Origin of the sequence: Hahella ganghwensis DSM 17046 (assembly GCF_000376785.1) — a bacterium.
GTDB lineage: Bacteria > Pseudomonadota > Gammaproteobacteria > Pseudomonadales > Oleiphilaceae > Hahella > Hahella ganghwensis.
Window position 1 is genome coordinate 1 of record NZ_AQXX01000090.1, and the last position, 46,532, is coordinate 46,532.

Consider the following 46,532-nt stretch of genomic DNA (forward strand, 5'->3'; position numbering starts at 1 on the left):
CACGAAGCATGGTGGATAACGGATACGGAGGGCGGCCGTTCTCGCCCTTGGGGTAATAGCGGGCGATCTTCTTTTCCATGCGTTTCCATGGGATCAGCTTATCCATTCGCTCCAGAAAGATTTCCCGGCGGGTCTTACGCTTCTTATTCTGGTATTCAGCTTCGGAGAAAGTCATCTGATCCATGGATAGTATTCCTGATGAGTGAAGTTGGCCGTATTATGACTGATTTGGGGAGTTATTCAGAGCCTCCTTAGCTGTTTATGAGTACTGGCTGGAAAATGTATGGTTCCCAACCGGTCCCCATATTGAGACTCAAGATCTGATTAGAACGAAGTGGGGTTACCAGGGATCTAGCACCCGGCTAAACGCATTTGAGAATTTCTACGGGAAATTCACTCAGTAGTAAAACTGTTACCTGGTTTCACTGAGACAGTGTTTTTGGTGATTGAACACGAAGCCCTGATTGGGTGAAATGATCTCAGGGCGCCGGGTGGATTATCATTGCTGTAAGTTCTTAAAATTTAATCTGAATTCAGCAACTTGTAGTCGTCAGCCCGGATTTCCACCGAAACTCCCGATGAGGTTACCCAATACCTCGTCGGGTCTCCGTCAGGCACTTGACGCCAAAGAGCGTTTCAAAACGTTAATGCCGCAAAGGCAACGCAAATAATTCTTCGAAAGTTTCCTAACGCTTTTCCCAACCTTCATCTCCTGTACGCTTTACATTGGCATGGTTGTCCGTGAAGCTAATGCCACATTCTGTTCCTCTTTACTCATCTCCTGACACTGAGCTGCTATGTGGTTATTAGCCCCTTCGGCATGACCAGAATCTCGACATGTTCCCGGTGAGGCCAAGCATGGCTAGATAGGATGCGAAGGCGTTGGATGCCTTATTTCTGGTTTGGTTATGGTGGCTGGGAAGGTATACAAGGAAGCCAGGCTGGTATGATAGATGGTGATCTCTGGTGTTGAAGTGCGTAAAGGGGTATGGCACGAAATATCGCGTTGTTGATAAGGCTATTGGAGTGATGCCGAGAAGATGACGCGCGACGGCAGTAAGCTCTGAGCAAAATCTTAGTCAGTCTAAGATCGTCATGAACCTATAAAGTGTGAGAGTGAGGCGAATATGTGGAGTGATCCGAGTTGGCCCCAGGCAGCCAGAAATACCCAAAAGTGTGCTGTCTGTGATCAGGAAACGAGTTCACTTCCCGTCCCCTCTGATTTTGGGGACGCAATTTGCTCGTCGATTCAATGTCAGCAGGTCTGGCAGAAAAAAGACCATATGCCGCCTGCCATGTTTCAGCATCATCTTAATTTCCAGCGTGAGGTGATTCGAGGGCGTCTTGCCCGTGAACAGCAGGAAGAAGCGCATAGAGCTGAAGTTGACGATAAAATCCGTGAAGAAAACCTGGTCCTGTTTGAGCGATTAGTCTCAAGCCATTCGAATCTGCTACCGGAATACGCTTCCCCGGAAACTCATCTCGTTGCCCTGCCATCAGGTAAGGAACAGCTGCAGCCCTTGGCAGCAGAGCGAGTCGCTGAGTATCGTGCTCATCTGGAGAATATGATTATTGCAGCGCTGGTGACCAATGATGCTGATGATTTGTTCCTCAAGGAGAACGAAGAAAAAGCCCGGAAAACGGACGAGAAACTCGTGATGCGACCAGAAATATCTGCCAAGGCCGATCAATTCTGCGCACTGTGCAAGGGAGGGTGCTGTACAGCTGGTGGCAATGATGCTCTGCTGGATGTTCGGGGTGTACGTCGATATATGCAGGAGAACCCTGAACTATCTCCAATAGAGGTACTTGAACGATATCTGGATAAAGTGCCTGGTCAATCCATGGAGGGGTCCTGCATAAATCACACTTCCAACGGTTGTGTCTTGCCCCGAGACATGCGCTCGGATATCTGCAATGGATATTTTTGTGATTCCGTAAAATCCCATAACCGCATGATGGAAGGGTTACCTGAAGATCAAGTGGTGGCCATAACCCGAAACCACAGTAATTTTCAAAAGTATCATGCAGGGGCTGATTTGAGTGTTCGTGAAGTGGCGATTCTGGATGATCAGATGTTAAAACTGATCCCCGTCACCAATATTGTTTAGATGAAATCGACGATACTTTGAGTGGGACAGGAATATAAAAAGGGCACGAGATTGTGCCCTTTGAAGTGGTTTCTTGATCTACGTGACGCTTAGAACAATACCCGACAGCGAATGGTGCCTTTGACCGAGCGAAGCTTGGTCAGAGCCAGATCGCTGTATTCCTTGTTGATATCGACAACCACGTAACCAACTTTTTCGTTGGTCTGCAGGTACTGACCGCAGACGTTGATTCCGTTCTCTGAGAATACGGAGTTGATCTCAGACATGACGCCTGGCACGTTTTCATGGATGTGAAGCAGGCGATGGTTATCAGGATGAGATGGCAGAGATACTTCGGGGAAGTTCACCGAGGTCACCGTCATACCTGTGTCGCTGTACTTCGCCAGCTTTTCACCCACTTCACGGCCAATATTCTCCTGGGCTTCCATGGTGCTACCACCAATGTGAGGGGTCAGGATGACATTGTCGAACTCACGCAAGGGGGAAATGAATTCGTCCTTGTTGGTGCGTGGCTCTACCGGGAAAACGTCAATCGCCGCACCCAGCAGTTTGTCCTCGCGCAGTGCATTCACCATCGCCTCGATATCAATGACCGTACCACGGGAAGCATTGATCAGGATGCTCTTGTCTTTCATCGCGGAAAGCTCTTTGGCACCGAACATGTTTTTGGTGGCCGGTGTTTCGGGTACGTGCAGACTGACGATATCACTCATGGCCAGTAGCTCGTGCAGGCTGTCCACCTGAGAAGCATTCCCCAGTGGCAATTTAGTAACCACATCATAGAATACGACTCTCATGCCGAGACCTTCGGCCAGAATGCTCAGTTGGGTTCCGATACTGCCATACCCAACGATACCCAGCACCTTGCCCCGAATCTCGTAGCTGTTTTTGGCGGACTTCATCCATTCGCCACGGTGGGCGGCGGCATTCTTCTCCGGAATCCCCCGCAACAGCAGAATGGCTTCGGCCAACACCAGCTCAGCCACCGAACGGGTATTTGAGTAAGGCGCGTTGAAGACCGCAACACCTCTGGAAAGAGCGGCATTCAGGTCAACCTGATTGGTTCCGATACAGAAGCACCCGATAGCAATCAATTTCTGTGCGTGTTCCAGTACTTCGTCAGTAAGCTGGGTGCGGGAGCGAATACCGATAAAATGCGCATCGGCAATCTTTTCTTTCAGTTCGGCTTCGGGAAGAGAGCCCACATGGTATTCAATATTGGTATAGCCAGCGGCGTTCAATGTATCCACCGCAGACTGGTGAACCCCTTCCAGAAGAAGGAATTTGATCTTGCTTTTGTCTAAAGACGTCTGGGTCATATCGGGTTGAACCTTTTAAATTGCTTGGTCACTGCGCTGTTTATCCGGGCTGTTTCAGCGATAATATTCCAGAAATTTGAATGATATCCCCGTAAAAACCAGGGGGATCAACAGCGGAGGGCGCGTATGATACCATATGCGTCGCTTTTTGACTTGCAGATTTAGATAAATTGTGAATGGCCGGGTTTTTGGTGTGACTGCTCTGCAACCCCCGTCAATGGTGGCTTTGCGTAAGTGGAATGCGTCACTCCTGGGCAGTATTCATGTAGATTATGTTGACTATTAACCTGTGACTGGGACGTCGACATATTAAAAATGATGATCTTGTACAACGTTTAAGTGAAATAGAGAGAAGTATATGACCCAGGTTCCGGCCGAACAGATTATTGAGCGTTTAAAAAGTGTGGTTTCTGTCGGTAAAGTACTGACGGACGCGGATGCGTTGCAATCCTATGGTTCGGACTGGACCAGGAAGTTCTCGCCTGATCCTCTGGCAATTGTTTTGCCCAAAACCACAGAAGAAGTGCAGGCGGTCGTGTTGGCTGCCAACGAACTTGGATTTGGACTGGTCCCCTCAGGTGGCAGGACAGGTCTGAGTGCCGGAGCTGTCGCGGCAAACGGTGAAGTGGTTGTTGCCTTCGACAATATGAACCAGATTCTGGACTTCAACAGTGGCGATCGCACAGTTCTGTGTCAGGCAGGAGTGGTCACCGAGCAGCTGCAGAATTTTGCCAGTGAGAACAACCTTTATTATCCCGTGGATTTTGCTTCTGCCGGATCCAGCCAGTTGGGTGGCAACTTGTCGACCAATGCTGGTGGTATCAAGGTGATTCGGTGGGGGATGAGTCGTGACTGGGTCGCCGGACTTAAAGTGGTGACGGGCAAGGGAGACATCCTGGAGCTGAACAAGGATTTGGTAAAGAACAACACCGGATACGATCTCAGGCACCTTTTTATAGGTGCCGAGGGAACTCTTGGATTTATTACCGAAGCCACAATGAAGCTGACGCGACAGCCGAATAATCTGACGGTTCTTGTGCTGGGGCTCAGTCATTTCAATCATGTGATGGATGTGCTGCAGACTTTCTCAAACAAACTGGATCTGACGGCGTTTGAGTTCTTTTCTCATCAGGCCATGGGACACGTATTGGCTCATGCTGATATCCCGCGTCCATTTGAAACTGAGGCGCCTTACTATGCTCTGCTTGAATTTGAGTGTCTGACTGATGACATGCTGGAAGATGCCATGGGGCTGTTTGAAACCTGTGTCGAGAATGAGTGGGTACTCGATGGGGCGATCAGTCAGAGTGAAACCCAGGCGATGAACCTGTGGCGTCTGCGTGAGGGCATTTCAGAGAGTATTGCTCCCCATACACCTTATAAGAATGATATTTCCGTGATTCCCAGTAAGGTGCCCGAGTTTCTGACCAGAATTGATGAAATTGTCAGCAAGGAATATCCGGATTTTGAAATCATCTGGTTCGGTCATATTGGTGATGGAAATCTTCATCTCAATATTCTGAAGCCTGCTGATCTATCCAAAGAGGAATTCTTCAAGCGCTGTGAGCAGGTCAACACCATGGTTTTTGAAACTGTCGAAGCGTTCCGGGGGAGTGTTTCCGCCGAACATGGGGTCGGGCTGCTGAAAAAGGATTACCTGCAATATACCCGCAGTTCTGCGGAGATGGCCTACCTTAAGGCCATCAAGCAGGCTTTTGATCCCAATAACGTGATGAATCCAGGCAAGGTGATCGATTTATGATGCATGCACGACTGCTGACAGGTGAGGACTTCCCTGCGCCTGTCAGCAAAGTGGTATGCGTGGGCCGGAATTATGCTGAGCACGCAAAAGAGCTGAATAATCCGGTTCCCACGACCCCGATCTTATTTATCAAACCTAACTCCAGTTTGACCCGGCTAGAAGATGGGGTGGCGTTGCCGGAAGGCCAGAATGTTCATTACGAGGCTGAGCTGGCTGTCCTGGTTGGCCGAAAACTGAAAAATGCGAGCGAAGACGAAGCAAAAAGCGCAGTTGCCGGTCTTGGTCTGGCGCTGGATCTGACGCTTCGTGAGGTGCAGTCGCAACTCAAGGAGAAAGGGCTGCCCTGGGAAATCGCCAAGGCATTCGACGGAGCATGTCCTTTGTCGTCATTTCAGCCGGTCGATAATCCTGATTTGGAAGACCTGGAATACCGGCTTTCGATCAATCAGGAACTTCGTCAACACGGCGTCACCGCTCAGATGCTGACTCCCATTGCCCGCCTGCTGGCTTATACGTCCAACATCTTTACCCTTGAGCCCGGTGATGTGGTTCTGACAGGAACACCCGCAGGTGTCGGACAGTTGCATGCTGGGGATCAACTTGAACTGGATGCTTCATTTGGCGTGAAGGTGTCTGCCAAGGTCCGCTAATCAGTAAAGGATACTCTGAGGGTATCCTTCCTCTATCACTCAATTTACTGGAGTTTGCAGGGAGTATAAATCCTGTGAATACCCAAGATTCACTCATCAGACCCTGGTTGGGAATGATTCCCTAGGTGTTTTCACGTACAATACCGCACTTTCACTGCCTGGAAGTCTTTTTCAGACTGTTTATGATGGACTTCCGTGTCCTGCGAACAGTACAACTGCAGAAGACAGGCAGCACTCTGGAGGTGGATGGGGACCCACTTCACGGGGTGATTTTGAAGCAATGCGAGTGCACTTCCTGCAAGGAATGCCCGTACAACGTCTAGAGTGTGTTGAGGCTTAAATATGACTGAGAGAGTCCAAGTTGGCAGCCTGCAGGTTGCCAAGGTTTTGTACGATTTTATAAATGAAAAAGCGATCCCCGGAACAGGCGTGTCTGCGGACAAGTTCTGGTCCGAGATGGAAGCCGTACTCACTGATCTCGCCCCTAAAAATAAAGCGCTTCTGCAAAAGCGTGATGATATCCAGGCAAAAATCGATGAATACCACAAAACGAATAAAACGATTGATGCCGCAGCCTATAAAGATTTTCTAAAGGAAATTGGTTACCTGCTCCCTGAAGGTGAAGATTTCCAGGTGACGACTCAGAATGTCGACCCTGAAATTGCCACCATGGCAGGCCCACAGTTGGTTGTTCCAGTGATGAATGCGCGTTTTGCATTAAACGCAGCCAATGCCCGTTGGGGGAGCCTGTATGATGCTTTGTACGGCACAGATGTTATTTCCGAAGACGGTGGGGCTGAAAAGGGGAAAGGTTACAATCCTGTGCGTGGCGCAAAGGTCATTGAGTTCGCCCGTACCTTCCTGGATCAGGCTGCGCCGCTGGCCTCTGGCAGTCACAAAGATGCAACCGGCTATCAGATTGAAGGCGGAAAGCTGAACGTTTCCCTCAAAAACGGCTCTGTCTCGGGGCTTGGAAATGAATCTCAACTGATTGGATACACTGGTGAAGCGAATGCTCCGACTGGTGTTCTTCTGCAAAACAACGGGCTGCGTTTTGAAATTCAAATCGATGCCGAGAGTCCGATTGGTCAGACGGATGCAGCTGGCGTAAAAGATGTATTGATGGAAGCGGCCCTGACGACCATTCAGGACTGCGAAGACTCTGTTGCAGCTGTGGATGCCGATGACAAGGTCGTGGTCTACAGCAACTGGCTGGGACTCATGAAAGGTGACCTGGCTGAATCCTTCGAGAAAGGTGGAAAGCAGATGACGCGTACGCTTCATGCTGATCGCACCTATACCGCGCCGGATGGCGGCAGTTTGACACTACCCGGTCGCAGCCTGTTGTTTGTGCGTAACGTGGGACACCTGATGACGATTGATGCCATTCTGGATAAAGATGGCAACGAAGTACCTGAAGGTATTCTGGACGGCATGATCACCTCCCTGATCGCTATTCATGATCTGAAAGGCAACAGCAAAGTCCGTAATTCCAAGACCGGCAGTGTTTATATCGTTAAACCGAAAATGCACGGTCCAGAGGAAGTGGCCTTCACCAATGAATTGTTTGGCCGAGTGGAAGATGCGCTGGGACTGGAACGTTTTACGCTGAAAGTGGGCATCATGGATGAGGAGCGTCGCACCACGATCAACCTCAAAGAATGTATTCGTGCTGCCAGTGATCGAGTGGTCTTTATCAACACCGGTTTCCTCGACCGGACAGGTGATGAGATCCATACCAGCATGCTGGCCGGGCCAGTTGTGCGTAAAGCGGTGATGAAACAACAGCCTTGGATTAACGCTTATGAAGACTGGAACGTAGATATCGGTCTGGCGACCGGATTGAAAGGTCGTGCCCAGATTGGTAAAGGGATGTGGCCAATTCCTGATGAAATGCAGCAAATGTTGGATACCAAGATCGGACATCCGATGGCGGGCGCCAACTGTGCCTGGGTTCCGTCTCCAACAGCTGCTGCTTTGCACGCGCTACACTATCACAAAGTCAGTGTTGCCGAGCGCCAGGAAGAGCTGGCCAAACGTGAGCGGGCTTCGCTGGACGATATTCTGACCATTCCATTACTGGGTGATACGCAGCTAAGCGCTGACGACATCCAGAAAGAGCTGGACAACAACGCCCAGGGTATCCTTGGTTACGTGGTTCGCTGGATTGACCAGGGTGTGGGATGCTCCAAAGTTCCTGATATCAATGATGTGGGTCTGATGGAGGACCGAGCGACTTTACGGATTTCCAGCCAGCATATTGCCAACTGGTTATTGCACGGCATCTGCACTGAAGAGCAGGTGGTGGAAACCATGAAGCGGATGGCAGCAGTTGTAGACCGTCAGAATGCCAACGATCCTTTGTACCGGCCGATGGCTCCGGATTTTGATGACAGCGTAGCTTTTCAGGCAGCATGTGATCTGGTGTTGAAGGGAACCGCACAACCAAATGGTTATACAGAACCATTGTTGCATGCGTATCGTCGCAAGGCGAAGGCCAAATACGGAGTCTGATTTCTTAGCTTCGTGGAATCTGCGCGAAGCCAGGGATTACATAACCAGACACGACTATAAGTAGTAAGAAACCAAATTAGCTTTGGAAGCAAAATCATAAGGGTAGAACACCCTTCGAGTGCGAGAGCCAAGAAAAACAATAAGGCAACGAGCTAGCTAGGGATAAAACATCAAACTACACATACCCCTTAGTTTGACCCGGTCATTGGCCGGTTTTTTTTTGTTTGATCAATAGGGTTTGCTGGTGTTTCATATCGGGCACTGGCTTGCGTGTTGAAGATCGACAGCCTTCAAAAAACATGGTGATTTGTTGATTCCGATCGGCCACACTTACACAGGTTTATGGTTAGTATAAACAGGCCCTAAGGAAGGAACCTGCCATTCATGACCTACCTGCAACTTGCTTATCTGCACTTGTTGACCATCATCCCGGCTTTCTTTATTGCCACCTATCTATTGTTGGTCAGGAAAGGAACCCTTGTTCACCGGAAACTTGGCCCTGTCTACATGTTGCTCATGATGGTCTCGGCTGTTGTGACATTGTTTATGCCTGCCGCTATTGGACCGGCGTTATTTCAGCATTTCGGCTTTATACATCTGTTAAGCTTGCTGGTACTTTACAGTGTCCCGACTGCCTATATTGCGATCAGGCAGGGTAACGTTAAAAACATCGGGATAATATGATGGCACTGTACTTTGGTGGACTGATTCTTGCCGGCACACTGGCATTGATGCCAGGACGTCTGCTCAACGAATGGATATTTGGATAAGCACAGGGCGGTGATGTGAAGGAGAGACCTATGTCATTGATCGAATTTTCTAAAGAAGAAAAACACATTCTGGTGAAAAATATTCAGGTTTATTTCAGAGATGAACTGGAGCAGGATATCGGTAATTTTGATGCTCAGTTTTTACTGGATTTTTTCTGTGAAAAAATTGGTCCCTATTTCTATAACCGCGGACTGTATGACGCTCAGGCAGTGCTGGAAAAAAGACTGGACAGTATTGCTGAAGCCATTTATGAAATTGAAAAGCCGACGGAGTTTGTCAGGTAAACGCCTGCTGATAGTTTTTTTAAGTCGCCTACATAAACAACATAGTGGGCTGCCGCCAGGCAGGCCGTGATGATATCTCTATCAGTAAGGAAGAAGAGGAGGGCTTGCCATGAACAAGCATGAAAAAATTAACTACGTCGAATATGGTGCCAGGGATCTGACAGCCACCAAAGCCTTTTTTGAAAAAGCCTTTGGCTGGACATTCGTTGATTATGGCCCAGAGTACACGGCATTCTCTGACCAGGGGCTGGACGGAGGCTTTTATCAGGCAGATAGCCGGTCCGTTGCAGAATCCGGAGGCGCGTTGCTGGTGTTCTTCAGTGAGGATCTCGAAGGAACCCAGGCGAAAGTTGAGGCTGCCGGCGGTCAAATCAACAAACCGATATTTTCTTTCCCCGGCGGACGACGGTTTCACTTTGTCGAACCCAGTGGAAATGAATTTGCGGTCTGGTCCGACCAAGGCTTGTAAGCCTAATGGAAAGGTAACGACCTATTTTTTGATAGGGCGGCTTATACCTGCGGTCTCATAAGGCGTTAGGTATAGGGCGCCAGAGTCGCCTGTAAATAGGTTCTCATGTCTTCCCGAATAATAGACGGGCCCTCGACTGTACATTCTGGACCAAGGCTGATGAGCCAGTTTCGCAACTGGATGGTGCGCCTGACTTTGGCCGTTAAGCGATAGGATCCCTTGGTTCCAGGAGCAATACGTTGACTGCTACTGATAGGGTTTTCCAGCAGATCGTCGATCAGATTGCTTTTATTGCCAGTTGGCGTTATCTGTAGTTTTAGTGGGTATTCCCGGGTGTCTTCAGGCTCAATGAAGACATCCATATGACCGGTTTCCAGATATTCCTTCAAACTGAAGCTTTCCGGAATTTCCGCCGACTGATTACCTATATAGATGGACTCTATTTTATGAATCAGAAAATGACGGTACTGATCCGGTTCGTGAATATCTTCATGTTTCTTACCCACCAGATAGAGTTTAGGTAGCAGAATCGCGACTCCAAACGGATGTACCCGATACTCTTTTCCCCGATACCGGAAATGAAGCTGGCGATTCAGCAGAATTCCCCGATATATGGTATCCAGATGCTCTACATCAAACTCAGCCGGTTGTAGCCTTTGGCCCCGTTGATAGAACTCAACGGATTCCTTCAGGCGGCTGTAAAGTTGTGGTGACAGACTCTGCTCGCTTTGCTCAAGGCGATGTTCAGCCTGGGCGAAGAAACGTTCAAGTTCTGACAGGGTGTTTCTTGGTAATAGGTTAGACAAATGTTTTTTGGCCATGGCAAAAGCAATGGCCATATATTGCGGCATCTTTTCATAGTCAAACTGCATACCCGCGTAAGGGTCCAGTTTCCACAACCAGCTTTTGCCTGTACCCCGGATGGCCAGAAGACCGAATTCGTTCGTCGGCTCGTCGTCTTCCTCATCGAAGCCATCATCTTTGCCGTACAGGAAGTTCATATCTCTCTGTACAAGCCGTTTGAGTGTTGCCGGGCTTTGGGATTCGTCCAGATAACCGGATCCAAGAAGGTGGTGGAGAATTTCCTCTGTGGATTTCTCTGCCCGGGTAGAACGCAGAAACTCCAGAATCGTCAGTCGCCGAATAAATGAAGACATAAAAATTTTCTAATAAAGTTCAAAAAAACTGCGATTTTGTTTTTGTAACGACATTAAGTGTCGTTATGGTGCATAGAATAGCTCCTGTAAACAGAAAAAAACACAGGAGAACGCACAATGTTTCGTGTTAATGCATTTACCACCAAAGGCACCAAATTTCGTTTTCGCATTAAAAGTGAAAGTGTGGCAGATCTGCAGAGCATGCTCGATAAAATATTTGCCGGCCGTAGTATGCGTCTGGTGCTGGTGGAGCCTATTAAGTGATCTGGTGGCTTCATAAGCCGGATTATAGTCAGGGTTTACCTAAAGGTTTTTTAGCTTTCAGCGTTATAGATGTCGGTTCAGGTTGTTTTTTGATCATTAGAATCTGCCGGAACTATGCTGCATATCGAGAGACGACAATCGTCCAGGGAAGGGCAGGGATGAAAGAAGGATCGTTAACGGGCTATGGACAGCCAATTCAGGGACAAGGGATGGTGATTTGCGAATAATGGAAGGCGGAATATTAGCAGGATCGCTAAATAAATGCGCAGCTTTACAATTTGTGCTATCAATCCACGTGGTGGATCTGTACAATAAGCGACCATTTTTTAACCGCCCGCAGTCACCAGACGATTGTCGTCTCTCGATATGCAGCATAGTTCCCTCGCAGGTTTTTTGTTAATGTCCGATGATTCACTAGATTTTGCTACTCTTGGCCTTTCCGCTCCTATTCTGTCCGCTTTGAAGGATGTGGGGTACGAACAACCATCTCCTATTCAGGCCCAGAGTATTCCTCTATTGCTGGAGGGTGAAAGCATTCTTGGGGTTGCCCAAACCGGTACCGGTAAAACGGCCGCATTTGCACTCCCCCTGTTGAATCGTCTGGACCCCAGCATAAACTCGCCCCAGATTATTGTCCTTGCGCCTACCAGAGAACTGGCCATCCAGGTTGCTGAAGCGTTCAAGAGCTATTCCAAATACTTACCCGAATTCAGTGTGCTGCCCATCTATGGTGGTCAGGATATGCGCGGCCAGCTGCGCTCTCTGAAAAGAGGGGTTCAGGTGATTGTGGGAACTCCCGGTCGTGTTCTGGATCACCTGAAGCGCAAAAGCCTGGACTTGTCCGCCATCCGTGCCGTCGTGCTGGATGAGGCTGACGAAATGCTGCGCATGGGCTTTATCGATGACGTGGAAGAGATTCTTTCCAATGCACCGGGCGACTGTCAGTACGCATTGTTCTCTGCGACCATGCCTCCTGCGATCAAAAGGGTGGCTGAACAGTATCTGAAAGGTGCCAAGGAAGTTCGCATTGCGACGAAGACTTCGACAGTTGAGCGTATCAGTCAGCATGTCCTGATGGTGGATAATTCCCACAAGCTGGATGCCTTGACCCGTGTCTTGGAAGTGGAAACCTTTGACGGCATGATTATTTTCGTGCGTACAAAATCCGCTACTGTGGAACTGGCTGAGAAACTCCAGGCCCGGGGTTACGCTGCTGAAGCGTTGAATGGTGATCAGACGCAAAAAATTCGCGAGCAGACCATTGACCGCCTGAAGAAAGGTTTACTGGATATTGTCATCGCGACAGATGTTGCCGCACGTGGTCTTGATGTGGAACGCATCAGTCTGGTGATGAACTACGATATTCCATACGACACAGAGTCCTACGTGCACCGTATCGGCCGTACCGGTCGTGCCGGGCGGGAAGGGAAAGCGATTTTGTTTGCCGCTCCGAAAGAGCGTCGTCTACTGCGTGATATTGAGCGAGCAACCAAGCAGGCGCTGACTCCTTATGAAACGCCTTCTGCAGAGCAGATCAGTATCAACCGTATTCAGCAGTTTCAGGATAATCTGCTGTCTACCCTGGAAAATCAGGACTTCAGCCGCATCAAGGATGTCGTGCTGAAATTCGCAGAGGAACGTGAACTGTCTCTGGAAGATGTGGCGTCCGCGCTTGCATTCCAGTTACAGATGGAACAGCCTCTGTTCCCGATTCTCAGAGAACTGCCCAAGCACGACAAAGACTTCCGTCGTGATGGTGACCGCAAGCCCCGTCGTCGCGAACGTGGTGAGAGGGGCGAACGCGGAGGCCGTGGCCGGGATGATGTGGCAATGCAGTGCTATCGCATTGAGGTCGGAAGAAAGCATCATGTGTCACCGGGTGATATCGTAGGTGCCATTGCCAATGAAGCCGGTATAGAGTCCCGTAACATTGGTCACATCGCGATTCATGAGAATTTCTCGTTGGTGGACCTGCCTTCAGGAATGCCTGGTGAAGTGCTGCAGCATCTGCAAAAAGTTCGGGTAAAACAGCAGCAGATGAAATTGAAGCCTGATACCCGTGGCTCAAAAGGTGGTTCTGGTGGAAGAGGGCGCGGTTCTAATTCCGATCGCCGTCCATCCCGTAAGCCGAAACCACGCAGCTAGTACGAATTTACCGGAGGTGCTGATCCAGTGCCTCCGGTACATGCAGGTGGTATCCCTGCATGAAATCCACTCCTATCTCCTCCAACGCCTCTTGAATCTCGGCGTTCTCCACGAATTCAGCCACTACTGATAACCCCATTAAATGTGCCACTTCGGTAATTGACCGTACCATGGCATGATCGACCGGATCGATCAGGATATCCCGGATGAAACTGCCGTCGATCTTCACTGTATTGACTGGTAGCGTTTTCAGATACGAATAAGATGAGAAGCCACTGCCGAAATCGTCCAGCGCAAACTGAATGCCGCTCGATTGCAGGCGTTGGATAAATTTGGCGGTGTCGACCAGATTGGCAATTGCAGTGGTTTCGGTGACTTCAAAACAGATCTTGGATGCGGGGATCTGATACTTGTCGAGAGTGGCCATGAGGAAAGGTTCAAAGTCCGATTCGCCAATGGTCTGGCTGCTGAGATTGATGTTGGCCCGGTGCAGCTCCAGCAGGTGGTCCGGATGATGGTGAAGCCAGTTGAAATAGGTCTCGATGACCCAGCGGTCCACGGCCCGGATCATGTTGTAGCGCTCTGCGGCAGGAAGAAAGGCTCCCGGACCGATGATTTCGTCCCCCTGTTGCAGACGTACCAGAATTTCATAGTGCTGTCCCACGACATCCGGGCGAGTGGTTACGACGTTCTGATAGAAAAGCTTGAGCTGATCGGACTTGATTGCCTCTAGAAGGTTGGTGGCCACCTGCATTTCATTTTGCCGCAGAGTCAGGTCGTGAGCTTTCTGGCTGTGTACGATGACACGGTTACGACCGGCATCCTTGGCCGCGTAGCAGGCTGTATCGGCCAGGCTCAGGACCTCCTCAACGGTGGAAGCCTCTTGTGTCACTGGCACGATTCCAATACTCGCGCCAACATTAAAGACTTTGCTTCCCCAGAAGAATCGATATTCTGCGACTTCTGAGCGCAGACGCTGGCCAATTTCGGTGGCTTTATCGATATGGCAGTTTTTCAGCATCAGGGCAAACTCGTCACCACCCAGTCGGGCCAAGGCATCCTCTTCCCGGGTATGGGTTTGAAACAGGGAACCTATCTGCCTGAGTAATTCATCGCCTGCCACATGGCCGCTGGTATCGTTGACAATCTTGAACTGATCAAGATCGACAAAAATCAGTGCATGCTCTGATCCAGATTCCCTTGATGCCGCAAGAGCCCGTCGCAGACGCCGTTCAAACTCGTTGCGATTGAGAAGGTTGGTCAATGGATCATGGGTCGCGAGGTAACTGAGTTGAAGCTCATTTTCTTTCTTGTCTGTGATATCGACAATGGAGCCTTCGATAATGATTTGGTGATCGGCGTCCTCGAGTTTGTTGGCAAAAATTGCTCCCCAGAATTCAGAACCATCAAGTCGTCGGCACTTGGTTTCGAAACCAAATATATGACCGTGTTGATTCAGTAGCGTAATGAGCTGCTGGCCGGTCTCTTCACTGGCGGGGATCAGGCTCAAGGTGTTGTGTACGGTGGACAGTAGTTCCTCTTCAGAGTCTACCCCCAATAACCGGGCGAAAGCGGGATTACAGGCCAGGAGACTGCCATCGGGGAGTACCCGAAACATTCCCTCCAGTGATTTTTCATAGATTGCCCGATATTTCTGGAGGTTGTCGATGGCGCTTTGCTGTGCGGTTTCCCGTGTCCGGCGCTCGAAATTAATACGGTCTGCCATGGCGAAGCTGAATAAGACGACCACACCCACGGCAGACAGGTGTAAAGAGTATTCCGTGAGAAATGTTCTGGGAAGAAAGCCGCTTTTGCTGAACGTGAATACGGCTGCTGATATGACAAAGAAGGTAAACGCAATCGCGTAGTAATAAGCGAGTTTATGGCGCCTGAAAATCATAATCAGGCTCAGTCCATATCCCAGCGCCGGCGACAGAATGACATTGGCAGCGGAAATCTGAATCATCGTCCGGTATGGCATGACAAGGGACAGTAAGGCCAGGCTGTACCCGATAATTGCCACAATATTGAAGCTCTTATACAGCGATGGAAAGGTTGTTTTGACGGCAAGAAAGTCACGGGAAAAGAGCATCAGTGAGGCCAGGGCAATATTTCCGAAAAATGTCAGGCTGGTATCGTTCCAATCGGGCAGGCTGGGCCAGGCATATTGATACGCAAACCCAGTCAGCACGCCCTCCACGACCGCATAGCTTACTAATGTCAGGGCGAAGTAAAGGAAGCTCTTCTCCCGCAGACTGAGAAATAGAAAAACGTTGTAGATCGCCATCACCGAAATCATCCCGATCAAGCCGCCAGTAATACCTGCCAGTGTCTGGTTTTGTTCCGTGAACCGGTCTGGTGTCCAGACCCTGATGGGAAATTGAGAAGAAGAAGCGGTCTCAATACGAACATAAACGTTATAGCTTTTGCCTGTAGAGAAATTTATGGGCAATACGAAATTGGACGTTTCCAGGGGGCGATTGGCGTAGGGCTTCAAATCTCCAGTAGCAAACTCAGTCATGACCGCGCCGCTTTCGGGCTCGGTCACCAGGAAATAAACGTTATCCAGTCGGTTGTAGGCAACCTCCAGATAGTAATTCTGGGGTTTGTCGAGGGCATTGGTAAGAGAAAAGCCGACCCAGAAAGCGGATCTGGAATAGCCAAAATTAGGGGAGTCTGCTGTTGTCACCGGTTGTGCCAGCAGTGCCTCTCTGATTGAGGTCATGGGCTCGGCGTGTAGCGGACTGTCTGCTTTCAGCTCCAGAATCTGGACCTGTGGTACAAAACCACCCTTCTGCCAGACTGTTTCCATCGTGTGATCAAGACGGTTCCCAACCTCTGCAAAAACCGGCAAAGACAAGAAGAACAGCAGAAGGATGTGGCTGAATCGGATGAGTGATTTCAAGGTCCAGTACTTATAGGAGAAAATACATAATTATAGGTTCATGACCGGATCTGATGTCAGGGTTACATTATTAGTATAGACAGGAAAACGCTAAATACAGGAGACCGATGAAGACTGGCGGAACCTTCAGGGAGTTAGGGAGTTGAGGCGCAGTGGCCCCGTGTGGTTACCGGGGCTTCTATGAGGTTAAAACGGATTGTTCAGGATTCCGGGTCAGAAGCGAAAGCCCCCTCTCTCGATCTGTGCAGTCAGTTCCGGCGTCAGACGCTGGTAGTGATCATGGCCGGGAAGGAGGACATGAATCTGATCCTGCTTTTCGGTCAGGTGGTAGCCAGCTTTTTTCAGATCGACTTTACGGTATTTAAAGGTTCCTGTTTTTTCAATGGACTGGGTAATGCGAATGAATACGGGAATGGCATATTGGGGAAGAGTGTTTTGCAGGTATGACAGAAGCTTATCCATATCCAATGTCTCCGTGGGATCTTTAGCGACAATTGTCGCCATGCCGGCCTTGCCGTTGGTTTCCGGGATTTCCACACCGTAGACAATGGCTTCGCTGATCTTTCCATATCGATCAAGAACGTTTTCCACCTCGGTTGTCGAAACATTTTCGCCTTTCCAGCGAAAAGTGTCGCCCATGCGGTCCACGAACTGGAGGTGTCGGCAACCGATTTCCCGCAATACATCGCCGGTATTGAACCAGGCGTCATTTTGGCGGAATGCTCCGCGAATGATCGCTTTTTCTGTCTCTTCTGATTGAGTGTACCCCTCGAAAGCCCAATGCTCAGTAATTTTCCCCAATAACAGGCCGGGTTCACCACGCTTTACTTTTTCCAGTTTCCCCCGGGCATTGCGGATCGGTTCGCGGGTGCCTTCATGAAATTTCACCAGCGCGAACGGCGCCGTGGAAAAGCCGACGGTATTATCCAGATTCAGGAAATTGCTGAAACCGATGTTTCCCTCGCTGGCGCCATAAAGTTCAGAAATTTGCTCAATGCCGAATCGACGTTTGAATTGACGCCATATTGATGGACGCAGGCCGTTCCCCACCATTTTGCGCAGGCTATGATGCTGGTCGTCAGCTCGTTCCGGCTGGTTCAACAGATAACGACACAGCTCACCCACATAACCAAAACAAGTCGCCTGGTAACGACGTACATCGGGCCAGAATTCCGAGGCGGAAAACTTACGTCGAATGGCAATGGATGCACCGGTGATCAGTGTTGCTCCCCAGCATACGACCAGTCCCGTACCGTGGTATAGCGGTAGTGGGACATACATGACATCATCCGGGGTCAATGATAAGGACATATAGCCCATTCCGCCCATGGCACGGAACCATTTGAGATGGCTGCAGGGCGTGGCCTTGGGTAACCCTGTCGTGCCGGAAGTAAACAGGTAGATGGCGGTGTCGCCTGCGACTGGACGATCATCAATGATCGGGTTGTTTTTGGGATATTCCTGGACCGCCGAGAGTAAATTCACCATATGCTGGGGCGTGGGGGGGTCCTGACCTGACTCGTTGTCGGGAACAAATAACAGGTTGTCCGCGTTTTGCTGACCGGCCTCTTGCCGTGCTGACTCAAAGTGATCGAGTTGTTCCTCACCTATAACGACCAGTTTAGGATTGGTCAGTCCCAGGCTGTGGGCCAGGACGCCGCCGCGCTGGGAGGTGTTGATCATGGCGCAGGAGGCTCCCAGTTTCAGTGTCCCGATCAACACGGCAAGAAGCTCCGGGCGGTTTTCCATGGCCAATGCGATCACATCACCTCGGCCAATGCCTCTGGCGATCAGGTAATGGGCAATCTGGTTGGCCCAGGTGTTCAGTTCCAGGTAGGTCAGCATGGAGTCCTGGTAGTAAACGGCGGGACGTTCCCCAAGCCTTTCAGCGTTCTGTTCAATGATATCTCCCATCGCCAGGGCTTTGTCACCTTTCAGCAGAGCGTAAAAGTAATAGCCTTTTGCGATGGATGGGAGGCGTTTGGCAAGAAAGGGGAGTTGGCGGACCACATCAAGAGGAGAAATCCGCTCAGGTTGTTCCAGAGACTCTGCGGCAGTCATTTGTGTATACCTTTATTATTCTTGAGTTTATGTATTCTTATGAGTCTATTTGATGTTTATTGAATTGTGCCTGCTGATTGTCTGCTCATCCTGCCTCATCATCAATAAACAGGTCTGTCATCAACGGCTCAGAGGTGTCTGGTTGATACCGGTAGCGATCAAAGTCGGTCACCCCGGATTCTTGCAGAATCTCTTCATCAATCAGCCACTCGCCGGTACGGGGCTGGTCTGAAGTCAGCACAGCATAGGCGGCATCTGCCATGATTTCCGGTTGACGTGCCCGGTCCAGGGCTTTCTTGTTACCAGCCTCGAATTCAACAGCTGCTGTGGCGATCAGGGTTCTGGGCCACAACGAGTTCACCGAAATACCGTAGCGTTTGAATTCCTGGGACATTCCCAGTGAGAGCATGGACATGCTGTATTTGGTCAGGGTGTAAGGTGAGTATTGAGCGAACCATTTAGGATTCAGGTTAATCGGTGGTGAGAGGTTGAGAATATGACCGGACTCGGATTTTTTGAGCCATGGCAGTGCTGCCTGGGCGGTGGCAATCACCGCGCGGGTATTGATCTGATACATAAGATCAACCCGTTTCAATGGTGTGTGTTCAACCCCGGACAGCTTTATGGCGCCGGCATTGTTGATGACTGCATCAATACCTCCGAACCTCTCGGCGGTGGCCTGTGCCATGGACGTCAGACTGGTCTCATTCCGTACATCGATCTGTATCGGAAGTGCCTGACCACCGGCCGCTTCAACTTCTTCTGCCACACTAAAAATGGTACCGGGAAGCTTGGGGTGAGGCTCGGCAGATTTAGCGGCCAGTACAATATTGGCGCCGTCAGCAGCAAACTTCAATGCCATGGAGCGGCCAATACCACGACTACCGCCGGTTATAATAATCGTTTTATCTTTCAAGGTTTTCATTTGGCTGTTCTGTCCTATAGTCGGAGCGAATTCTGTTGTTTATTTCAGTCGTCTGCGTCAATTTCAATCAATAGTTCTCGGACTCTGACCTGATCACCGGCGCTGACCATGACTGAAGCCACTTTGCCATTGGTGTCTGCTTTAAGTGGGTGTTCCATTTTCATGGCTTCCAGTATGACCAGTGTATCGCCCCGGCTGACGGACTGTCCTGCCGTCACGAGTACGTCAACAATCGCGCCGTCCATGGAGGCCTTGATTTTTCCGTCGCCTGTAACGTCTCCTGCTTCTGCAGCTTCCAGTGTCAGGTCCTGATAGCAATAGGTCTGTCCCTGTATATTTAGAAATACATTATCCCGGTTACATAGAAACCGTACCCTGCGACGAATGTCATTCTCGACAAACACCAGCTCGCAATCATGGATGGAAATGATCTTCAGATGGAGCTGTTCATCCTGTTTACGGACGCTAAACTCATGGTCTCCGCTGGTTTCCAGGGCAATCTCCACGACTTGATCCTGGAGGCGGAGTTCATATGGCCAGGGAGCCCGATTGGCACTCCACCAGTTGAAGTGCTGATGATCGGAATGTTGTTGGAAGTACAGAATGATGGCTGCCAGTGCATGTGAAAGCAGTGATCCACTTACCGGTTGTAGTGATGCGTCCTGCTGTAATTGCTCTTCTATAAAAGCGGTTGTTGCCTGGCCCTGGGTAAATACCGGATGTTTCAATATGCTCGCAAGAAAGAACTGATTCGTAGTAACACCAAACAGAGAAGAGTCTTCCACGGTCCTAAGAAGGCGCCTTCTGGCCTCTTCGCGGTCAGTGCCATAACTGATCACTTTAGCCAGCATAGGGTCGTAGTGAGGGCTGACGTGCTGACCACTGCGAATGCCATCGTCTATGCGAATTCCCTCAGCGAGGGCCGGTTGCCAGGAGAGTATCTGGCCTGTCTGTGGCAGGAATTGATTGGCAGGGTCTTCCGCATAAAGACGCACTTCCATGGCGTGGCCCGTTATTTGAATCTGTTCCTGTAAAACGGGTAGAGGGTGTCCATTGGCAACATTCAATTGCCAGGCAACAAGATCAAAGCCGGTGATAAGTTCCGTTACCGGATGTTCAACCTGCAGCCGTGTATTCATTTCGAGGAAGTAGAAGTTTTTTTCCTGGTCTACCAGAAATTCAACGGTTCCGGCCCCGACGTAATCACAGGCCAGTGCTGCATTGACGGCAGCTTGTCCCATGCGTTGGCGTAGCGTTTCATCCACAAACGGGGAGGGGGCTTCTTCGACCACTTTCTGGTGGCGACGCTGAATAGAGCAGTCCCGCTCTCCCAGATATACGGCGTTCCCGTGCTGGTCTGCAAAAACCTGGATTTCTATGTGTCGAGGCTGCATTAATGCTTTTTCCAGAATCAGCTCTCCGCTGCCAAAGGCATTGGTTGCTTCTGAACGGGCGGTTTTCAGCTGGGCCAGGAGCTCTTCATCTTTGAACACCAGACGCATTCCCCGCCCACCACCGCCGGCAGATGCCTTGATCATCAGCGGGAAGCCGATCCTGCGTGCAGCATTGGTCAGGCTGTCATCATCCTGAGCTTCACCCTCATAGCCGGGAATGCAGGGCACGTCAGCCTTCTGCATGGCAATCTTTGACAGTCGTTTGCTGCCCATCAGCTTGATGGCCGCTGCAGGAGGGCCGATAAAGGTAATGTTTTCCTGTTCACAACGGTCGGCAAACTCCGCATTTTCGGACAGGAATCCGTAGCCTGGGTGAACGGCGTCAGCACGGGTTTTCCGGCATGCATCCAGAATTTTATCCATATCCAGGTAGGACTCGCCGACGGCGGGACCACCAATGTTCACCGCTTCATCAGCCATGGCTACATGAGGGGAATGTTGATCCGCCAGACTGTAAACGGCGACGGTTCGGAAGCCCAGCTCCCTGGCAGTGCGAATCACCCGGCAGGCAATTTCGCCCCGGTTGGCAATCAGGACTTTGGTAAACATGTGATGCCCCTTGTTATGATTGGTGCTGTTCATTTGAGTCGTGCATTACTCAGCCCAGGCGGGTTTGCGTTTTTGCATGAAGGCCATGGTGCCTTCTTTGCCTTCATCCCCCTGAACTGCCTGGCCGAACTGTTGTGCGGCTCTGTCGAGCAATGATTCCAGAGGTTCCTGATCAACCGCCAGCAGCAATGATTTGGTGATGGCGTTAGCCTGTGGGGCGCAGCGTTTTACCTGGATGAGTATTTCTTCGATGGTCTCCTGAAGCGTATCGTCACTGTCGACGACGTCATGCACCAAGCCGAGACGTTCGGCCTCATCCCCATTGAACCGGGCTCCCAGTAATGCCAACCGACGGGTTTGGGTTAGCCCGATACGTTTAACGACAAAGGGCGCAATCTGAGCGGGAGGAATGCCCAGACCGGTCTCGGGCAATCCGAACTGAGAGTTTTTATGGGCTATCGCCACATCGCTGACACATGCCAGCCCAAAGCCTCCCCCCAGAACGGCACCTTCAATGACGGCAATGACCACCTGGGGCGCGGCATTGACCATGGTGATCATGCGACCGAAATCACGGTTCAGCATGGCAAAGGGATCTTCTGAAGACTGTCCGACAGCACTTCTGGCATTGGCCATATCGCCAATATCTCCGCCAGCGCAGAAATTACCCTCTGCACCTCTTAGAACGACTGCCCTGATCGATCGGTCTGAATGTATTTCTTCAAAAACAGTCATCAGTTCGTGCACCATTTTCAGAGACATGGCGTTGCGTACCTTTGGCCGATCCAAGGTAATAAAAAGAGCGTGATCCTGGCGCTCTATTTTGAGGGTCTCTGTGTTCGTCAGTGTTTCTGTGTCGGCTCTTGTTTCTGTATTAGGTGAAGTCATATCGGTTCCACGGATTCTTGTTCTTTCATTGTGTTTTGCCATTGCTGATCGCAGCAAAGATCAGAATCTGGCGACGCCGAAACTGATCTGGCGAAGAGGTCGCTGATCCGCTTCGTAGCAAGTGTCCAGTACAAAGGCCAGCACCTGCCGGGTGTCGCGAGGGTCTATCAGACCGTCATCCCAGAGCCGGGCGGTGCCATAGAGGGCTGTAGAACCACTGTCCAGTTTCTCGGCTGTGGCTTGTTCCAGTGCATCCAGCATTTTGGGATCCGGTGTGAGTCCCATCTTGGCCTGTTTTTCTTCAGTGACTATTCTCAGGACCTTTCCTGCCTGAGCGCCTCCCATCACGGCCGTTCGGCTGTTGGGCCAGGCAAAGATAAATCTGGGATCAAGGCCGCGTCCGCACATGGCGTAGTTGCCGGCACCGTAGGAGCCGCCAACCACCATGGTGATACGCGGCACTTTGGCATTGGCAACTGCCTGAATCATTTTGGATCCGTGTTTGATCACGCCATTCTGTTCTGAATCCGTTCCCACCATGAAGCCGGTTGTATTGTGAAAGAATAGAATGGCGGTATTGCTTTGCTCGCAGAGCTGGATGAACTGGGAAGCTTTTGCCGCCCCTTGCGGGGTGATGGGACCGTTGTTACCGATAATTCCGCAGGACATGCCCTGGATTTTGATAAACCCGCACACAGTCTGCTGATCGTATAGAGGTTTGAAGTCCAGAAATTCGGAGCCGTCGGCAATCCGGGCAATAATTTCACGGACATCGTAGGGTTTCTTGGGGTCATCAGGCACGATACCCAGAAGGTCCGTGGCCGGGTAAAGCGGTTCCTGCCAGGATTGTTCACAGCTTCGGGAATCGCTCGCGTTCCAGGGCATCTGGTGGAGAATCTCGCGCGCAATGCGCACGCCGTCGGCATCGTCTTCCGCCAGAAACTCAGCTGTACCGGCCACAGAGGCATGCATCTCTGCACCGCCAAGGTCCTCATCGGTAGCAATTTCACCGGTGGCTGCTTTCAACAGTGGAGGACCGGCCAGAAACATTTTGGACTTATCTTTGACCACGATACAGTAGTCCGATAATCCAGGTTGATAGGCTCCACCGGCAGTGGCATTACCATGCACGATCGTTATCTGCGGGATACCCGCAGCTGACATGCGTGCCTGATTGGCAAAGCCTCTGGCGCCTAACACGAAAATATCATTGGCATAATTCAGGTTGGCACCGCCGGATTCGGCCAGGGTCACGACTGGTAACTTGTTCTCCATGGCAATTTGTTGAATCCGCAGAGTCTTATCAAGCCCTGCCGGTGAGATAGTGCCGCCTTTGATGGTGCTGTTACTGGCTACTACCAGACAGCGTATCCCCTGCACATAGCCAATTCCGGCAATGACTCCGCCGCCAGCCATGGAGCCGTCCTTGTCGTCATGCATTTTGTAGCCAGCCAGCGAGCAGAGTTCGAGGAAGGGAGTTCCTCGGTCCAGCAGCAAATTGAGGCGTTCCCGAGGAAGTAATTTGCCTCGTTTATGAAATTTTTCCCTGGCCTCCTGGGCTTTTTCCAGCACTTTTCTTTCGATCTCACGAAACTCCTCCAGGGCAGACTCCATGGCCTTCCGGTTTTGGGAGAATTCTTCTGAGTTCGGATTAATGAGAGACTCTATGACCGGCATGGCATATCTCCACTACTTCTTTTTACCGGGCAAAGTGCCCATTAGTTTGCAGATAATGCCCAGCATGATTTCATCAGCACCACCACCGATGGAAACCAGCCGCACATCCCGATAAGCTCTGGAAACCGGGTTGTCCCACATATAGCCCATACCGCCCCAGTACTGCAGACAACTGTCAGTGACCTCACGACCGAGGCGACCGGCTTTCAGTTTTGCCATGGACGCCAGGCTGGTCACATCTTTGCCCGCGATGTACATTTCGCAGGCCCGGTAGGTCAGTGCCCGCAAAGCTTCGATTTCGGTTTGCAGCTCTGCCATTCTGAAGTGAATGACCTGATTGTCGATCAGTGGTTGGCCGAATGTCGCACGCTCACGACAGTACCCTATGGTGTCATTGACGCAGCATTCCAACGCCTTGATAACATTGGCGGCTCCCCAGAGCCTCTCTTCCTGGAACTGCATCATTTGCATCATGAATCCCATACCTTCGGCCCCTATCCGGTAACGTTGGGGGACTCTGACGTCGTCGAGAAATACCTGGGCAGTCAGCGAGCTGCGCATCCCCAGTTTATCCAGTTTGGGGGCGACTTCGATGCCGGGCAGATTCATGGGGACAACAATGAGTGATTTATTGCTGTGAGGCTTACCTTCGGATGTGTTGGCCAGCAGGCACATGAAATCTGCTTTGGGGGAGTTGGTAATCCACATCTTTGAACCACTGATGACGTAATCGTCTCCGTCTTTCCGCGCAACGGTTTTCAAACCTGCGACATCAGAGCCGGCGGAGGTTTCGCTGACACCTATACAGCCAATCATTTCTCCTCGGATCGCTGGCGCCAGGAATTGTTCCTTCAGTTCATCCGAACCAAACCGTGCAATGGCAGGTGTACACATGTCAGTCTGGACGCCGATGGATAATGCCACACCTCCGCTGGTGCAGGTGCCAAGCTCTTCTGCGGCGATCATGTTGTAGCTGTAATCCAGACCCATGCCTCCAAATTCTTCTGGCTTGTGGATGCCAAGCAGTCCCAGATCACCAAGCTTTCTGAATATTTCATGCATGGGAAATTCGCCGGCTTTTTCCCATTCATCGGTATGGGGGTTAAGCTCCTTTTCGACAAAATTTCTGACGGTGCGACGTATCTCGTTGTGTTCCTGTGTAAGCAGCATGGTGTAATGCCTCGTTTATTATTCTATTAGTGTTACGGGTCCCCACTGATGAAGACCCCGAATAACCGTAGCTTTAATTCGATCGTCCTGAATAGGCTGATTTAGATTGTTTGTCTTTGGGTAGATAAATCGGCAGCACTGGATTAATCATCTTGCAGTACCTGTGGAGTGACCGAGCGATGAAATCCGTTATATTCCTCTACATGATTGGCTTTGGGGAGTGGCCAGTGGCGTCCTCCAAGAGGGGCCGCACCGTCGATTCGGATCGTTTCGCCACTGATAAAACTGGCGCCGGGGCTGAGGAGAAAACTGATGGTGCTGGCGACTTCCGCCTCGGTTCCCAGCCGTTTCAGGGGAACGGCGTTTTGCAGTGATTTGATCATGGGCTTCATGCTGGCATCGTAATTGTCCATCCCACTGGAGGCGATCCAGCCGGGGGCCACAGCATTGACCCTGACTCCGGAAACTGCCCATTCCACCGCTGCGGTTTTGGTCAGGTTATCCATACCGGAACGGGCTGCGCCGGAATGACCCATGCCGGGCATACCGCCCCACATGTCGGCGATAATATTGACTATCGCCCCACCGTGTTTACGCATGGATTGGTTGTACACTTCCCGTGCCATCAAAAATCCACCCACCAGATTGGTGCGGACGACAGTTTCGAATCCTTTTTGGTTAATTGCTGCAAGAGGTGAGGGGTACTGGCCGCCTGCGTTGTTTACCAGGCCGTGGATATTACCGTGGCTGGTTGTAATCTCTTTGATCGTGGCAATGACCTTATCTTCTTCCCTGATGTCACATACGTATGAGGAAACCTGTCCTCCATCTTCAAGGATTTCAGCTGACACCTGATCAAGCTTTTCCTGCTTGCGGCCAATAATCACAACATGGGCTCCCAGGGCCGCCAGTTCGTGGGCCGTACAGCGGCCAATCCCACTACCTCCGCCGGTGACTACGATCGTTTTTTCTTGAAACAGATCATTTCTGAAGATGGATGAATAACTCATGGTGGAACCCTTTATCCTGGCGTTTAATTAACTTCGGTCTGGCTTGTTGGTGTCCGCTTGTCGCTGGCTAGAGCGTGTCCGCGATTTCACTTGGCACTTTGACTGGAAATTCCAGTAGCTGTTGGGCAAATGCCTTGCCTTGCGGATCGATACGCAGACTGGCGACACCGCCACCGCCGAGACTGTTTCTCAGCAGGAAGTTCAAAGCATGGATTCCCGGCAGTTCCCAGCGTTGGACCCGGCTTTCGGTGGAATCAAGCACATGGGACATAAAATCTCTTACGGAAGACTCCGTAAGAGATTCCCGAATGTAGGGAAGGTATTCCGCTTTTCTTGCGATGATGCCGATATTGGCGTGATTTCCCTTATCGCCGGAACGCGCCCAGGCAAGTTTAATCAGTGGTACTTCAGAATCGCCTGAAGTCAGGGCTGTATCAGGTGGCGTCTGCGGGCGCACCATATCACTGTTGAAGCCGCCGGAGGTTTCGATGGAGACAGGATAAGTTTCATTGTCCACCGAAACACTGACTTGCACATCCGATTTCGGTACCAGGCAGGAAAACAGTCGGATCTTTGGCCAGACGTCCGGCCGGCCCCCCACAATGCCGGTTAAACCTGGCGTCATGGCAGTGGCTGCCTGGGCAATCTCTCGGGAAAATATGACCAGGGCCTCTTTCTTGGGGTGGCTACAGGAGATTTTGACGACGACTTCTCTGGTGTTTCCGGCGCGGGAATGTGGCCCGTAGGTTGCTTCGGCGCCGAGCAATTCGATATTGCTTTCAGTAAAAGGAGGCAAGTCTCTCTCGGCGAGTATTCGGGTGGTTCTGGCGACAATGGCCTCCGCGACGGCCTGTCCTTTTTTCACGGCTTCCAGGCCTCCAATCAGAAATGAGGCGGTACACTTGAATCCGGCCGGGTAGGTCGCCGAGACCTTGTATAGATCTGTTGGTGGAAGCCCCTTGGCGCCAGTGACTTTAACGGTATTGTCTGCCACCTGTTTCAAGGTGACGCCAGTGAAATCACACACCACATCCGGGAGAAAGTACGCCCGTGGATCGCCGATCTCGTAGACCATCTGCTCGCCTACAGTGGCACAACTCACCAGCCCTCCGGTATTTTCCGGCTTGGTAACCGTAAAACTGCCATCGGCGGAGACTTCGATAATGGGGAATCCCATATCCTCAAATCCTGGCACGGAGTGCCAGTCAGTGAAATTCCCACCGGTACACTGGGTGCCACATTCGATAATATGGCCGGCGAGGCTGCCTTGCGCCAGTTTGTCGTAATCATTCATCGCCCATCCGAATTCGTGAATCAAAGGGGCCAGTACGACGGCGCTGTCGACGACTCTGCCGGTAATGACAATATCCGCTCCGCTTTCCAGGGCGGTTACCAGACCGGGAGCACCGAGATAGGCATTCATGCTGACGCACACAGGGGGGAGTGGGGCGCCAGTGTCCAGTTCCCGAATGTCCTGTTCTGTGTAATGTGATTTTTTCGGCAGAAGGTTGTCACCCAGAACCACAGCGACCTTGATATCAACTCCGGCCGCTTTGGCTGCCTCGAGAAGTGCATCGCGGCAGGCCATGGGATTAACCCCACCGGCATTGCTCAGGACGCGAATACCTTTGGCCTTCAAGGTCGGTAGCAATGGCGCCATGACATGCCTGACGAAGTCCACCGCGTAACCGGCATTGGGATCTTTCATTTTCTGGCCTGCCATGATGGACATGGTAATTTCCGCCAGATAGTCAAAGACCAGGTAGTCCAGTTGACCTTTTTCCACCAGTTGGGTGCCCGCGCTGTTGGTGTCGCCCCAAAAGGCCGCCGCGCAGCCAATTCTGATGCTGGATTTTGTGTTCATAATCCCGCCTTGTGCACTTTGTCTTGTTATTGTTCTGTCAGCCTGGAATCAACCCTCTGGGCTTTTCACTATTTTCGACAGCATGACAGATATTAGGTGAGGAAAACGATACCAAGCAAGCGCTTGGTTTGTAAAGCGGCAATTTTAAGATACACTATCGAAAATTTTTAATCGGCGGGGCCTTACGGCTTATGCAGAGCAAGCCCCAGAGTTTTCTGACAAGGCGAATAGAATGGAACGATTTGTCTGCCGGTTTGATGATAGCGAAGCGCCGAGAGGCGATATAGAAAGGCAGTTCAACCTATGAATCAACTCGCACAACTGGTCCGGGACGGGCGGATCACTGATCCTCAAAGTGCCCGGGGCAGATTATTGTCCAAGGCGGCACACCTGTTTAAGGAAAAAGGTTACGAGCGCACAACAGTGCGTGATCTGGCCGCATCAGTAGGCATTCAAAGTGGGAGTATCTTCCACCACTTTCGCAGCAAGGAAGATATTCTGTTTGCCGTGATGGAAGAGACCATTCTTTACATCACCGCCAAGATGGAAGAGTCTCTTAGTGCGGCGGAATCGCCCCGGGAGCGGCTGTTGGCGCTGATTCGCTGCGAACTGGAGTCGATTCTGGGGGGGACAGGAGAGGCCATGACTGTCCTGGTTTATGAATGGCGTAGTCTGTCGGAGCCCAATCAGCAACGTATTCTCAAACTGCGAGATCATTACGAACAGCTATGGTTGGACAACCTGAAACTGGCAGCGGAAGACGGCCTGGTAAAAGGTGATGTTTTCATTCTACGCCGTTTTCTCACGGGGGCGCTAAGCTGGACGGTTACCTGGTATAAAACGGATGGGCCCTACAGCCTTAATCATCTTGCTGAACAAGCTCTTTCTCTTGCAATTAAATAAGAAATTGGTCCTCGTGAGTGAAAAAATAATCTATTTTGTTTGTAGCATATAGATAGCCAGAATCGGTCAATAAATATGTTTAGACGGTGTAGCTGGGTGACCTGCCTCTGGATTGGGGTCGTTTCCTCCATGTCCATTCCCGCGTTTGCCGAACGTTCAGTTGTGGTTGTTGGAGAAGAGTTTCCGCCCTTTGAGTTTGTACAGAATAATCAGATTGTAGGGATTGATATTGATATCATTACCCGAATCTTCTCTGAGATGGATATTCCTGTCACTTTTCAGATAGTGCCTTGGAAACGCGCTTGGTATATGGTCGAAAATGGTGATGCGGAAGCGGTCTTGTCTACTAGTCGGTCAAAAACACGTGATCCCTGGCTTTTTTTCCCGAAAGAAGACTTGTGGGTAAGTGAGTACGTTTTCTTTGTGGCAAGAGACAGGAGGTCGGGTGCCTTTAGGGGATACGATACAATTCTATCTGAAGGACTGAAAGTAGGGATTATTGCAGGCAATTCTTACCATAGTAGCTTTTGGAAGGCCTTTCCCTATAAAGATGGCAGAACCATTTTTCAAGGGGATCGAAGTGAAGCAGAGCTTCACCCATTGCTCAATTCTGCGCCTGATTCCAGAACCAACCTGTGGTTGTTGTCACAAGGCAATCGTATTGATGTTTTTCCAGCTGATAAGGTTGTTGGCAGCTTTACCATCAAGTTGATGGGATTGCAGCATAAGCTGACCCACTATCCAACAGTGATTTATTCCAAGGGCTATACCTTAGCTTTCGCAAAGAATTCTACCTACCCTTCCTTGATGAATGTTGCACACGAGTTTGATCAAAGGCTTAAAGAGCTCAAAGACTCTGGAGAATATCAAACGATTATCGATATGTGGGTAGGTCATTGATTAACAGTCATCTTCTCCTATACAGGGGAAGATGACTGTTAATCAATGAGGCTCGTATCTTTCTACTGAGGAGACAAGATACAGGTTCCTATTTGATTATAATCTATACTGTTTTAATGGTTGGCCCGAACAGTTAAAAAGGGGACCCCGTTGAAACAGCCGCCTAATGGAACTAGCTGGCTAGTTTACGTTTTCTCTGTCGTTGTGTGTTTATCGGTCGGACCGGTGACTTTGGCTGATGCCAGAGGGCCTGTAGTGGCGCAAACAACCCAGTATATAGAGCTGATAGATGTTCTTATTTTGGAAGATGTGGGAGGTAAGCTTGCAATCGAGGACATTCTCCATGGAGAGCATGTTGCTGAGTTTGAGTCTGCTGCCCTGGATGGTTTAAATCGTGGATTCTCCCCTTCTGTTTTCTGGCTTAACTTTTCCCTGCATACGGAATCAACTGTCAGGCCGGATTCGACTTGGTGGCTGGAGGCAGCCTATCCGCTCCTGGATCAGGTGGATGTGTACTGGCGCCAGCAGGAAGGGACTCTCGGACATAGGGCGCTCGGAGACCATCGTCCGTTTTCCAATAATGGTATTAACCTGCCGCGAATCGCAATGCCGCTCACTCTGTCTCCGTCCCAGATCACGGAAGTATGGATACGTATAGATACAGACAGTTCGGAAAACCTTCAGTTCTTCCTTTTTTCAGATAGCTACTACAAACATCATCTGGTATCCGATGTGGTTTTCCTGGCGGCATTTTATGCTGCCATGCTGATTATGGTGCTATATAACCTGCTGATCTATTTATCCATTCGTGATCCGGCTTATCTTTATTATGTGGTCGCCATCAGTCTCTACTTGCTGGCCCAGGCCAGTCTTGACGGCATTCCCTGGTCACTGGAGTTATTCAGCAATCTCCAGTTCAACAGTTTATTGCTGCCACTGAGTATTTCCATTACCTGGGTGTTCCTGTTCCTGTTCCAGTTCCTGTTTTGCCGGCAGTTTCTACAGACCCGGGAAAGGATGCCTTTGGCAGATCTCTGCATTCGATTTCTGATCATTACCGCGATCTGGTTTGCGATCATGACGCCGATCGCTGATTACGCGACTGCCATTGAGATGAATCTTTATCTGACCGCCGTTTGTGCCGTGTTTCTCTGTGTGGTCGGTATTCTTGTCTGGCGACTGGGACATCGTCCCGCCCGCTATTTTGTGTTCGCCTGGAGTACTTATGTTGTGGGCGTACTGGTGACCATGGCCTATACCTACGGCGCCTTTGATCTGGGAATCTGGGCCGCACATGGTGCGCAACTGGGAAGTGTCGGAAATGTGCTGCTTCTTTCGCTGGCCATGGCAGATCGCATTAATACCCAGAAAAGAGAAATGGAATTCGCCAAGCGTCAGGCCTTGGCGGCCAGGCAGGAGGCGCTCGAGGCCAATCAGCGGTCGCAGGGGAGTTTGCATAAATTCCGTCGCCTGTGGGCTAACGCCAGTGAAGGCATATTTCAGTGCTCGCTGGATGGTCGTTTCCTGTCTGGCAATCCCTCATTGGTCGCCATTCTGGGTTATGAAAGCCAGGAAGACCTGATTGAGTCAGTCGGCAATGTCGGCGAGCAGTGTTATCTCCAACCAGAAGACCGCAAGCAGTTTGAGGTTACCTTGCTGAAACATCGTCGGGTAGTCAATTTTGAATGCCAGCTGGTACGTAAGGACGGGTCGGTTTTCTGGGGGATCAGTTCAGCTCACCTGGTGCTGGATAATGATGGCTCCGAGCCATATTTCGAGGGTACGCTTACTGATATCACAGAGCGGAAAGAGAAAGAAAAAGCTCAGCGGGAGAGAGAGGCTGCGGAGGCTTCGGCGACCGCGAAAAGTGAGTTTCTCGCCAATATGAGTCATGAGATAAGGACTCCCATGAACGCCATTATAGGGTTCTCAGGTCTGGCTCTGAAAACAGGCCTTGATGATAAACAGCGTAACTATCTGACCAAAATCGAGTCATCTTCACGATCATTGCTGGGAATTATTAACGATATTCTCGATTTTTCCAAAATCGAAGCAGGCAAACTGGATCTTGAGAATGTTCGTTTTAATCTGAATGACGTGATCAATGATCTGGTCGACCTGCTATCGCACAAGATGGCCGACAAGGGGCTGGAACTGTCTGTTCTGTTAAACAAGGATACGCCAACCCACTTGCGTGGTGACCCTCTAAGACTAGGGCAGATCCTGGTCAACCTGACAAACAATGCCATCAAGTTCACCTCGGATGGTGAGATCGTCGTTAAAATCAAAGAAATCCAGCAAATGGATGATCGTGTATGCCTGCAGTTTCAGGTTTCTGATACAGGGATTGGAATCAGCAAAGAACAGATCGCCAGATTGTTCTCGCCCTTTACCCAGGCTGACGGCTCGACAACACGCAAATTTGGTGGGACCGGGCTTGGGTTGAGCATCAGTAAACAACTGGTGGAAATGATGAATGGCGAGATCTGGGTGGAAAGTGAAGAGGAGCACGGCAGTATCTTTACTTTTACAGCCTGGTTTGATTTGTACTCCTCGGATACTGCCGGGATTTATGAAGTACGGGATCTTCAGGGTATACGGATTTTGCTGTTGGATGACAAGGATATCGGTCGGGAAGTGACGGTGGAGATTTTATCTTCTTTCGGCTGCCAGACCAGTGTTCTGTTACCAGACTATAACTTGCGCAGTACGTTGGATTCTCTGGTCAAGGGGCCGGATTTCGATGTGGTTATCGTTGATCGTCAACTGGCAGCGATGCGTAGCATCGATGCAGCCCTGATGGTAAAAGCTTTACCTTATCTGGAGGACGTGCCGGTCATTATCATGGCCCTCAGCAATGAAGAGCACCTGATCGAAGAAGCGGAAGCCCATGGGTTCACCACACTTATCAAGCCGGTGACACCAAGCATTATGCTGCATACGCTACAGAAGTTGTTTGGACATGTAACCAGTGGAGGGTGTGCAACTGCTGACGAGGCGGATACCCCAGACACTGACAAACTGGCCCGGATACAGGTTTTACTGGTGGAAGATACTCCGTTCAATCAGGAGATTGCTCTGGAATACCTGAATCAGGTGGGGGCCATTGTCAGCATTGCTGACAATGGTGAAGAAGCGTTGAAAGCACTGCAGGATGAATCCCAACGATTTGATGCCGTGCTGATGGATGTCCAGATGCCGGTGATGGACGGATTCGAGGCCACACGTCGCATTCGATCACAGCTAGGGATGGAAGACCTGCCAATTATTGCCATGACAGCGAATGCCATGAAAGGGGATCGGCAAAAGTGCCTGAACGCTGGAATGAATGATTATATCAGCAAACCCATTGCGCAGGCTGCCCTATATGCCACTCTGGTTGAATGGACAGCACCAACTGATTCCTCTCTGGATGCGTTGGGTCTGGGTAGTTGTTCCACCAACCTGAGTAGCGGTCTCACAGCGGAAAGTTTTGAGGCGAATCCAGATGCAATGCTGAATTCGGAAATCTCCGCAAGTGCGGATGAGGAAAGCGAGGTTCTGAGTACGCAAAAGGAGGTTGCGAAATCGTTAGAACAGTTGCCGCCAGTGAACTTTGAGGTTGCGCGTCAGCATTTCCCTGATCAGCGAATGTTAGCGCAGATTCAGCATCGCTTTTGTGTGGATTTCTCTCCGGTAATAGACGAAATACTAGCGGCCTATGATCAAGGTGATCTGGAGTTGGCTCACCGTAAGAGTCATAGCCTGAAAGGCGCCGCGGCCTCGTTGGGAGCTATTGTCCTGGCGGAGAAAGCTGAAGAACTGGAGATGGCTTTCGAAAGCGGCAAGGCGATTCCCACGCAGTTGGAAAGAATGTTCTATCAGGCGGATCTTGCCCTGCAGGATGTAATAAAAGTCCTTGCCAGTGAGCAGACGGCCAAGGCATGAACTGGAGCAGACATTCAATGGGATCGTGCATAGCGAGACAGAATGAATCGGGACAGAAATGTAAGAACGGGAGGATAGAGGCATGAATGCAATAAACCCCAGCCATCAGGTCGTCAGTGCAGATAATCCGGTTCACGACAGGCAGGGTCAGGATGACGATAAGCCAATGCGAAGCCGTGATCATGTCAATGAAGAACAAGATATCAACGTATTGTTGGGGAGTTATGCGGACATTCTTTTCGTGCTCATGCCGTTTACTGTGATTGGCCTGTTTAAAGCCTGGCAACAGGGCATACAGGGATTTCTTCTGGGTTACGATCTGTCTGTCGCTGCAGCAGTGCTGGCGGGGCTGGCGCTGGTGAAGTTTATTCTTGGTCTTATTTCCGATGCAAGAATGTCCAAGTATCGTGAGCGGTTGGTGTTCCTCGTTGCCGGGACTGTTTTTATGGTTTTGGTCCCCAGCTTGATGTTGAGTATTTTGGTGATGTTGAGTGAAGAGACTCCTCGCTTTGTCATGTTCGTGCAGCCAGTCTTGTTGATCGCTGGCATCAGGGCCTACTCCGGGGCGGTGACTTCCACTAACCATTTGTTGCGATATCCGTTACCCTGATAGACTTCATACCCTTCTAAGACAAGAAGAATATGCGCAAGGACGCTGGTAGTTATTGTTCATTTGATTGTTATCTATCATGAATTTCACCTATTGGTGATACGGGTCTACACTAATGTAGGAACTGCAAAGGGATTCTAGGGATAATGGCACCACCTATTCAGAAAATCGTTTATGTGGAAGATGAACCTGATATTCAGGCTATTGCTCAGATGGCGCTGGAATCTATCGGTGGGTTCAAAGTGATTTTATGCAGCTCAGGAAAAGAAGCGCTGGATATTATTCCGGCCGAAAAGCCTGATTTGATATTGATGGATGTCATGATGCCTGAGATGGACGGGCCCTCTACATTGGCTGCACTACGCCAGAATCCGATTTGTCAGGACATACCTGTAGCTTTTATGACGGCTAAAGTGCAGAAGTCTGAGATCGATGAATTCGTTCAGCTCGGCGCTATTGGAGTGATCCCTAAACCATTTGATCCCATGACGTTATCTGATGAGGTTCGCGGACTCTGGGCCAAGGCTCATGGTAATTAGCCCGTTGAGTTCCAACCGGGAAGGAGAGTCTCGGTATAGTATCATACATGGAGATAGGTATCCGGAGGGGGTTGCCATCGACATGATCATGGTAGTTTGTGGATGAGGCTTTTTGCTGCCAATGCAGGAGGGCACTGGAATGGATGAAGTAGTTAAAGAGAAACTATCCTCTATACGGGCTCAGTACCAGGCCCAGTTGGAGCAAAAGGCGGAGCTGCTTGAGCAGTTATGGTTGCAGTCCAAGGCTCCTGTATCTTCATCCGACAAGGGGCCAGCCCTGACTGATCTCTTGCATCTCCTGCACCGGCTGGCTGGCTCCGGCAGAACCTTTGGGTTTCCCGAGATATCCAATCTTGCCAAAGAGCTCGACCGGTCCATCCGGGAAATGGACGTCGGTGATTTTCAAAGTGATCCTAAGATCCTTTATCCACTCAAGCAGCAATTGCTCAAATCCCTTATTCAACCGGTCGTCAATGACAGTGATGCCAAGGTCGATCATCCAGGCAAAGCGGAACACCACCTGGTCTATATCGTGGAAGACGATCCTTCCATGGCAGGCTGGTTTCGCGAGGCCTTGCATACCCAGGGTTATGAAGTCGAATTATATAGCTCTTTACCTGATCTGAAAAAGGCGGTCCTGACCGTTGCTCCCAGACTGATTATCATGGACGTGTCGCTACCCCAGGGTGACAATGCTGAGATCCGGGTTTGCCAGGATATGCAGCTTTTCAACGATGCCAGAATTCCTATTGTGGTGATATCCCACTACTCCGGTTTTAAGACTCGTCTTGTCGCGGTCAGGGCAGGAGTCAGAGCTTATCTGAATAAACCTCTCAATCAGACCACGTTGATTTCCTGTCTGCATGAGATTGTCGAGGAGCAGCCGTCCGATCCCTACCGTATATTACTGGTGGATGACGACGGGGACCTGATCAACATTTATCGCCTGAATCTGGAAGAAGCGGGAGTTAAGGTTTATGGCCTGTCCGCGCCGCAACATACGCTGGAAGTGTTGGAGTCTTTTCGTCCCGAATTAGTGGTGCTGGACCTGCACATGCCTGTGTGCAATGGTCTGGAATTGGGGCAGGTCATCCGTCAGCAGGTTCGGTATGCCAATATCCCCATCGTCTTCCTGTCTGCTGACAGCAGCGAAGATATCCAACTGGAAGCGATACGACTGGCCGGTGACGATTACATCAGCAAACCCATCGAACCCTGGCGCCTGCGCACCAATCTTCTGGCCAGGTTAAAACGTGCGAGAATGGTGAATCAGTACGTTAACGAGTTGGTAAAAGAAATTTCGTTCAAGGAGCAGCATGACGCTCTGACGGAGTTACCCAACAAGATTCAGTTGGAAAACCGGCTGAAGCTGGCAATGAGAAATGTGCGGGAAGGTGTCCGCAAGCACCTGGCGCTGTTTCTGGTGGATATCGATAACTTCCAGCAGGTAAATGATGCCTATGGTCACGAGCTTGGGGATCAATTACTCGTGGATATGGCAAAACGTCTGGAGTCGTCACTGCCGCATAGTTGTATCGTCAGTCGTCCCGGAGGTGATGAATTCGCCATTCTGTTCAAGTCCATGACTGGTCCTCATCAGGTGGTGCATTACGCAGAGCGGATGCTGGAATTATGCGATTTACCCTTTGTTGTTGGGGCTGATGAGGTCAAGCTGAGTTTCAGTATTGGTATTGCTCCCTATTCAGCCAGCATGCGGGCAATAGACTGCAAAACCCTATTTAAACAGGCGGATACAGCTCTGTTCAGAGCCAAAGGGTCAGGGAAAAATGATTACGTGATATTTGAGTCGCGTATGGAATCGGAATTGGTGGCCAGAGTCACTATGGCCAGCGATTTGAGAAAGGCTCTGCAGAATGATGAGTTTCACCTGGTGTTCCAGCCCCAAATGAATCTGATGTCGAATGAAATCGTTGGCGCCGAGGTTTTATTGCGTTGGGAGCATCCCCGTCGAGGGCTGATCTCGCCGACGGAGTTCATTCCTGTAGCGGAAAGTCATGGCCTGATTGAGCGCCTGGGGGAGTATGTGTTGCGCTCAGCGATTCGCTATCTGGCCGGTTGTATTGAGCGATATGGTCATGCAGTGTCGCTTGCCGTCAATGTGTCCCCCCGACAGTTTGCCTCGCCGGAATTTGTCGAGCAGATCGCTGAACTGTTGAAAGAATATGATGTTGACGGACAGCTGCTGGAGCTGGAAATTACGGAGAGTGCCTTGGCGCAAGATATCGATACAGCCGTGAACAAACTCAATCGATTGCGAAAGTTTGGTGTGCGAATGGCTGTTGATGACTTTGGTACAGGCTTTTCTAATATGGCGTCATTGAAACGCTATCCCGTGGATATGATCAAGATTGACCGATCGTTTATTCGTGATCTGCCTGAGGATGAAGATGACTTGGCCATTGTGACCGCCATCATCGAAATGGGGCATGCACTGGGTCTCAAACTCCTGGCAGAAGGGGTTGAAAACGAGGAGCAAATGGCCGTGATGAAGGAGCTTCGCTGTGACTTTGTGCAGGGGTTCTATATTTCCAGGCCCATGCCGGCAGATGTATTTGAAATCCGCCTGATAGAGAACCAGCAGAGCGGTACTGATCTGTTGCGCTGAGGTGGCGTTATCGGTGTCCTCCCCATATACTGCCTGAAAGCAGCCTACTCTTTTTTTGATCCAACCGGTTTTTTGATCCATCCGGTGACTGAGGATATATGCTTCAATACAAAATCGTTCCCGTAACTCAATTTCAGCAGAACTGCAGTGTTATCTGGTGTGATAAGACCCGTCAGGCTGCCGTTGTGGACCCTGGCGGAGATATCCCCAAAATCGAGTCAGTTCTGACCGACAATGACCTGACACTGGAAAAGATTCTGTTGACTCATGCCCACATAGATCATGCCGGGGCGACTGCCAATCTTTCGGACCAGTTTGAACTGCCGGTAGAAGGGCCGGAATGGGAAGATAAATTCTGGATTGATGCATTGCCCCAGCAGAGCGCAATGTTCGGATTTCCACAGGCTCGCACCTTTACGCCGGACCGTTGGCTGAAAGATGGCGATATAGTGACCGTTGGCGAGGAAACTCTGCAGGTCTTTCATTGCCCGGGGCACACACCCGGCCATGTGGTGTTCTATCACCCGGAGACTAAACTGGCGCTGGTTGGAGATGTTCTGTTTAACGGATCTATCGGCCGTACGGATTTCCCCAGGGGTGATTATGACACTCTCGTCCATTCCATTCGGAGCAAACTCTGGCCGTTAGGGGATGACGTATCATTTGTACCCGGCCACGGACCTATGTCCACCTTTGGGCAGGAGCGGCGTAGCAATCCATTTGTGAAAGACCTGTAAGTCTGTTCAAATCAATTCGGGGTCTGACTCTGCGAGTCTGACCCCTGTTTCCTGATGTGGGGTTCTGAGCCTATCTCAACATATTAAACGAATAAGCCGCCCGCTTTCTCTCACACATGCCCTCCAGGGCTTTACCGCAACGCAGTAACAGATGTTCATGCCAGGCTTTGCCCATCAACTGCAGACCGATAGGCAGGCCTTTGTCATCGTAGTCAACCGGCACGGTCAATGCTGGAAGTCCTGTCAGATTGGCAGGAAAAGCAAAGCGCATGAGTTCCGTCAGCACCTGGATATTGCTTTCCGCACTATCTTCGGATTCCTGTTGAACCAATGTTGCGGTTATGGCCGTGGAGGGGGATACGATGATATCCACTTCCTGCAGGACCCGGTTGAATTCGTTGATGGCCAGAGTTCGTACTCGTTGAGCCTTGACATAGTCGGTACTGGAAAAAATTTTTGCCAAGGCCAGATTCAGCCTGGTATTCAGGGCAAAGTCCTTGCTGTTTCTCCGGTACTCCGTGTCCACCGCGGCCAGCATTTCTGAGCTGATGGTCAATGCATGGGCGATACGTTGGAGGTCGAGGTCTTCGATGGTGATGTTTTTGATTGTCGCTCCCAGTGACTTGAGTTTTTCTATGGCAAGCTGGCACTTCTGCACCACCTCTCTGGAGGCGTGTGAAAACCAGGAGGAATAAATTCCAATAGTCAGGCCGCTCAGGTCCTTGTTGCGGTATTCACTGAGGTGGGGTAATGGCTGCTCAATGCTGAAAGAATCCAGTGGATCTGCTCCGGCCATGAGTGCATAAGCCATAGCCACATCATCGACCGTCTGACCAATCGGGCCGATGTGGGCAACCGACCAACATAGCGGGAACGCGCCGTGTTCACTGATCCGCCCCCAAGTAGGTTTCAGCCCGGCAAGTCCGCAGAGTGCGGCAGGTATCCTGATGGACCCTCCACCGTCAGCTCCAACCGCCACAGGGCATAAACCGGCCGCAACCGAGGCCGCGCTACCACTGGATGACCCCCCGGGATAGTGGTGCAGGTTATGGGGGTTTCGGCAATGACCATGATGGCTGTTGGCTCCCGTGACCCCAATGCCGATTTCCTGCATGTTGGCCTTCCCAATGATAACCGCACCGGCGGCACGCAGTCGGGCAACAACTGTGGCATCATGCTCAGCAGAGTTGGTGTTTCCGTAAACCTTGGTGCCGACTGTGGTTGCGTAGGGCACTGCGTCTATCTCATCTTTCACGACCACAGGGACACCGTCGAAAAGACTCAGCGGTTGTCCGTCAGCCAGCCTTTGCGCACTCTCACCGGCCTGTCGCCGAATATCCTGATCGAATGTGGTGATAATGGCTCTCAGTGGTGGCTGTTCGCGATCACTTTCGATGATCGCAGCAATGACTTTGTCTGCAATCTCTTGCGGACCGATATGACCACTGCGGTAGGCTTTGGCGTAATCCATGACACTGGGCAGAGGCGATTCTGTCGCCGGGAAGTCCGGTTCTGCGAAAATTTCGAGGGTGCCCTTGGCTCTTTCCGCTGCTATCTGACGCCCGGAAGCGTGTTTGGGCAGATAAGTAGGAGGTGTGTCCAGTGGCGTGCTACGGATTTTGGCTGCGCCGGTTTCACGCATCAGCGCTGGTGAGAGTAAGGTGCGTGAGTAGTTGTTTTCCATCAACGCGACGATGGACTTTAGTGGAGCTCCCGCCAAACGCGGTACTTTCAGGGATTTCAAGTCGTAGGGCATAGATGACATCCGCGACGGTATTATGAGTTATTGTTATCGATTTAGTGTAGTTCACCGGGCCGGTTTGGGGGATCTACAACAAACAGGGTGGTAATTTTAGAGTGCTCTGGAGGATTTCTAAAGCCCGATGTCACCAAAATTTTGAAACAGAATGAAACACTTAACTTATTGTCATCGCTTCATTTAAGGCCACTATAACAGTTATCTTGAACTATACTCTAAAAAGAAACTTTATCTCTTGTTGTTAAGGATCATGTTATGCCCCAGGGCCTGCGTTGTGTCTTCATCATGGTTTCTTTCGCTGCTTTACTGGCAGCCTGCGGAGGCGGTGGAGGCGGCGGTGGAGGAAGCAGTACCTCGACAGTCGATGAAGGGCCTTATGATGTCAGCGGCCGGATTACGATTCCTGAATTTGTCTATGTGGACGGTGATACCTCGGATACCAGCGGTTCCAGTATTACACCAGTGAATAACTCGTCTACCAGTGCTCAGCGGGTTCCAAATCCCTCTATTCTGGCTGGCTATGTCAGCAATAATTCGGGAGTCTACAGCTCTGGCTTTTCCTACTTCGTTGACACCACGGATGTCTATCTGACGACCCTGATTACCGGGCAGAAAGTGACCCTTGAGGCCTACGATGCGGCAACTGGGTTCTCGACGAATATCACCGCGTCCCTGTATCGCAAGACTGCCCCCACAGTTGCCGTGGACTCCGATACGATCACCGACGGCGAGTCGCTGACGTTCACTGCCCCGGATTCCGGTGAATTCTATATTGAGATTATCAATGCCAGCGGCCCTTCCACCTATCTGCTGAATGTTGCCAGTGGAACGGATATAGCTGCCTTAACCGACTCCAGCGTGAATGCGGACTTCGTTCCTGGAGAGGCGATCATTCGGTATGCACCGGGTCTTTCCGCCAGCAGTGTGGCGAATGAGCCTCTACCGGGTTATTTCACGCAGAGAATGAATGATGCCGGTACCCATGGGGTGTTCAGATTCAATGAAGAATCTTCCGACGGGGTGAGGCGCCTGACCGGTTTAAGTCGGGCGGAGCAAAAATCCAAAACGCTGGATATGATTGAATCTCTTCGCTCCCGGCCGGATATCCTGTTGGCTGAGCCAAATTACATCCGGAAAGCCTATGAAGTCACACCGGGCGATTCGGAATACGACCGTCAATGGCATTACCCGCAGATCAATCTTCCCACCGCCTGGGAGGAAAGCACGGGGAACGGCACTGTTGTGGCGGTTCTGGATACCGGTGTACTGGTGAATCATCCGGACCTGACCAATCAATTATTGCGAAATGGTGCGTCGGTCGTGGGGTATGATTTTGTCAGCTCCACATCGTTGTCCAATGATGGGGACGGGATAGACTCGAACCCGAATGATCCTGGTGACAGTACCATCGGCGAGAGCAGTTTTCACGGTACCCACGTAGCCGGAACGATTGCTGCTCAAACCAATGGCTTTGGTGGCGTTGGGGTGGCTTTTGATGCCCGCATCATGCCGATTCGTGTGCTGGGGCTTGGTGGCAGTGGCACGGATGCGGACTTGATTCAGGGAATCCGCTACGCAGCCAGACTTTCCAATAGCTCAGGAACCTTACCTACTCAGAGAGCTGATGTGATCAATCTAAGCCTGGGGGGACCGGGGTTTTCTGCCTCACTCGGTGAAGCGGTAGCTGACGCTATCAGTGCCGGTGTGATTGTGGTGGCGGCGGCCGGAAACGAGAATACCAGCGATTTATCCTACCCTGCGTCCTATTCCGGGGTGATATCCGTATCTGCCACTGGGCGCAGTAATCAGAAGGCTTATTACTCCAATTTTGGATCTACTGTTGATGTGGCGGCGCCCGGCGGGGACATGTCATCCAGCTCCAGTAACGGCATATTTTCAACCTGGGGGAATGACAGTAGCGGCACTGTTCAGCTGACCTACGCCTACCTGCAGGGCACTTCCATGGCAACTCCCCATGTGGCGGGGGTCATGGCGTTGATGAAAGAAGTTCGCAATACCGACTCAGAGTCATTCAATTCCAGTGATGCCAATACGTTGCTGCAGAGTGGCGCTATGACGGTGGATCTGGGTGAAGCGGGCAGAGACGATATTTTCGGGTACGGTTTGATTGATGCCGCCAAAGCGATTCAGGCCGCTGGTGCCACGATCTATCCGACACTCAGTGCTGACGCCAGTAGTCTGACCTTCACCAATAGTGGCACTGAGACAGTGACGTTGACCATTCCCAGCGGCGTGACGCTGGATAGTTTCAGCGTCAATTCAGATGGTCCCACCGCCTGGTTGAGTATTTTGGAGAGCGGCCCGATGGATGGCACCACCTATGATGTAACGGTGGATGACACGGGGCTGGATCTCGGTGTCAGCTATCCCGGTGAAGTCTTGTTTGAGTACACCTCTACCAAGTCTGGCTCGCCAGCAAAGAACAATACATTGTCTATCCCCGTGACCCTGGTGCTGGTAGACCCAAGCAGCTCACCCGATGCTGGACGTCATTACATTCTGCTCGTGGATGATGCCTCTGTGGCTGCCGATCAGGGAACCCCCGACACTGATGTTTATCAGGCCGTTGCAGACGCTGTGGACGGCGAATACACCTTTACAGTGACGGATGTGCCAGCAGGTATCTATATGCTGGTGGCAGGAAGCGACAACGATGACGATGGACTGATCTGTGATGAAGGTGAAGCCTGTGGATTCTATCCGATCACAGGTCGACCTGAGACCGTGGAAATCACTGCGGATCGCAGTGGGCTGGTATTTTCCACCGGATACAGCGAAGCTGTGTCCAGCAGCTCTACAGAAAACCAGGGCTCAGGTGGCGGGTATCGCAGACTGCAGGACTGATTGACAGCGATTAATTACCCGGTTTGTCGCGCCAAACCGGGACTTTTCCTCTCGGGTTTCGCATTCAGCCATTGAAACCCTTGGCTACCCTAGGTACATTTTGCCAATTTGCAGGCTCTGATAATGCTGTCAGCAGCCTCGCGGTTATGTAAGTTTGCAGGAGTATTCACTTGTCCGATAACTATAATGCTGATTCTATTGAAGTTTTAAATGGCCTTGATCCTGTACGTCGGCGGCCCGGAATGTACACCGATACCACCCGGCCCAATCACCTGGCGCAGGAAGTCATCGATAACAGTGTGGATGAAGCGTTGGCCGGCCATGCCCGGCAAATGGATGTGGTCTTGCATAAGGACGGCTCTCTCTCGGTGACTGATGATGGTCGTGGTATGCCTGTGGATGTTCATAAAGAAGAGGGGATGCCCGGAGTTGAACTGATTCTGACCAAACTGCATGCCGGTGGTAAGTTCTCCAACAAGAACTACCAATTCTCCGGTGGTCTCCACGGGGTCGGTGTATCTGTAGTGAACGCGCTGTCTTTGAACCTGGAAGTCACCATCCGTCGTGATGCCAAGGTTCACCGAATCACTTTCGCCAATGGTGACAAAACCAATGATCTGGAAGTGGTGGATACCTGCGGCAAGCGCAATACCGGTACCACGGTTAAGTTCCTGCCCGATCCCAAGTATTTCGATTCCCCCAAATTCTCTTTGTCCCGACTGCGTCATATTCTTCGGGCCAAAGCGGTGCTCTGTTCTGGCCTGAAAGTCACTTTCCGGGACGAAAATACCGGTGACAAAGACGAGTGGTATTACGAAGACGGGTTAAGAGATTATCTGCGTGGCACTACCCAGACACTGGTCACTCTGCCTGAAGAGCCCTTTATCGGCCAGATGGCAGGCAATACCGAAGCCGTTGACTGGGCTGTCCAGTGGTTGCCGGAAGGGGGAGAGATGATCACTGAAAGTTATGTGAACCTGATTCCCACCGCGCAGGGAGGAACCCACGTTAATGGTCTGAGGACCGGCCTGTTGGAGGCGCTCAGGGAGTTCTGTGAATTCCGTAACCTGACGCCACGGGGAGTTAAACTGACCCCTGAGGATGTGTGGGATAAGTGCTGTTACGTCCTGTCAGTCAAGATGCAGGAGCCCCAGTTCTCCGGTCAGACCAAAGAGCGCCTTTCCTCACGGGAATGCGCCACCTTCGTTTCCGGCGTTGTGAAAGATTCATTCAGCCTGTGGCTGAACCAGCATACTGCCGACGCGGAGCTGCTGGCAGAACTGGCAATCAGCAATGCCCAGAGGCGCTTGCGAGCAGCCAAGAAAGTCGAACGTAAAAAGGTCACACAGGGCCCTGCTTTGCCCGGTAAATTGGCTGATTGTAGCGGTACCGACCCTATGCAGAGCGAACTGTTCCTGGTGGAAGGGGATTCGGCAGGCGGTTCCGCCAAACAGGCGCGGGACCGAGAGTATCAGGCCATCATGCCTTTACGCGGTAAAATCCTGAACACCTGGGAAGTGGATTCCGAGCAAATCCTGGCCTCTCAGGAAGTGCACGATATTGCCGTCGCCCTGGGGGTTGATCCTGGCTCCACCAATCTGGGCAGCCTGCGTTATGGCAAGATCTGTATCCTTGCCGATGCGGACTCTGATGGTCTTCACATCGCCACCCTATTGTGTGCTCTGTTCACCAGACACTTCCGTCCACTGGTTGACGCCGGTCATGTCTTCGTCGCCATGCCACCTTTGTACCGGATCGATATTGGTAAAGACGTTTACTATGCCCTCGACGACTACGAGAAGCAGGGCATCCTCGACCGCATTGCCGCCGAAAAGAAAAAGGGCAAACCCAACGTCCAACGCTTCAAAGGCCTGGGCGAAATGAACCCCATGCAACTCCGCGAAACCACCATGGCCCGCGATACCCGCCGCCTGGTGCAACTCACCATCGAAGATGACGACGGCAGCACCAACGAGATGCTCGACATGATGCTGGCCAAGAAACGGGCAGGGGACCGTAAGAGCTGGTTGGAATCGAAGGGGAATCTGGCGGAGATTGCGGTTTAATCGCTGCTCAGTACGTATTTATAGAACACTCCGGGTCTGACTCTGCGAGTCTGACCCGTTGGTTTGCATAAACTTTAGCTCAGAGTGGCGGTGTCAGAGTCCTAGAGTCAGACATCGGTAGAAAATAATAGATCGGTCCCCTTTCTAATAATTTCCCACAAACTTGAAGGAAAATTACATGCTATTAGTTAAAAACAAAAGTAGCTTTTTAAACTCAGGGCTAATATTGCTGCCCTTCATTGTAGTTGCCTTCATGAGCGGCTGTGCAGGATATTCCAATCTGAAGAGTGCAGCCTCCGGCCCGCATGCTACTGTAATTAATACTTCAAGGTGGTCGTTCCCGCAAAAGCGACGGTATTGGAATTAAGAGCCGCTCGTATCTACCCTTCCGAATTTCGAGCACTTCTCTCGCCTTTGGTCGACTCCGAAACGCCGGAAATCTTGGAGGAAAGCTTGTCATTTGTACCGAAAAATGGTGCTTCTTATGTCGTTAAAGGTTTTTTAAATAACAACTTTTCATCAGTCTGGCTAGAGGATGAGCAAGGCAAAATTGTCTCAGATATTTTACACATCAAGCGAGAAGAATTTACCGAAGATGTAATTGAAAAAGTTCATCTTAAGGTAAACGGCAGTAGAGTTGCCTTATTTGCCGGTATTAATAGAGAGGAAACCTCTGACTTTGTAATTAAAAAGCTAGGAGAGCCTGACGAGGTATTAGAGGTCCAGCTCAGTGAGCGAGAATATCCTAAACTCATTCAATATCATCGTTATCATGATCTACCTTGGCCGACTCAAACTGTATACCAATACAATGATCTTGGTAGTGTCTATTTTTGGAAAAGCGACGAAGGGCACTTGACGGTGGCTAACGTTAAACGCTGAAAACTATACTATCTCAAGAGATAAAGGGTTCTTATGACTCTGAGGGTAAGAAATTGATGGTGAGCTGTTATATGGACGGGAATTGATTCCAGCTGTAAGTCCGAGTCTGACCCGTTGTTTCGGCATGAACCTGAGTTTACAAAGGAGGTGTCAGACTCGCAGAGTCAGACACCTTGTCTTCACAGATATTCTTTGCACTTATCTGTAGAAGTTCAGATCAGATCTGAACCATTCCATTTCATATTTTCAATGTCGCCAAATGTAAATTGCTTTTAAACGGTAAAGCTCTCAGGCCATCATTGGACCCCACTTTAAACCGATGATTAATTTTGTCTTCAGACTGGACCGAGCTGGCTCCACCGTTCTTCAGGGCTTCATGCAGGTCCTGTTTTGGGATTTTATGGTTCTTAATATTGCTAAGTATCCAAAAGTTTAAAACTCCGTTTACACCAAGCATTTTAGCTGCTCCTGTCACAGCTTCGCACACGCCTGAATACAGCTTCTTATTAGCCCTTATTAGCGCTTGAGCCGTAAGCGTCCGGTAACCCCATCTTGAGCGCGCTACCAACTGACTGGATAGTGTCCACTTATTTTTTAGTGGACACTTGTTATGATTGTCATAAGCGCACCTCGCTCCTCCAGAAAACGTCGCCAATATTCCGCAGAATTTAAAGCTAAGATTATTGCTGCCTGCCAACAGCCGGGGGTCTCTGTTTCTGCCATCGCTCTGGATAACGGGCTCAATGCCAATCTGGTTCGACGCTGGATC

General features: G+C 50.7%; 33 protein-coding genes. 20 read left to right on the forward strand and 13 right to left on the reverse strand.

Annotated features, from left to right (window positions below):
* A partial coding sequence (locus F566_RS0107085) for a transposase (protein WP_020406292.1) occupies positions 1-184 on the reverse strand: 184 nt, incomplete at its 3' end.
* Between the two features lie 943 nt (positions 185-1,127).
* On the opposite strand from F566_RS0107085, the gene F566_RS0107090 reads away from it, so the two are divergent.
* Entirely contained in the window at positions 1,128-2,111 is a 984-nt protein-coding gene (locus tag F566_RS0107090; RefSeq protein WP_020406293.1) for a hypothetical protein, read from the forward strand.
* An 89-nt stretch (positions 2,112-2,200) separates the two neighbouring features.
* On the opposite strand, the gene serA is transcribed toward F566_RS0107090, so the two are convergent.
* Positions 2,201-3,430: a phosphoglycerate dehydrogenase gene (gene serA, locus F566_RS0107095; RefSeq protein WP_020406294.1), complete on the reverse strand. Its 1,230-nt coding sequence runs from the start codon at positions 3,428-3,430 to the stop codon at positions 2,201-2,203.
* Positions 3,431-3,788: 358 nt separating this feature from the next.
* Between serA and F566_RS0107100 the strand changes: the two genes are divergently transcribed.
* From F566_RS0107100 to F566_RS0107125, 6 genes are all read left to right on the forward strand, one after another.
* Positions 3,789-5,192: an FAD-binding oxidoreductase gene (locus tag F566_RS0107100; RefSeq protein ID WP_020406295.1), complete on the forward strand. Its 1,404-nt coding sequence runs from the start codon at positions 3,789-3,791 to the stop codon at positions 5,190-5,192.
* Positions 5,189-5,842, forward strand: a complete 654-nt coding sequence (locus tag F566_RS0107105; RefSeq protein WP_020406296.1) for a fumarylacetoacetate hydrolase family protein — start codon at positions 5,189-5,191, stop codon at positions 5,840-5,842. The genes F566_RS0107100 and F566_RS0107105 overlap by 4 nt, the downstream gene beginning before the upstream one ends.
* A 342-nt stretch (positions 5,843-6,184) precedes the next feature.
* Positions 6,185-8,356 (forward strand): malate synthase G, encoded by a 2,172-nt coding sequence (locus tag F566_RS0107110; RefSeq protein ID WP_020406297.1) that lies wholly within the window; start codon positions 6,185-6,187, stop codon positions 8,354-8,356.
* A 384-nt stretch (positions 8,357-8,740) separates the two neighbouring features.
* Positions 8,741-9,040, forward strand: coding sequence for a DUF2306 domain-containing protein (locus F566_RS34805; protein ID WP_020406298.1), 300 nt, complete (start codon positions 8,741-8,743; stop codon positions 9,038-9,040).
* A gap of 116 nt (positions 9,041-9,156) precedes the next feature.
* Positions 9,157-9,411, forward strand: coding sequence for a DUF2164 domain-containing protein (locus F566_RS0107120; RefSeq protein WP_020406300.1), 255 nt, complete (start codon positions 9,157-9,159; stop codon positions 9,409-9,411).
* 109 nt (positions 9,412-9,520) lie between these two features.
* A complete protein-coding gene (locus F566_RS0107125; RefSeq protein ID WP_020406301.1) occupies positions 9,521-9,880 on the forward strand; it encodes a VOC family protein in 360 nt (119 codons plus the stop codon).
* A gap of 65 nt (positions 9,881-9,945) precedes the next feature.
* Here F566_RS0107125 and F566_RS0107130 read toward each other — a convergent pair whose 3' ends face one another.
* Complete coding sequence (locus F566_RS0107130) at positions 9,946-11,037, reverse strand: helix-turn-helix transcriptional regulator (protein WP_020406302.1); 1,092 nt, start codon at positions 11,035-11,037, stop codon at positions 9,946-9,948.
* Positions 11,038-11,154: 117 nt separating this feature from the next.
* Between F566_RS0107130 and F566_RS36830 the strand changes: the two genes are divergently transcribed.
* Positions 11,155-11,301 (forward strand): hypothetical protein, encoded by a 147-nt coding sequence (locus F566_RS36830; RefSeq protein WP_020406303.1) that lies wholly within the window; start codon positions 11,155-11,157, stop codon positions 11,299-11,301.
* Positions 11,302-11,700: 399 nt separating this feature from the next.
* Positions 11,701-13,446, forward strand: a complete 1,746-nt coding sequence (locus F566_RS0107145) for a DEAD/DEAH box helicase (protein WP_020406305.1) — start codon at positions 11,701-11,703, stop codon at positions 13,444-13,446.
* Between the two features lie 7 nt (positions 13,447-13,453).
* On the opposite strand, the gene F566_RS0107150 is transcribed toward F566_RS0107145, so the two are convergent.
* From F566_RS0107150 to F566_RS0107190, 9 genes are all read right to left on the reverse strand, one after another.
* Entirely contained in the window at positions 13,454-16,351 is a 2,898-nt protein-coding gene (locus F566_RS0107150) for an EAL domain-containing protein (protein WP_157496699.1), read from the reverse strand.
* 213 nt (positions 16,352-16,564) lie between these two features.
* Entirely contained in the window at positions 16,565-18,412 is a 1,848-nt protein-coding gene (locus F566_RS0107155; protein WP_020406307.1) for a long-chain-acyl-CoA synthetase, read from the reverse strand.
* An 85-nt stretch (positions 18,413-18,497) separates the two neighbouring features.
* Positions 18,498-19,337, reverse strand: coding sequence for an SDR family oxidoreductase (locus F566_RS0107160; protein WP_020406308.1), 840 nt, complete (start codon positions 19,335-19,337; stop codon positions 18,498-18,500).
* 44 nt (positions 19,338-19,381) lie between these two features.
* Positions 19,382-21,340 carry an acetyl/propionyl/methylcrotonyl-CoA carboxylase subunit alpha gene (locus F566_RS0107165; protein WP_020406309.1) on the reverse strand — a complete coding sequence of 653 codons (1,959 nt, stop codon included), beginning with the start codon at positions 21,338-21,340 and terminating at the stop codon, positions 19,382-19,384.
* A gap of 45 nt (positions 21,341-21,385) precedes the next feature.
* Entirely contained in the window at positions 21,386-22,228 is an 843-nt protein-coding gene (locus F566_RS0107170) for an enoyl-CoA hydratase/isomerase family protein (protein ID WP_020406310.1), read from the reverse strand.
* Positions 22,229-22,288: 60 nt separating this feature from the next.
* Complete coding sequence (locus F566_RS0107175; protein WP_020406311.1) at positions 22,289-23,905, reverse strand: acyl-CoA carboxylase subunit beta; 1,617 nt, start codon at positions 23,903-23,905, stop codon at positions 22,289-22,291.
* Positions 23,906-23,917: 12 nt separating this feature from the next.
* Positions 23,918-25,075 carry an acyl-CoA dehydrogenase family protein gene (locus F566_RS0107180; protein ID WP_020406312.1) on the reverse strand — a complete coding sequence of 386 codons (1,158 nt, stop codon included), beginning with the start codon at positions 25,073-25,075 and terminating at the stop codon, positions 23,918-23,920.
* A gap of 143 nt (positions 25,076-25,218) precedes the next feature.
* A complete protein-coding gene (locus F566_RS0107185; protein WP_020406313.1) occupies positions 25,219-26,085 on the reverse strand; it encodes an SDR family oxidoreductase in 867 nt (288 codons plus the stop codon).
* Positions 26,086-26,152: 67 nt separating this feature from the next.
* Positions 26,153-27,949, reverse strand: coding sequence for an acyclic terpene utilization AtuA family protein (locus F566_RS0107190; protein ID WP_020406314.1), 1,797 nt, complete (start codon positions 27,947-27,949; stop codon positions 26,153-26,155).
* Between the two features lie 303 nt (positions 27,950-28,252).
* On the opposite strand from F566_RS0107190, the gene F566_RS0107195 reads away from it, so the two are divergent.
* From F566_RS0107195 to F566_RS0107225, 7 genes are all read left to right on the forward strand, one after another.
* On the forward strand, positions 28,253-28,852 hold the full coding sequence (locus F566_RS0107195) for a TetR/AcrR family transcriptional regulator (RefSeq protein ID WP_020406315.1): 600 nt from the start codon (positions 28,253-28,255) through the stop codon (positions 28,850-28,852).
* A 129-nt stretch (positions 28,853-28,981) separates the two neighbouring features.
* A complete protein-coding gene (locus tag F566_RS0107200; RefSeq protein WP_020406316.1) occupies positions 28,982-29,752 on the forward strand; it encodes a substrate-binding periplasmic protein in 771 nt (256 codons plus the stop codon).
* A 150-nt stretch (positions 29,753-29,902) separates the two neighbouring features.
* A complete protein-coding gene (locus F566_RS35305) occupies positions 29,903-33,679 on the forward strand; it encodes a 7TM diverse intracellular signaling domain-containing protein (RefSeq protein ID WP_169334436.1) in 3,777 nt (1,258 codons plus the stop codon).
* 82 nt (positions 33,680-33,761) lie between these two features.
* Entirely contained in the window at positions 33,762-34,289 is a 528-nt protein-coding gene (locus F566_RS32200) for a hypothetical protein (protein WP_020406318.1), read from the forward strand.
* 146 nt (positions 34,290-34,435) lie between these two features.
* The gene (locus F566_RS0107215) at positions 34,436-34,828 is read left to right on the forward strand and encodes a response regulator (RefSeq protein ID WP_020406319.1); all 393 of its coding nucleotides are present in this window, start codon (positions 34,436-34,438) and stop codon (positions 34,826-34,828) included.
* 139 nt (positions 34,829-34,967) lie between these two features.
* A complete protein-coding gene (locus F566_RS0107220; RefSeq protein ID WP_020406320.1) occupies positions 34,968-37,454 on the forward strand; it encodes an EAL domain-containing protein in 2,487 nt (828 codons plus the stop codon).
* A 98-nt stretch (positions 37,455-37,552) separates the two neighbouring features.
* Positions 37,553-38,191 carry an MBL fold metallo-hydrolase gene (locus F566_RS0107225; protein WP_020406321.1) on the forward strand — a complete coding sequence of 213 codons (639 nt, stop codon included), beginning with the start codon at positions 37,553-37,555 and terminating at the stop codon, positions 38,189-38,191.
* A 70-nt stretch (positions 38,192-38,261) separates the two neighbouring features.
* Here F566_RS0107225 and F566_RS0107230 read toward each other — a convergent pair whose 3' ends face one another.
* Positions 38,262-39,947, reverse strand: coding sequence for an amidase (locus F566_RS0107230; protein WP_020406322.1), 1,686 nt, complete (start codon positions 39,945-39,947; stop codon positions 38,262-38,264).
* 258 nt (positions 39,948-40,205) lie between these two features.
* On the opposite strand from F566_RS0107230, the gene F566_RS32205 reads away from it, so the two are divergent.
* From F566_RS32205 to F566_RS38165, 4 genes are all read left to right on the forward strand, one after another.
* Complete coding sequence (locus F566_RS32205; RefSeq protein WP_020406323.1) at positions 40,206-42,815, forward strand: S8 family peptidase; 2,610 nt, start codon at positions 40,206-40,208, stop codon at positions 42,813-42,815.
* Positions 42,816-42,985: 170 nt separating this feature from the next.
* Positions 42,986-44,881, forward strand: coding sequence for a DNA topoisomerase IV subunit B (parE, locus tag F566_RS0107240; RefSeq protein WP_020406324.1), 1,896 nt, complete (start codon positions 42,986-42,988; stop codon positions 44,879-44,881).
* A 357-nt stretch (positions 44,882-45,238) separates the two neighbouring features.
* Positions 45,239-45,763 carry a hypothetical protein gene (locus F566_RS0107245; RefSeq protein ID WP_020406325.1) on the forward strand — a complete coding sequence of 175 codons (525 nt, stop codon included), beginning with the start codon at positions 45,239-45,241 and terminating at the stop codon, positions 45,761-45,763.
* A gap of 610 nt (positions 45,764-46,373) precedes the next feature.
* Positions 46,374-46,532 (forward strand): transposase (locus tag F566_RS38165; protein WP_020406327.1); only part of this gene is annotated, 159 nt, incomplete at its 3' end.

What these genes read in the sequence shown, in the direction of transcription:
- F566_RS0107090 (WP_020406293.1), top strand. Translation starts at nt 1,128, where the DNA reads ATGTGGAGTGATCCGAGTTGGCCCCAGGCAGCCAGAAATACCCAAAAG.
- serA (WP_020406294.1), bottom strand. Translation starts at nt 3,430, where the DNA reads ATGACCCAGACGTCTTTAGACAAAAGCAAGATCAAATTCCTTCTTCTG.
- F566_RS0107100 (WP_020406295.1), top strand. Translation starts at nt 3,789, where the DNA reads ATGACCCAGGTTCCGGCCGAACAGATTATTGAGCGTTTAAAAAGTGTG.
- F566_RS0107105 (WP_020406296.1), top strand. Translation starts at nt 5,189, where the DNA reads ATGATGCATGCACGACTGCTGACAGGTGAGGACTTCCCTGCGCCTGTC.
- F566_RS0107110 (WP_020406297.1), top strand. Translation starts at nt 6,185, where the DNA reads ATGACTGAGAGAGTCCAAGTTGGCAGCCTGCAGGTTGCCAAGGTTTTG.
- F566_RS34805 (WP_020406298.1), top strand. Translation starts at nt 8,741, where the DNA reads ATGACCTACCTGCAACTTGCTTATCTGCACTTGTTGACCATCATCCCG.
- F566_RS0107120 (WP_020406300.1), top strand. Translation starts at nt 9,157, where the DNA reads ATGTCATTGATCGAATTTTCTAAAGAAGAAAAACACATTCTGGTGAAA.
- F566_RS0107125 (WP_020406301.1), top strand. Translation starts at nt 9,521, where the DNA reads ATGAACAAGCATGAAAAAATTAACTACGTCGAATATGGTGCCAGGGAT.
- F566_RS0107130 (WP_020406302.1), bottom strand. Translation starts at nt 11,037, where the DNA reads ATGTCTTCATTTATTCGGCGACTGACGATTCTGGAGTTTCTGCGTTCT.
- F566_RS36830 (WP_020406303.1), top strand. Translation starts at nt 11,155, where the DNA reads ATGTTTCGTGTTAATGCATTTACCACCAAAGGCACCAAATTTCGTTTT.
- F566_RS0107145 (WP_020406305.1), top strand. Translation starts at nt 11,701, where the DNA reads ATGTCCGATGATTCACTAGATTTTGCTACTCTTGGCCTTTCCGCTCCT.
- F566_RS0107155 (WP_020406307.1), bottom strand. Translation starts at nt 18,412, where the DNA reads ATGACTGCCGCAGAGTCTCTGGAACAACCTGAGCGGATTTCTCCTCTT.
- F566_RS0107160 (WP_020406308.1), bottom strand. Translation starts at nt 19,337, where the DNA reads ATGAAAACCTTGAAAGATAAAACGATTATTATAACCGGCGGTAGTCGT.
- F566_RS0107165 (WP_020406309.1), bottom strand. Translation starts at nt 21,340, where the DNA reads ATGTTTACCAAAGTCCTGATTGCCAACCGGGGCGAAATTGCCTGCCGG.
- F566_RS0107170 (WP_020406310.1), bottom strand. Translation starts at nt 22,228, where the DNA reads ATGACTTCACCTAATACAGAAACAAGAGCCGACACAGAAACACTGACG.
- F566_RS0107175 (WP_020406311.1), bottom strand. Translation starts at nt 23,905, where the DNA reads ATGCCGGTCATAGAGTCTCTCATTAATCCGAACTCAGAAGAATTCTCC.
- F566_RS0107180 (WP_020406312.1), bottom strand. Translation starts at nt 25,075, where the DNA reads ATGCTGCTTACACAGGAACACAACGAGATACGTCGCACCGTCAGAAAT.
- F566_RS0107185 (WP_020406313.1), bottom strand. Translation starts at nt 26,085, where the DNA reads ATGAGTTATTCATCCATCTTCAGAAATGATCTGTTTCAAGAAAAAACG.
- F566_RS0107190 (WP_020406314.1), bottom strand. Translation starts at nt 27,949, where the DNA reads ATGAACACAAAATCCAGCATCAGAATTGGCTGCGCGGCGGCCTTTTGG.
- F566_RS0107195 (WP_020406315.1), top strand. Translation starts at nt 28,253, where the DNA reads ATGAATCAACTCGCACAACTGGTCCGGGACGGGCGGATCACTGATCCT.
- F566_RS0107200 (WP_020406316.1), top strand. Translation starts at nt 28,982, where the DNA reads ATGTCCATTCCCGCGTTTGCCGAACGTTCAGTTGTGGTTGTTGGAGAA.
- F566_RS32200 (WP_020406318.1), top strand. Translation starts at nt 33,762, where the DNA reads ATGAATGCAATAAACCCCAGCCATCAGGTCGTCAGTGCAGATAATCCG.
- F566_RS0107215 (WP_020406319.1), top strand. Translation starts at nt 34,436, where the DNA reads ATGGCACCACCTATTCAGAAAATCGTTTATGTGGAAGATGAACCTGAT.
- F566_RS0107220 (WP_020406320.1), top strand. Translation starts at nt 34,968, where the DNA reads ATGGATGAAGTAGTTAAAGAGAAACTATCCTCTATACGGGCTCAGTAC.
- F566_RS0107225 (WP_020406321.1), top strand. Translation starts at nt 37,553, where the DNA reads ATGCTTCAATACAAAATCGTTCCCGTAACTCAATTTCAGCAGAACTGC.
- F566_RS0107230 (WP_020406322.1), bottom strand. Translation starts at nt 39,947, where the DNA reads ATGCCCTACGACTTGAAATCCCTGAAAGTACCGCGTTTGGCGGGAGCT.
- F566_RS32205 (WP_020406323.1), top strand. Translation starts at nt 40,206, where the DNA reads ATGCCCCAGGGCCTGCGTTGTGTCTTCATCATGGTTTCTTTCGCTGCT.